Source organism: Arthrobacter wenxiniae, assembly GCF_013376105.1.
Lineage (GTDB): Bacteria > Actinomycetota > Actinomycetes > Actinomycetales > Micrococcaceae > Specibacter > Specibacter wenxiniae.
Map to the genome: position 1 here is coordinate 1 of NZ_JAAMFM010000023.1, position 56545 is coordinate 56545.

Below are 56545 nucleotides of genomic sequence, written 5' to 3' on the forward strand. Positions count from 1 at the left end.
GCGGGGAGCCTCCCGGCGGCTGGCGGCCCTCCTGCGGCCCGCGCAGCTCAATCTGCCACGCGGGCGGGCGGCTGATTAAACGCCGGAGGGCGGCTCCCCTGGGGGAACCGCCCTCCGGCGTGTGCATCGGCGGGAACGCCGGTGCCTAGTACCTGGAAACCGGCCTGCTTTCCTCACCGGCTTCAATGGCCTCGTGGTGCGCGTGGCCTGCCGCGAGTTCGGCGGGCGTGGCCGGGGCAACGCGGTCCTCAAAGAAGAAGCGGCTCAACGCTGCACGGCGCTTCTCCGTCTTGGTGACAATCCCGTTTTCATTCGGAATGCCGTCCTCGGCCACGGGGGATTCGTAGCCGACCAGCTTGTAGCGCTTGTAGTCGTCCAGATGGGCGTGCATTTCCTGGAACTCGCCGTGCGGCAGGCGCACGATGCGCCCTGTCTCGCGGCCGTGAAGTGCAATCTCGCGGTCCTTGCGCTGCAACGCGAGGGAGACACGCTTTGAAACGATGAAGCCCAGGATTGGGCCGACAAAGAACAGCGCGCGCAGCCAGTACGTGACGTCGTTGAGCGAGACCTGAAAGTGGGTCGCGATCAAGTCGGAACTGGCGGCAGCCCACATGACGCAGTAGAAAATAAAGCCTGCGACGCCGATTGCCGTGCGGGTCGGTGCGTTGCGGGGACGGTCCAGCACATGGTGTTCGCGGTCGTCACGGGTGACCCAGCGCTCGATCCACGGGTACGCGAACAGCAGGGTGAACACGAGTCCGGCAGGTACCAGCGCCGGGAGCAGCACGTTCAGGCTCAGTGTGTTGACACCCCAGGGGAACGGGATGTGCCATTCCATGGGGATGTTGAACAGCCAGCCCGGCATGAGGCGCAGGGCGCCGTCCACCCAGCCGATGTACCAGTCAGGCTGGGTGCCTGCGGAGATGGGGGAGGGGTCGTACGGGCCGTAGTTCCAGATCGGGTTGATGGTAAAGAACGCCGAGACCAGTGCCACGATTCCGAAGATGATGAAGAAGAAGCCGCCGGCCTTGGCTGCATAGACGGGGCCGAGGGGGTAGCCCACCACGTTGCGGTCGCTGCGTCCCGGGCCAGGGTACTGGGTGTGCTTGTGGACTACCACCATGAACAGGTGCACGGCCACCAGGAGCAGGATGATCGCCGGAATCAACATGATGTGGAACATGTAGAGTCGGCTGATGATGGCGGTTCCCGGGAACTCCCCACCAAACAGGAAGAAGGAGATGTAGGTTCCCACCACGGGGATGGCCATGACCACTCCGTCGATGATGCGCAGGCCGTTGCCGGAGAGCAGGTCGTCGGGGAGCGAGTAGCCGGTGAAGCCGGCAGCCATGGACATGATGAGCAGGATGCCGCCCACCACCCAGTTCAGTTCGCGGGGCTTACGGAAGGCGCCGGTGAAGAAGACGCGCAGCATGTGCACGGACACGGCAGCGACGAACAGCAGTGCCGACCAGTGGTGGACCTGGCGCATGAACAGGCCGCCGCGGATGTCGAAGGAGATGTTCAGCGTGGAGTCGTACGCCATGGACATTTGCATGCCCTTGAGCGGGACGTAGCTGCCGTTGTAGTGCGTCTCCGCCATCGAAGGGTCGAAGAACAGGGTCAGGAACGTGCCCGAGAGCAGCAGGATGACAAAGGTGTACAGGGCCACTTCACCGAACATGAAGGACCAGTGGTCGGGGAAGACCTTGCGGCCAAATTCGCGGAGCATGCCGGAGCCGCCCACGCGTTGGTCGACGAAGTTGGTGATCCGCCCGGTGGAAGTCTTCGGCGTATATGGTGCTTGCGTTGCAGAACTCATTATTAACTGCGCTCCCAGAAGCTTGGTCCGACAGGTTCGTGGAAGTCGCTCTGGGCGACAAGGTACCCTTCACTGTCCACCGTGATGGGCAGCTGCGGCAGCGGGCGGACGGCCGGACCAAAGATGACCTTGCATTCCCGGGTCAGGTCGAATGTCGACTGGTGGCACGGGCACAGCAGATGGTGTGTCTGCTGCTCGTAAAGCGCGACGGGGCAGCCCACGTGCGTGCAGATCTTGGAATGGGCGGTGATGCCGTTGTAGGACCAGTCCTCACGGCCCGGCGACGGGTGAAGCAAACTGGGATCCAGCCTGACCAACAGGACGGCAGCCTTGGCCTTTTCTTCAAGCTTGCCCTCGGTCAGCTGGTTCAGCGACTCGGGGATGACGTGGAACACGGACCCCATGGTGACGTCGGAGGCTTTGATGGGAGTTCCGTCGGGATCCCGGGCCAGCCGTTCACCCTGCTTCCACAGGGTGTGGTGCAAGGCATTGCCTGGAAGCGGCCCCAGGTCGCGCAGGATCGCGATGGCCGGCAGCGGTGCCAGGGCCATGGCGCCGATGAGCGTGTTGCGGATCAGCGGGCGGCGCTTGATGCCCGTCTCTTCGATGATGTCGTCCACGATTTTCACTGCGGCGACGCGGTCTTCCTCGGTGCGCATCGCATGGCGTTCCTCGGAGACCTCGTGGTCGGGCATGAGCGCCCGCGCCCAATGCACAATGCCGGTTCCAATGCCGAGCATGGCAAATCCGACTCCCAGGCCAAGGAACGTGTTCTGCAGGTGCAAGGTGGAGAGCGACTGGTCCAGGTGAATGCCAAAGTAGGCAAAAAAGAACAGCAGTGTGCCGATGGCGGATATCACAAAAAGAATTGCCACCTGGCGCTCGGCCCGCTTTGCTGCCTTGGGGTCTGTGTCGGCCAGTCGCAAACGGTGTGGTGGCAGTCCCGGGTCCTGGAACTTCTCCACCTCGTCGTGACCAGCCTTAGCTACGGCGTCCGAACTGGCCGGCGTGCCGTCACTATGGTTGCCCATAATCCCCTCATCCTTCTCTTATCCCGGTACTGTCCCGGGGTCGTAATGTATGTTTCACATGGCTGCCAGCGGCAGCCAAAATCCTGTGGTGCCCGCCTAGGAGGTCCTGGACGTCAGCCAGACGGTGAAGCCAATGACGACGCCGAGCACGAGGGTCCAGACCAGGAGGCCTTCCGAGACCGGGCCGATCGAGCCCAGCGCCGCTCCGCCGGGGGAGCCCTGGTGTTCAATGGTGTTCAGGAACGTGATGATGTCCCGCTTGCCCTCCGGGGTGATGTTGGCGTCATTGAACACCGGCATGTTCTGCGGTCCGGTGACCATGGCCTCGTAGATGTGGTCGTTTGACACGCCGGCCAGCGCCGGGGCGAACTTGCCACGGGTCAGGGCACCGCCGGCAGCGGCCGCGTTGTGGCACATGGCGCAGTTGACGCGGAACAGCTCGCCACCGACGGTGGCGTTGCCCTTGCCGTCGAGGTACTGGGCCTCGGGGATGCCGGGACCATTGCCCAGGGTGGCAACGTAGGCGGCCAGCTCGTTCGTCTGGTCGGCGTTGAACTGTGCCGGCTTTTGGCGGGCCTGCGGACCCTGCATCTGCATGGGCATGCGGCCCGTGCCCACCTGGAAGCTGACGGCAGCGGCGCCGACGCCGGCCAGGGACGGGCCGTTCTCCGTGCCCTTGGCGCCCAGGCCGTGGCAGGTGGCACAGTTGGCCACGAAGAGCTTCTCGCCCTGGTGTGCCTGGTCGGCGGTAAACGTGGTGGTAGCGGCCTTGGCTTCATTCACTGTGGTGACAACGGCGTACAGCCCACCTGTCAGCATGAGCCCCAGCACCAGCAGCGCTAGTGCTGCCAGTGGATGACGTCGCTTCTGCGAAAGTGCCTTCACTTGGTGGTTCCTTTGATCTATGTCCGGCAGCCCCTGGTGGGGGCCGCAAATGCTAATTCTGCCTCGTGTAGAAGAAAGCTGGTTGCCAGCCTACTTCAGCACGTAAATAACCAAGAACAGGCCGATCCACACCACATCGACGAAGTGCCAGTAGTACGAGGTAACGATTGCGCTGGTTGCCTCGAAGTGTCCAAACTTCTTCGCGGCGTAGGCGCGCCCAATGATGAGCAGGAAGGCAATCAGGCCGCCGATCACGTGGAGGCCGTGGAAGCCCGTGGTGATGTAGAAGGCCGAGCCGTAAGCGTTGGCGTTGAGGGTGATGTGCTCGGACGTCAGCATGGCGTATTCGGTCGACTGGCCCGCTACGAAGATCGCACCGAGCACAAAGGTCAGCAGGAACCACTCAGTCATTCCCCATCGGGAGAAATGAAGGCGGCTGCCGATGCGGCGCGGCTGAAGGTTTTCGGCGGCGAACACGCCCATCTGGCAGGTAAAGGAGCTGGAGACCAGGACTAGGGTGTTGACCAGTGCGAAGGGGAAGTTCAGCTTGGCCGTTTCTTCCGCCCACAAACCACCGGTGGTGGAACGCAGCGTGAAGTACATGGCAAAAAGGCCGGCAAAGAACATCAGCTCGCTGGACAGCCAGACCACGGTTCCTACGGAAACCATGTTGGGGCGGTTCAGCGTCGGATGCGCCGGGGTACTGGGGGCATGGGTCGCAGTTGTCACATAGACATTATGTCTATAAACGGCCCGAGTTCCCAATGCGAAATGCCGTTTCGGCGATCTTTTTCTACAAACCTGCGAAATTCCGGCGGATTCACAGGGTCGGCCCAGTTGGATATGCACACGCTGCGCCCCGTGTCAACGGTCACATTCGGGTGCGGAGGCGCTGTTTCGTCTAACATTTGGAAGGTGAACCCTCTCGATGACCCCGCTGCCGCGCCGCCAACCTGGCCCGACCTGACTGCCTCCCTGATTGGCCACCACGACCTCACCTCGGCCCAGACCGAGTGGGCCATGAACACGATCATGGCGGGGGATGCCTCGGATGTGCAGATTGCCGGCTTCCTGGTGGCACTTCGGGCCAAGGGCGAGACGGTGGACGAGGTCAACGGTCTCGTCGAGGCGATGCTCTTCAACGCCCGTCCGCTGGAAATTCCCGGTGACGCCCTCGACATCGTCGGCACCGGCGGGGACAGGCTAAACACCGTCAACATTTCCACCATGGCCGCCGTGGTTTGCGCCGGTGCCGGTGCCACCGTGGTCAAGCACGGCAACCGGGCGTCGTCGTCCGCGGCCGGTTCCGCCGACGTCCTTGAGTCCCTGGGGGTCCGGCTCGACCAGTCGGTGGAGCTCGTGGCACGGTCCGCCGCGGAAGTGGGCATCACTTTTTGCTTCGCCAACCTCTTCCACCCGTCCATGCGGCATGCCGCGCCGGCACGTGCCCAGCTGGCCGTGCCCACGGCGTTCAACCTGCTGGGCCCGCTGACCAACCCGGCCCATGTGGCGGCGTCGGCCATCGGCGTTGCGGACGCCCGCCTGGCCCCGCTGGTGGCCGGCGTGCTCGCCGCCCGGGGCGTGCGCGCCCTCGTCTTCCGCGGCAGCGACGGCCTGGATGAACTGACGACGACGGGACCCTCACGTGTGTGGGAGGTGCGCGATGGCGCGGTGGCCGAGACGGACTTTGACCCCCTGGACATTGGCATTGCGCGCGCCACCATCGACGACCTGCGCGGCAGGAATGCGGACTACAACGCCGCCGTGGTCCGCCGCGTCCTGGACGGCGAGCGCGGCCCGGTGCGCGACGCCGTCCTCCTCAATGCAGCGGCAGGGCTCGTGGCCTACGACGTGGAGGCCAGGGGGTCGCTGGGGGATCGTCTGCGCTTTGCGGCGGCACGGGCGGAGGCGTCCATTGACGGCGGCGCGGCCGCGAGCGTGCTCAAGCGCTGGGTTGCCCTCAGCACCGGGACGGGCTGAGCGCCCCGCGGGACCGGCCGCCCGGCGGGTCAGTGGTCGAAGCCGAGGGCGAAGGCGGCGTCGAGGTCATGCTGGGAGTAGGCGCGGAAGGAAATCTGCGTGGTGGTGGACATGACTGAACTGACCTTGGAGAGCTTGTCGGCAATGACGTCGGCCAGGTCCTCATGCTTCCGCACCCGGGCAATGGCGATCAGGTCCCATTCGCCGGTCACCGAGTAGACCTCGCTGATGCCGGCGAGTTCGGAGATTTCCTGGGCGGCTTCCGGGATGCGGGAGGCGTCGGTCTTGATCAGGACAAAGGCGGTGATCACGGGAGGGGTCCTTTTCAGCAGGGGCACGGTGCCGGGGTGTTGCATTTGATTTTGATCTTAACGCACGGGCGGCCGGATTTAGCGCGTCGTGCCGCGACGGGCCACCCGGGCGCCAATCAGCCGTTGCCCCAGCAGGAACACGCCCAAAACCAGCGTGGCCACGATCACGAAGGGCGTCTGGGCCGTCTCGCCCGAGAGGATCCGCAGGGCCATGCCGCCGGCCACCGTAATCAGCCAGATGCAAACCCCTTGCGGCCACAGGGACACGGGCTGGCGCCAGTTTCGTGTCAGCAGCCAGCCCAGGGCCAGTGCGGCCAGGAACGGCCAGGCGGTCGTGAGGACGCCGCCTGCGGACAAGGATTCGTGGTGCGAGCTTCGCCCCGACAGGGCGAAGACAAGGACCAGCAGGACGTCCATGACGGCCGAATAGGCAAGGAACTTGGGGGCACGTTTAGTGGTAGCTTGTGTCACCCAGCCAGCTTAGCGGCAATGGCGGCGCCGTGATTTCCCCGGCCCCCGGGCCCACGCCGTCCCGGCCGCGGCCATCCGCCCAAAGTTGTCCGGCCGCAGCTGTTGTTGCACACTGTCGGCGCGGCTAGAGTTTTCAGCAAATCAAGGCCAGCGAAATCAAGGACAGCCAGATCAAGGACAGGGGAGTGGCGGGCGTGGGGCAGATCGGGACGTGCCTGTGGTTCGACGGGCGGGCAGAGGAGGCTGCGGAGTTCTACGTGGGCCTTTTTGAAAACTCCGGCATCAAGGAAGTGGCCCGGTGGGGCGAGGGCGGCCCCTACCCGGCCGGGACAGCGCTGACCGTCCAGTTCGACTTGGACGGGCGCAGTTTTCGGGGGCTCAACGGGGGACCGGAATTCACGTTCAACGAGTCCATTTCCTTCGAGCTGTTTTTTGACTCGCAGGAGGAGCTGGATGCGAAGTGGGCTGCCCTGACGGCCGACGGCGGCCAGGAGAGCCAGTGCGGCTGGCTGAAGGACAAGTTCGGGGTGTCCTGGCAGCTCATTCCGAACATGCTGCCTTCGGTGCTCAACGGCCCGGACCAGGAAGGTGCCGGGCGGGCCATGCAGGCCATGCTCGGCATGCGGAAGCTGGACATCGCCGCGCTGCAGGCCGCCTACGACGGCTAGGGTTGGCGGCTCCTATAAGTGGCGCAGGAAGCGCTGCGGGGCGTCCAGGAAGGACTGCCAGCTCCGGACCAGTTCCAGTGCTTCCCAGGTGTTGCGGCGGAGCCCCACCCGCCCACCTCGTAGATGTCCGCGCCCGGCAGGGCCGCCAACAGCGGCGAGTGGGTCGAGAGGATCACCTGGGAGCCGCCGTCGTCCAATACGCCCTGCAGCACGCCCAGCAGCGACAGGCAGCCGGAGAAGGACAGCGCGGACTCCGGCTCGTCCAGGATCCACAGGCCGCCGCCGCGAAACCTGTCCGCGGCCAGCGACAGGAACGATTCCCCGTGCGACATGCGGTGGAACATCACGTCCTGGCGGGTCATGGACGGGTTGTCCTCGAGGTAGCTGAAGAAGCCGTGCATGGTCTCGGCCCGCAGGAAGTAGCCGTACCTGCTGGCGCCGGCGTTGCGGGTCAGCCGCAGGCTGTCGGCCAGCCCCGACTCCGTGCGGCGGCTGCTGTGCATGGCGCCCGTGGAGCCGCCCTCCGGGTTCAACCCGTAGGCCATGGCGATCGCCTCGACGAGCGTGGACTTGCCGGCGCCGTTGTCGCCCACGAAGACCGTGGCGCGGCCAGGCTCGAGCCCGTCGTCAAGCAGCTGCCGCACGGGTGCAAGCGTGGCCGGCCATTCGGTCCGGGGCAGGGGCCGCTGCGGGTCCTCGCCGATGTGCCGCACGGGCGTCGTCGCAAGCCTCATCCGCCCATTCTCACAGACGTTCGCTTTCGGGGACGACGGCGCGGGGCCCGGCTCAGCCTTCTTCCGCCGCCTTCGCCAGGCCCTGCACAACCTCGACGCCGGGCAGCTTGGCCAGCTCGCGTGGGAGGAGCCGCAGCTTGCTGGTGCGGTTGCCGCCTCCCATAATGACCTCGGGCTGTTCCAACACGGCGCTGTCCACGTAGATGGGCAGGCCCTCGGTCCCGATGGGGGTGACGCCGCCTATGACCATGCCGGTGCGTTCCACGGTCAGTTCGGCGTCGGCAAAGGATGCCCGCTTCACCCCAAGCAGTTCCCTGACCTTGCCGTTGACGTCCAGGCGGGCGGTGCCAAGGACCACGCAGACAGCCTGGATGGAGGGTTCCACCTTGCGGGAGGTCACCACGATGGAGTTGGCGGCCTGCCCCAGCGGGACGTTGTAGTGGGCGCAAAACGCGGCCGTGTCGGAGAGCTCGTCGGCGCAGGGGAGGACCTCGTGGGCAATGCCGTGCCGGGCAAGGGCGTCGCGGACGGTGGGCATGAGGAGGTCGGTGGAAACGTCGTCGTGGTTGGTCATGGCTCCAGCGTACCGAGGTGCGCGGCGCACGCCTGCCCGGCCGCGGCGGAGGCGACCGGCTCCAAGTGCCCCGCCTCCGGAAACGGCGCGTGGAACCGGTGCGGCAGCCGGCTCCACTGGGCATATTCGGGGGACCCCCTGAAGCCGACAACATGGTCCGCCAGGGTCTCCCAATCCACGGGCAACAGGCAGGTCCCGGGCCGTTCCAGGGAGCGGGACAGGGTCAGGCCGAGGAATCCCGGCCTGGCGGAAATGATGGATTGCGTCCGGGCGAAGGGAGCTTCAAAGTCGGCCTCGAGACCCGCGATGACTGGAAGCAGGGCATGTTCGGTGATCACTGATTCATGATGCCACGCGGGCCCCGGCCCGCTCAGTTGTTGCTGATGAACATGGAGACCAGGTAGAAGATGAAGCTCGCCGCGCCGATGGCAATGCCGGCAATCGCCAGCCCGCGGCCGCGGGCCCGTCCGGTGCGGATTGCCCGCAGCCCCCGCCCGCCGAGGAACATGCCCACCAGGCCAATGAATCCGAAGACGAACAGGCTGACGCAGGCAATCACAAAGCCCCAGACGGCGATCTTGCTCATCGGCGGCCGCTGTGGGGCACCGAGGCCGCCATGGCCCGGGCTGAAGTACTCGTCGCCGGGAGCGTTCGACAGCGGCTGTTGGGACATGCTCATACCTTTCGTGGGGTGGCGCGATGTGCCCAGTTTGGCGCATCCGCGGCCGGTGCGGGCCACCGACACGAAACTACCTTCCGTGGCCCCTCCTGCGTGGGCTCCGCGGCGGCCCGCGGGCACGGCAGCGTCATGCGCCTTGGCCGCACCGGACAATGGGCCGCACGGTGCGGCCGCGGCCTACGCCTTGCGTGCCGCCCATGCCGTGCGGCTCCCGCGCACTTCCAGTTCCGGGCTGCGCAGGGGCGAGTCCGGCCCGTCGTCGTCCAGCAGGCGGTTGAGTGCGTAGAGGTCCTCGGCGGAGGCGATGCCCGCAAGCGCCGGGCCGATGCGCCCGAGGAAGGCGCGGGCATAGCGGGACTCAGCCTCCGGCGTCGGGCTTCCCGTGGCGGGGAACGCGCGCTGTTCGACGGCGGCAAAGCCGGCCAGCTCCAGCCCGGGCCGCCAGTCCGGGTGCGAGTTCCAGCCCTGCCGGGCCAGGGCCGCGTGCAACCGGGACTCGAGGCCGGCGTGGAGGTGGTCGGGGAGGAAGCGCGGCAGTCCGTCCATCTCGATGACCAGCAGCACGCCGCCGGGCCTGAGTGCCGCGAACACCTCACGCATGGCGTGGTCCGGGTCGGCCAGCTCGTGCAGGGAGGAGGAGGCCCAGACCAGGTCGGCGCCGGCGATGGGGGGCAAGGAGGCGTCCAGGTCCGCTTCGACGGTGCGGACCCGCCCGGACAGGCCCTGCCGGCGGGCCGCCTCGAGGGTCCGCCCCAGCATGTCTGGTGACTTGTCGACGGACACCACCGCCGCCTCCGGGAAGCGGTGGGCCAAGGCCAGGGTGCCGGCCCCGGAGCCGGCGCCCAGGTCCACGATGGTTGCGGCGGCCGGGGCCAGCTCCGCGGCCCAGGTGGTGGCCGCGTCCAGGTAGGAACCCAGGACCTGCGCGTCCAGGTCCAGGAGCTCGGCTAGCCCGTCGCCGTGGTGGTTGCCGTGCTCGTGTCCGCCGGCTGGGTGGTGATGGTTGTGATCCGTCATGGTTCCAACGGTAGCCCCGAAATGCGCCGATGGCATACACTATTGCGTATGACGCAAGAACTCGCCATGGACATGGTCATCCGCCAGCGCATCCGCGGATTGAGGCTGTCCCGCGGGTGGTCGCTGGAAAACCTCGCGGCCCGCTGCAGCCTCAGCCCGTCGACGCTGAGCCGGCTCGAGACGGGCCACCGCAGGATCGCGCTGGACCAGCTGGTGCCCATTGCCCGCGCCCTGGACACCACCCTGGACGCCCTCGTGGAGCCGGCGGGTGACCAGGACGTCGTCATCCGGCCTGAGCCCGGGCACGCCCCGGGCCTGACCACGTGGATCCTCTCCGACGAGCGCGCACTGCAGGGCAAAGTGGTGGCGAAGATGCGCATCACCGGGGAACGCCCGGGCCACCTGGGCGTCCATCCGGGGCGCGACTGGTTCACCGTGCTCTCCGGCACGGCACGGCTGGTCCTGGGGGAGCGGGCCATCCTGGTGAACGCGGGGGAGGTGGCCGAGTTTTCCACCATGGTGCCCCATTCCATTGGAGCCGCCGGAGGGCCCGTGGAGATCCTGAGCATCCTCAACCACGACGGCGGACTGGCCCACCTTCACGGCGTGGTGCCGGACGCCGGGTAGCCCGTGTGCGCGCAGCCACCTATGCTCCCCTGGCATGGGCAATGACCAGCCCGATCGGGGCGCTGACCAGGAGCACAACCACCACGATGCGAAACGACCACAGCAGCCAGGGAAGGTGGCCGCCGCCGCCGCGGACGGCCCAGATGAACGCGGCGAGCGCAACGACCAGCAGTCCCGCACCCAGGTAGGTGAGGGCGGGCGCCGCCAGGAGTGTGCCCAGCAGGACGGCGACCGTTGACAGGTTGAACGCGGCGGCCTCGCCCGCAACCAACCAGGCGGGCACTGACCTCGAAGCCAGCCCGCCCTGGCCTATGCCCAGCACCAGCTGGGCGACGCCGGCAACCAGGACCAGGTAGGCGACGGCCCACGACGACGTGTAGCTGGGGGACCCGGCGCTGGCTGCTGACAGGACGCCGCCGAGGATGAGGCTGGTGCCGCCGATGATGACGAAGGGAATCGCGGATTTGTTCACGCTTCCCAGCATATTTGGCTTTCTGGGCACCGCCTGCCACTCATTCGACGGCATGCGACCGGCCTCGTGGAGCGCGGCCGTCATTCAGCGGGACGGGGCAGGGGGACTGCAAGGGTGCAAGTGCGACAAACGCCTCCGCCAGGCGTCCCAGATCCCGGCACGACGGTCATGAAGGCGCCGCGTGAAGCCGGGTGACGGCGACCTGCTTGGCAGTTGCCGTGTCGTCGGGGCGAAGCCGCCCGGCCACCTGCCGGGCAACGGACCAGGGCGCCCCATTGTCCAAAGCCAGGGTTGGGCCTGCTCGTTGTCCTGCGGCAAGTGCGCCCTGCCTCCGCGGAGGGCCACTTGCCGCACGGTGTACCGGCAAAGCTGTCCGGCGCGCAATTTGACCGGTGGTTTTGGTTGGAGAGTCATCTGACCGGCCACATCCTGGAGAACCAATTTCCACGGGATGGCATTTTAGGAATGACGATGCCCTATGGTTCCATCACCGTCCGCGACCCCGCGATCGCAGCGCAGTTCTACCGCGGCATTCTGCTGCTGCCGGTCCAAGCGGGTTCCGCCAGCGCGGAGGTCGTCCCCGGTGGGGATGATTGAAAATCACGTTGGTTGTGTCTTCCGGGCGCCGAAGGGACCATCGTCGAGTTCATCGCCCGCGGCGCTGACGCGTCCACGGTTTCCAGCAAGGGCGAAACCCCAAGAATGTTGTCCGTCGGTGAAGTTGGAATTGGGGTCGAGGACGTGTTGGGCACCGAGGCAACGCTGTCCGAAGAGTTGGCCATCGCCGGCTATTACGGCTGCTCCAGCACCTTCGCGTCAATGGGTGGCCATGATGGTCTCCTGGTCGTGGTTCACCAGGACCGGGTCTGGTCCCACGGGATCATCCCAACCGGCCCGACAGGACAGCATCCTTCTTCTGGCCCTGCCGGACGGGCCCCGATTCCGCATTACTTTACATAATGTAGATTATCGGCGTTCCAGGGATCAGCAATAAGTACAGCGGCCCCAGTCAGTGGCCGGGTGCAACAGGGTGTGCCTTCGCCGTCTGCACTCGGCGTGGCGTGGTGCAGCCGGGCTTCGTCCCCGTGCTGTCGGGACACGGTGCCGGTTCCCGCCCGAGGCGCAGGGAGTCAGCCGCTTGCGGGCCTGAAGACGTTGAAGCCCTTGAAATATTGTGGGCGCAGGACCGAAGCGCACTGCTCCGCCGGATCGCACCTGCCGAAGGTGGAAGCAGGCTGATCCGTGTCAGGCGCCCACGTACGCCGCCAGGTGCTCCCCCGTCAGCGTTTCCCGCGAAGCCACCAGCTCCGCCGGGGTGCCCTCGAAAACGATGGTTCCGCCGTCGTGCCCGGCCCCGGGGCCCATATCGATGATCCAGTCCGCATGGGCCATGACGGCCTGGTGGTGTTCAATGACAATTACGGACTTGCCCGCGTCCACCAGCCGGTCCAGCAGGCCCAGCAGGTTCTCGACGTCGGCCAGGTGCAGGCCCGAGGTGGGCTCGTCGAGAATGTAGACCCCGCCCTTCTCCCCCAGGTGCGTCGCCAGCTTGATGCGCTGCCGCTCGCCTCCGGACAGCGTGGTGAGCGGCTGGCCCAGGCTCAGGTAGCCCAGTCCCACGTCGGAGAGGTGGCCCAGGATCTTGTGGGCGGCGGGGATGCGGGACTCCCCCGCGCCGAAGAACTGCCCGGCCTCGGCCACCGACATGGCCAGCACCTCGCTGATGTCCTTCCCGCCCAGGTGGTAGTCGAGCACGGCAGCCAGGAAACGCTTTCCGCCGCATTCCTCGCAGGGGGTCGAGACGGTGTCCATGAAGCCGAGTTCGGTGTAGATGACGCCGGCTCCGTTGCAGACCGGGCAGGCGCCCTCGGAGTTGGCGCTGAAAAGGGCCGGCTTGACGCCGTTAGCCTTGGCGAACGCCTTGCGGATCGGTTCGAGCAGTCCCGTGTACGTTGCCGGATTGCTGCGCCGGGAGCCCTTGATGCCGGCCTGGTCGATGGACACCACGCCGTCCCGGCCGGAGACGGAGCCGTGGATCAGCGAGCTCTTGCCCGAGCCGGCAACGCCGGTGACAACCGTCAGCACGCCCAGGGGGATGTCGACGTCAACGTCCTTGAGGTTGTTGGCGTTGGCGCCGCGCACCTCGAGGGCCCCCGCCGGCTGGCGGGGCGCCGTCTTCAGCGCCGCGCGGTCGTCGAGGTGCCTGCCGGTGAGCGTGTTGCTGGCCCGCAGCCCCTCGACGGTGCCCTCGAACATGACCTCCCCGCCCTTGGTGCCGGCCAGGGGGCCGAGATCGATGACGTGGTCGGCGATGGCGATCGCCTCCGGCTTGTGCTCCACGACCAGGACGGTGTTGCCCTTGTCGCGCAGCTGCAGCAGGAGCTTGTTCATCCGGGCGATGTCGTGCGGGTGCAGTCCGATGGTCGGCTCGTCGAAGACGTAGGTGATGTCCGTCAGCGAGGAGCCCAGGTGGCGGATCATCTTGGTCCGCTGAGCCTCGCCGCCGGACAGCGTGCCGGACGGACGGTCCAGGCTGAGGTAGCCGAGCCCGATGTCCACGAACGAGTCCAGCGTGTCCGCCAGCGATCCCAGGAGCGGCGCCACGGACGGCTCGTCCAGGCCGCGGACCCAGGCGGCCAGGTCGCTGATCTGCAGGGCGCAGACGTCGGCGATGTTCAGTCCTTTGATCCTCGAGGAGCGGGCCGGGGCGGCCAGCCGGGTGCCGCCGCACTCGGGACAGGTCCGGAAGACGACGGCGCGGTCCACGAAGGCGCGGATGTGCGGCTGCATGGCGTCGCGGTCCTTGGCGAGCATCGACTTCTGGATCTTCGGGATCAGGCCCTCGTAGGTCAGGTTGATGCCCTCGACCTTGATCTTGGTGGGCTCCCTGTGGAGCAGGTCGTGCAGCTCCTTCTTGGTGAACTCGCCCAGCTTCTTGTCCATGTCGAAGAAGCCGGAGCCGGAGAAGATGCGCCCGTACCAGCCGTCCATGCTGTAGCCGGGGATGGTGAGGGCGCCCTCGGCAAGGGACTTCCCGGCGTCGAACAGGGCGGCCAGGTCAAAGTCGCTCACTGCGCCACGCCCCTCGCAACGCGGGCACATGCCGCCAGTGATGCTGAAGCTGCGCCGTTCCTTGACGGTCTGGCCGCCCTTCTCCAGCGTGACGGCGCCGGCCCCGCTGACGGACGGGACGTTGAACGAGTACGCCTGAGGCGAGCCGATGTGCGGCCGGCCGAGCCTGCTGAACACGATCCGCAGCATGGCGTTGGCATCGGTGGCGGTGCCCACGGTGGAACGGGAATTGGCCCCCATGCGCTCCTGGTCGACCAGGATCGCCGTCGTCAGCCCCTCCAGCACGTCCACGTCGGGGCGGGCGAGCGTCGGCATGAACCCCTGCACGAAGGTGCTGTAGGTCTCGTTGATCATGCGCTGGGACTCGGCCGCGATGGTGCCGAACACCAGGGAGCTCTTGCCGGAGCCGGACACGCCGGTGAACACCGTCAGCCGCCGCTTGGGGATCTCGACGCTGACGTCCTTGAGGTTGTTCACGCGTGCGCCCTGCACGCGGATGGTCTCGTGGCTGTCTGCGGCCCGCGGCGCCGCCGGCGGCTGGGCGGAGGTCGTGTCCGTGGTCATGCTGGCTCGTTTCTCTTGGCCTGTTGCTTGCTGCCCACTTTATCCGTGAGAACGGACGGCGAAGGCGCTCACCGGTCCTCGACCACGCCCAGGACATTTCCGTCCAGGTCCGTGACGCTGGCGACCCAGCGGGTGCCGCCGACGTTGTGGGCCGGTTCCGTCACGGTGGCGCCCGCGGCGGTCAGCTCGGCCAGCTTCGCCTCGATGTCCGCCACCTGCCAGTAGGCCACCGGCGAGGTCATCCCCTGCGGGCCGCCGTTGGGCACCAGTCCGATCTGCTGGCCGGCGGCGTCGAAGCCGACGTAGTAGGGCGAGTCCGCCTGCGGTTCCATTCCGAGCAGGGCCGTGTAGACCTTCTTGGCGCCCTCGAGGTCGCTGACGGGGTGCAGGACAATCTTGATTCCTTCGGTGGTGGTCATGGTGACTCCTTGGGTTGCGGGCCTGCGCGGCCCTGGTAGTTCTGCCTGGATGTTCTGGTGGGATCAACTGTAGGTGGCGGATTCGCGCCGCGCTTCTTGAATTCTGCTCGAACCATTGCGGGCTGCCTTGAAGCTGCGCTGTGTTGGCGGCCAATGACGCGCCACTTCACAAGTGGCGCAAGTTGTGCCGCCCACCGTGCTCAGCTTCAGGGGCATTCCACGGAGCGGTGCCGGACAACGGCCGCACAATGCCATCATCGCCCGGCTTGCGGCCGGTCGGCCCTCATGAGGAGCCCCACTCCCCCGGTGAAGTTCGTGGTGTGGAACCTGGTTGACCGTGCCACTTCGGAAAATCCCCACCGCCGGTGAAGGGCAATGGAAGACAAGTTGTCCGCGTTGACCACGTACCAGGCGGTGGCGCTCCGCTTCCAGATCCAGTCGAGCCGGGCGTCCGTCAGCGCGGTCGCCACGCCCCGACGGCGATCTTCAGGCAGGACCATCACCCCGCCCAGGTAGTGGCCGGCGGGGGCTGCCCCGTCCGGGTGGTCCCAATAATGCGTCTTGGCCCAGCCGGCCAGCCCGGCTGCGTGTCCGTCGCGGATGGTTGCGACGACCACCAGCCTGCCGGGGTCAGTGATCGTCAAGCCCAGCGACTCGGCCGTGTTGGCCGGCCGTCCCGCCTGGTTGTTCACGTCCAGGATGCCCGGGATGTCGAGTTTTGTCGCCCGGCGGACCGTCACGCTGACGGGCACCACGCCCCCGTCCCCCGGGGCAAACTCCGCGAAGCCGCGGTGGTCCACACCTGCCCTTTCCGTCATCTCACAATCTCCCGAGCGAACTGGTCTTCCAGCCGTGCCGCCAAGGCAGCAATGTCGGCATGCGTGTCTGTTTGCACGCGCACCACCGTGCCGAGTTCCAGCGGCCGCGGGTTTTTCATCCACTCGGCCCAAGGCCCGAATGACGACTGCCCAGCCGGGTGGATGGCGTGCCTTTCACGGGCCAGATACCGCTGCCAGGCATGTTCCGGCGGAACATCACACCAGACTTCGACGATGGCCGGGTTCCCGGCCGTGGACAAACCCTTCCTGACAAAATCGAGGTCACGCGGAGCAAACCACCACGACTCCACGATGGCGCGCCCGGGGACCAGCCCGGCCAGCCGCCACATGGTTTCAGAAGCCAGCGCTCCCAGCGCGGTGCTGCCCACCGTGGTGCCGGTGATGTCTGCCAGCGGTTCCTTGACGGCATCCTTGGACACCACTGGAATACCCAACTCGATTCCCAGGGCCCGTGCCAGGGTGGTCTTTCCGGATGCCGGCAGCCCGTTGACCAGTATCAGCTGTCTTGCCACTGTCCATCCTTCTGCAGGGTGCAGCTAGTCGAATCGCACAAAAGCCCTCACCGCACCCCCTTGGCAATCAACTGTTTCCTGATATCCAAGTGACTCGTAAAAAGGCTTCTGACCCGGCTCGTCGTCGGTCAGCAAGACCTTTTGTCGGACCTTGCCGTAGGGGTCCAGCGCACGGACCGCAAGCTCCCGTCCAACCCCGAGCCGCTGGAAACCAGGATGAACCAGAATATCCTGCAGGTAGCAGATGGTGGCGCCGTCGGAGATGACACGGGCCAGGCCGACCAGCTGACCGCCAGCCCTGGCTGAGACAACTGTCGACGAACCGCGGAGGGCTGCAGCCAGTGCCTGCGGGTCCATTGTGTAGGCCGACCAGCCGACGGCGCCATAGAGTTCCAGCAACTCCTCTAGGTTTGGGGTGGCCTGGGAATACTACACCAGTGGGGGCACTTTTTCCTTCACCCCTCCTCCAGCCTCAGTCTGGCCAGGAATTTGGCATCGCGCCCATACATGCCGGCGTCGTCGTTCAATTCCGGCTTGCCGAGCTCAACGGCCTTTACACGTGACAAGTCGGCCAGGTCCCACAACCTGATGACCGCGACGCGGAGCACGTCATCCCACGTGGCATCGGAACCGTAGGCATCCAAAATGACCTGGACGCGCCCTCGGGCCCGGTCCATCCCGGGCGCGCCCGGCGTCGGCTCCTGCGTCAGCGGCACGGCCCGCGTCGCGAAATATGCCAGGTCCCAGAGCCGCGGGCCGGGCGAGCACATGTCAAAGTCAATGGCACCGACCAGCATGCCATCGTCAAAGGCCAGGTTGTGAGGGGCAAAGTCGTTGTGGCAAATGACTTCCGCCGGCACCTTGGCCGGGGACTGCCACACGGCGCCGTCCAGGCCAAAGCCGATGCTGGCATCGTGGAGCCGGCGGAGCTTCCTGGCGCCCGCGACCAGCACGGGCTCCTCCCAAACCCAACCGGGCAGCGGGTAAAGCGGCACCCCTCCGCCAACGAAGCTCAGCCGTTCGCGCGTGCCCTCAATGCCGAGCGGCTGCGGGATCCAGTCCACGCCGGCGCGGAGCAAGTACCTCAGGTAGCGGTGCACCGTCGGCGTCCACGGCCCGGCGTTCCGGGTGACGGTCCCGCCGTCGCGCTCGACGGCGTTCATGTTGCCGCCGGGCAGACGTTCGGTCATGAGGAACTCACGCGGGTGGGAAACGACCAACGGTTTGGTCTCGATGCTCGCAGGGCTCGCCGCCCGACCGCCGGGCGGTTACGAATCAACCGTCGGGTTCTTGGCCACAAACAGCTCGCAGGTGGCGTTGTAGTACTTCCTGGACAGCCCCTTGGCCTTCATGCCAATCCGGAGGCACACGTTTTGCGAGGCCTCATTGGCGGGGTTCGTCACGGCCACCACGCGGTCCAGCCCGTGGGCGAAGGCATGGGCCAGGACCGCCTCGGCAGCCTCGGAGGCAAAGCCGCTCCCCCAGTAGTCCGGATGCAGGTGCCAGCCGATCTCGACGTCGTCGGACGGCTTGGGCGGCTCCTCCCCCGACGCGGGGATCGGCTTGAGCAGCAGCGTTCCCACCGGCGCCCCATCCTCCCTGCGCGTGACCGCCCAGATGCCGTGCACCGGATGGTCGATGGCCTGGAAGCGCGCCACGCGCTCTTCCGCCTCGGTGCGGCTTTCCATGACGCGCGGCTCGTTGCCGATGAAGCGCTGCACCACCCAGCGGGAATATAGGTCGTACACAAAATCAACGTCGGTTTCTTGCCATGGACGCAGTAAGAGTCGTTCCGTCGTTATGTTCTCCATCCACCCATCATGCACGGTTCCCCCCGGGTTCGGGCTCCCCCGCAGCTACCGTTTGCATAACAAAATATTACTTAAGTGCCCTGTCAAATCTTGTTGAGGGCGCTCATCCCTCCAGGAGCTGGCGCAGCACGTACTGCAGGATCCCGCCGTGCATGTAGTACGCCTCCTCCGCGGGCGTGTCGATGCGCAGCGTCGTGGCAATGTCGCGGGAGGTGCCCCCGTGCTCGACCCGCACGGTGACCTCGCGGGGCAGCGGGTCCGCCCCCGCCAGTCCCAGCACCGAGTATGTTTCCAGGCCGGTCAGGCCCAGGGACTCCGCCGTCTCGCCGTCCCTGAACTGCAGGGGCAGCACACCCATGCCGATCAGGTTGGAGCGGTGGATGCGCTCAAAGGACGCCGCGATGACGGCTTTCACGCCCAGCAGCATGGTGCCCTTCGCGGCCCAGTCCCGCGAGGAGCCCGATCCGTAGTCGGTGCCGGCAATGACCACCAGCGGCGTCCCTTCCGCCTGGTATGCGTTGGACGCGTCAAAGATGGTCTCCACCTCCCCCTCCGCCGAACGCTTCGTGAAGCCGCCCTCGACGCCGGGCACCAGCAGGTTGCGCAGACGGATGTTGGCGAAGGTGCCGCGGATCATCACGTTATGGTTCCCGCGCCGGGAGCCGTAGGAGTTGAAGTCGGCCTGGGCCACGCCCTGCTCCAGCAGGTACTGCCCGGCGGGCGAGGACTTCTTGATGTTGCCGGCCGGCGAAATGTGGTCGGTGGTGACCGAGTCCCCCAGCAGGGCCAGCACGCGCGCGCCGGTAATGTCCCCCACCGGGGCGGGCTCGCGGGTCATGCCGTCGAAGTACGGGGGCTTGCGGACGTAGCTGGACTCGTCCGACCAGGCGAACATGTCGCCCTCCGGCACGTGCATGCCGCGCCAGTTGTCGTCGCCGTGGTAGACGTCCGCGTAGCCGTCCGTAAACATTTGCGCCTCCAGGCTGGCCTCGACGACGGACTTGATCTCCGCCGTCGTCGGCCAGATGTCCTTGAGGAAGACCGGGTTTCCGCTGGCGTCCTCGCCCAGGGGGTCCCTAAGCAAATCGACGTGCATGCTGCCTGCGAGCGCATAGGCGATCACCAGCGGCGGGGAGGCAAGGAAGTTCATCTTCACCTCCGGGTGGATGCGGCCCTCAAAGTTGCGGTTGCCGGAAAGGACGGCCGCCACGGAGAGGTCGTTGCCGTTCACGGCCTGGCTGACGGCCGGGATCAGCGGGCCGGAGTTGCCGATGCACGTTGTGCAGCCGTAGCCCACCAGGTCGAAGCCGAGCTTTTCCAGGTAGGGCGTGAGCCCGGCGCGGTCGAGGTAGTCGGTCACGACGCGGGATCCGGGCGCCAGGGTCGTCTTGACCCACGGCTTGCTCGCGAGCCCCAGTTCCACGGCCTTCTTGGCCACCAGACCGGCGCCGATCATTACGGAGGGGTTGGAGGTGTTGGTGCAGGAGGTAATGGCGGCAATGACCACATCGCCATGGTCCAGGGTCAGCTCCTGCCCGTTCAGCACCAGCTCCGCCGGGTCGCTGGGCCACTCGAGTTCGACGCCGTCGTCCGCCTCGTCCTCGACGGTGCGCGGGGGCTCGTCGCGGGGAATCCTGTCGCTGATGGCCACGGGGTCGCTGGCCGGGAAGGACTCGTCCCCGGCCTCGTCCAGCCCCCCGGCCAGCACGGCCACTTCCTGGGACTCCCCCGCCAGCAGTCCGCGCACGGCACGCTTGGCGCTGCGCAGCGGGATCCTGTCCTGCGGGCGCTTGGGCCCGGCGATGGAGCTCTCCACGGTGGACAGGTCCAGTTCCACCACCTGGCTGTAGTCCGGGATGTGGCTGGGATCGTGCCACATGCCCTGTTCCTTCGCGTAGGCCTCCACGAGCCTGACCTGGTGGTCGCTGCGGCCGGTCAGGCGCAGGTAGTCCAGCGTTTCCTGGTCTATGGGGAAGATGGCGCAGGTGGAACCGTATTCGGGGCTCATGTTGCCCAGCGTGGCCCGGTTGGCCAGCGGCACGTTGGCCACGCCCGGGCCGAAGAATTCCACAAACTTTCCCACCACCCGGGTCTTGCGCAGCAGTTCCGCCACGGTGAGCACCAGGTCGGTGGCGGTGGTGCCTTCCGGCAGCCCGCCGGTCAGCTTGAAGCCCACCACCTGCGGGACAAGCATGCTCATGGGTTGGCCCAGCATGGCGGCCTCGGCCTCGATGCCGCCCACGCCCCAGCCCAGCACGCCCAGGCCGTTGACCATGGGCGTGTGCGAGTCCGTGCCGACCAGGGTGTCGGGATAGGCCTGCCGCACGCCGTCGTGCTCCCTGGTGAACACCACGCGGGCGAGGTATTCCAGGTTGACCTGGTGGCAGATGCCCGTGTCCGGCGGCACCACCAGGAAGTCGTTGAAGGACTGCTGGGCCCAGCGCAGCAGCTGGTAGCGCTCCTGGTTGCGCTTGAACTCGTACTCCGCGTTGATGGAGAACGCGTTGGGGACGTTGAAGACGTCAGCGATGACGGAGTGGTCGATGACCAGTTCGCCCGGGATCAGCGGATTGATCTTCGTCGGGTCCCCGCCCAGGTCCGACATCGCGTCGCGCATGGCCACGAGGTCGACCACGCAGGGGACGCCGGTGAAGTCCTGCATGAGCACCCGGGCCGGCGTGTACTGGATCTCCGCGTTCGCCTCCGCCGCCGGGTCCCAGTTCCCCACTGCACGGACCTGTTCGGCGGTGACCAGCCGCCCGTCCTCATTGCGGAGCAGGTTCTCCAGCAGGACCTTCAGGCTGTATGGAAGCCGGGCCGAGCCCTCCACCGCGGCCAGCCGGTGGATTTCATAGACCTGGCCGTCGACGGTGAGTTCACCGCGTGCATCGAAACTGTTGGAAGACATGGCAATCCTTTTCTCTGCTACCCGTTTTAGCCCACACTAGCGACCTGCACGCGGATAGCAAGGGGGGGCAGGATGGAGGTGGCCGTGCCCGGCCTTGGCACAATGGTGTCAACCATTGGCAACAACGCAGGGAGCACGCCGTGAAGTTCGTTCTGGAAGTTGGCCTGGACGCCGTCCGGGACGCGCCCGTCGAGGAGCCGGGGCGCATTCTTCGCTACAGGGCGGGCAATGTCAGGCACTACGCACTGGAGCCCGGCTCGGGGGACACCAACATGGACAGCGCCCACACCGCCGTCGGCTTGTGGCGGATCGAGGCCGGCGCGTGAACGGGCCCGTCGCAGGCGGCCGGCAGCTGTTCACGGACGCCGATGTCCAGGCAGCCGTCGCCGCCGTCGTGGCCGAGGACGCGCTGCCCGCCATTGTCCAGGCCGGCCACCCGGTGCTGCGCGCCCAGGCGGTGCCCTTCACCGGCCAAATCCCCCACGGGCAACTGGCCCGGCTCATCGACATCATGCGCCGCACCATGCACGCGGCCCCCGGTGTCGGCCTGGCCGCACCCCAGATCGGCATCCCGCTCCAGCTCGCCGTGCTCGAGGACCGCTACGACATCCCCGAGGAAAACGCCATGGCCCGCGAGCGCCGGCCGCTGGAATTCCTGGCCATCCTCAACCCGCGCTGCACGCCCGTCGGAACGGAAACGGCATCGCACTACGAGGGCTGCCTCTCCGTGCGCGGCTGGCAGGCCGTGGTTGACCGCGCCGCCGCCGTCGACCTGAAATACGACGACGTCGACGGGCGCCCCGTGCTCCGCCGCCTCTCCGGGTGGCAGGCCAGGATCGCCCAGCACGAGACCGACCACCTTTCCGGCATCATCTACCTGGACCGTGCGCACACGCGCTCGCTGGCCTCCGACGCCGAATATGCGGCCAACTGGGCCCGGCCGGGCATCGCCGAGGCCCGGGCGGTGCTGCATTTCTGAACACGGGCATGCCCCCTCCGGTCCGCCTAGGATGAAATCATGGACAACAGCGTGCTCGACGCCCTCATCTGCCCCGTCTGTGGACTCGAATTCATGGAGGTCCTGTCCGGCGAGACGGCGCTCAAGTGCATCGACGGGCACAGCTTCGACATCGCCCGCCAGGGGTACGTGAACCTGCTCACCGGGCACGGCACCAAGTTCACCCACGACTCGGCTGCCATGGCCGCCGCCCGGGACGCCTTCCTCGCCGGCGGCCACTACCGGGAGCTGGCGGACGCGCTCGCAGCCACGGTGCGCGGCGCCCTGGACGCTGCGGGTGCCGTTGGCGTTTCGACTGGCGGGCCGGCCGGCCGGCCGGAGCCTCGTCCCCTGGTCCTCGACGCCGGCACGGGAACGGGATGGTACCTGCGGCAGCTGCTTGACCGGCTTGACGGCGCCGTCGACGCCATCGGGCTGGACATATCCAAGTTCGCCCTGCGCCGGGCCGCGCGGCGCAACGCGGCCGCCGTCAACCTGGTCTGGGACCTGTGGCAGCCGCTGCCTGTGGAAGCCGGACGGGTCGACGTGGTGCTCGTCGTCTTCGCCCCGCGCAACGCGGCGGAATTTGCCCGCGTGCTCAAGCCCTCCGGTCGGCTCGTGGTGGTGACGCCACGGCCCGGGCACCTGGCGGAGATCGCCCGGCCGGCTGGCCTGCTGGGTATCCAGCCGGACAAGGAAGCCGCCCTGGCAGCCGGGGTGGAACCGGACTTCGCCCTGGAGAGCAGCAGCCCGGTGACCATTCCCCTCCGCCTGGACCCGGACGACGTGTCCAACGTGGCGCTCATGGGGCCGGCGGGCCACCACCTGAACCAGCGGGAACTGGACCGGATGGTGGCTGCGCTGCCGGCGTGGACTGACGCCACGGCTCAATTCACCGTCTCCGTCTTCCGCCCCCGTTGAGGTCGGAGGTGTGATGTTCTCCAACGGAGGGGTCAACGGAGGGGTTGTTCGCCTTCCCCGGGACACAGGGCGGCCGCACCGGGGCGCACGGCTTCCGGTGTCGCCAGGACCACCATGCGCGCCTTGGGGGACTTGCCGTGCAGGTCGACGTGCAGCCACTTCAGCGTCACCTGGGTCAGCGGCCCCACGCCCAGCGCAAACGCCGCCGTGCCGGCGCCCACCACCCCGCCCATGAAGAATCCGACGACGACCACCGCCAGTTCGATGCTGGTGCGGATCACCCAGACCGGCCTGCCGGTGACCCGCACCAGGCCGGTCATGAGCCCGTCGCGCGGGCCCGGACCCATGCCGGCGCCAATGTAGAGCGCCGTGGCAAAGGCCAGGATGACCAGGCCCGCCGCAAAAAGCAGGACCTGGAACAGCAAGTGGCCGGCCTGCGGAATCATGGCGAGGCCCAGGTCCGCAAATGCGCCGACCAGCACGGCGTTGGCGATGGTGCCGACCCCGGGCATTTGCCTGAGCGGGATCCAGAACAGCAGGACAATCCCGCTGATGATGATGGTGCACAGCCCAAAGGAGATGCCAGTTGTCCGCGATGCGCCCTGGGCAAACACGTCCCACGGCGACGCACCGATGTTGCCGCGGATCATCAGCGAAATGGCAATGCCGTACAGGAACAGGCCCACCAGCAGGCGGGCCAGGCGGACGGGAAGGTATTGGGTGGTGAACACTCGCTGCATAGGGCAAGTTTAGCCAAACTGGACTTATGCAATAGAGCCAATTCGCCTAAGGTGGATTCATGAACAGCCTTGTTACCGGACGGCGCCTGGCCCGCGAGCTGGGCGAGTGGCGGTCCGCGGGGCCGGCCTACAGGGCGCTGGCGGACAGAATCCGGGTGCTCCTGATGGACGGCCGGCTCGCCAGCGGCACCAGGCTCCCCGCCGAACGCGAGCTCAGCGGTGCCCTCGGGCTGAGCCGCACCACTGTTGCCGCCGCCTACTCCAAGCTGCGCGACGACGGCTACCTCGCCAGCGTGCGCGGCTCCGGCAGCACGCTGGTGCTGCCCGGGCGCGAGCGCGGCGAACATTCGCTCGCCAACGGCCTGCCGCTCGATTTCACGAAGGCCATCACGCTCGCCTACCCGGGCATGGCTGCCGCCTATGCGGCCGCGCTCGAACTGCTTCCCGCGTACCTTGGCCACGACGGCTTCGACATGGTTGGCCTGCCCGACCTCCGGGAGGCCATCGCCCACAGCTATTGCGACCGCGGCCTGCCCACCTCGGCGGACCAGGTCATGGTGACCACCGGTGCCCAGCACGCCCTGAACCTGGTGACCAAGACGCTCCACTCCCCCGGCGAGCGTGTCCTGGTTGAACAGCCCACGTATCCCCACGCCCTTGACACTTTCGCATCCGTGGGCGCTCGCATCCTGTCCTTTCCGGTCAGCCAGGATGGCGGCTGGGACCTTCGCCAGGCTTCGCTGCAGCTGCGCCGGGCGGCGCCGAGCATGGCCTTCCTGATGCCCGACTTCCACAACCCGACGGGCAAGAGCATGACGATCCCGGAACGCGAGTACCTGGCGGCGGCGGCCGCGCGCGAAGGAACCGTGCTGGTGGCCGACGAGACCACGGCGCTGCTGGACATTGACCGCGGGGTCCTCCCGCCGCTGGGCTGCTTCTCCCCGGGCGCCATCACGCTGGGGTCGCTGGGCAAGATTGCGTGGGGCGGGCTGCGGATCGGCTGGATCCGCGCGCCGCGGGAGGTCCTCACCCGGATCCTGCGGGACCGTCCGGCCCAGGACCTGGGGACGCCGCTGCTGGAACAGCTCGCGGCGGCCCAGCTGGTCCACGAGCTGCCGGTGCTTGCCGACAGCCGGGGCAAGGACCTGAAAATGAGGCGGGACGTGCTCACCGGGCTGCTGGCAGAGCAGCTTCCGGACTGGAAGGTCGACGTGCCCGACGGCGGACTGTCGCTGTGGATCAACACCGGCACGGTTTCCACATCGGCCCTGGCCCTGGCCGCCCGCGCGGAGGGCCTGGGCCTGGTTCCCGGCCCGCGGTTCGGCCTGGACGGCGCCTTTGAACGGTTCCTGCGCCTGCCGTTCGGCCACGACGTCGAGCAGCTGCGCGACGCCGTCGCGATCCTGGCGCGGATTAGTTCACGGGTCGGTGCCGACCCGCTGCGGATGCCCCTGCAGGCAGTGATTTGAACGAGATATTCCCACGCATACGTAGTAGGCTGGATTGTACGTTAAGTCACAAAGGGGGACTCAATGCTTGAATGGATCAATAGTTTCGGCTGGATCATCTGGCTGACTGTGTTCCTGCTGCTTGCAGTCGCCGAAATGCTGACGCTGAACCTGTACTTCATCCTGATGTCAGTCGGCGCCCTGGCCGCCCTCGTGGCTTTCCTGTTCCACGCCGAGCTCTGGTTGCAGATTGTCATCTTCTGCGTCGTGGCGCTGGCAACCACGGTGCTGATCAGGCCGCTGGCACTGGCGCACCTGCGCCGCGGGCCCGCCGACTCGCTCTCCAACGTTGACCGTCTCATCGGGCGCCACGCGGTGGTCCTGGAGGCCGTCGGCGCCAACAGCGGGCTGGTCAAGATCGGCGGGGATGTCTGGACCGCGCGCACCCGGGGCGGCGCCGACGTTCCGGCGGGAGCGTCCGTTGAGGTGGCCGCCATCGACGGCGCAACGGCGATTGTCAGCTTCCCCAACGTGCACAAGTCAACGGGGACTGCCACCACCACCGCCTAGCGCCTTCACATCAAGGCTGCACGCTACTTACTTTCCTGTGCCACTCGGCGCACGGAACACGCATTCTGCAAGCTAGAAAAGAGGGGATTTCATGCCAGATGGAGCCGGAGCAGTAGTGTGGCTTTTCGTTGTTATTGTCCTGCTGATATTCGTCGTCATCGTCCTCGTCCGGTCCGTGCGGATCATTCCGCAGGCCCGTGCCGGCGTCGTCGAGCGGCTCGGCAAGTACCAGCGGACGCTCAACCCCGGCCTCACGGTGCTCATCCCGTTTGTGGACCGGCTGCTGCCGCTGTTGGACCTGCGCGAACAGGTGGTCTCCTTTCCGCCGCAGCCGGTGATCACCGAGGACAACCTGGTGGTTTCCATCGACACCGTGGTGTACTTCCAGGTCACCGACCCGCGGGCAGCCACCTATGAGATTGCCAACTACATCCAGGCCGTGGAACAGCTGACCACCACCACCTTGCGCAACGTGGTGGGCGGTCTGAACCTCGAAGAGGCGCTGACCTCCCGTGACCAGATCAACGGCCAGCTGCGCGGCGTCCTGGACGAGGCCACGGGCCGCTGGGGCATCCGCGTCAGCCGCGTGGAGCTCAAGGCCATTGATCCGCCCCTGTCCATCCAGGACTCCATGGAAAAGCAGATGCGCGCCGAACGTGACCGCCGCGCGGCGATCCTGACGGCCGAGGGAACCAAGCAGTCGGCCATCCTGACCGCTGAAGGCGAACGCCAGTCCTCCATCCTGAAGGCCGAGGGCGACGCCAAGGCGGCCATCCTGCGGGCCGACGGCGAGTCCCAGGCCATCCAGAAGGTCTTCGACGCCATCCACAAGGGCAATCCCACCCAGAAGCTGTTGGCCTACCAGTACCTGCAAACGCTGCCCAAGATCGCCTCCGGTTCCTCGAACAAGCTGTGGATCATTCCCAGCGAAGTCGGCGAGGCCCTGAAGGGGATCGGCAACGTCCTGGGGAACACCGTGGCCGATACCGACGACGCCGCCGACGTCACTCGCGAAGCCCTGCCGTAGGCAAGGACTCCGGACCTGGCCGCGCAGGGGCACCGCTGACGGCGGGACCCCCTGCGGCAACCGCACGGCCAAGCCCGTATAATGGGAGCTTGGCCGTGCGGCGTTGTCCCGGCCAGACCTTTCACGCCAGGCGGGCACCGCGGAACATCCGTGCCCCGCAATACGTTGAATCAAAGACGAACATGGTTTTGCCGGCCCCCTTCCAAGCGGGCCGACGGAACCACGACGCCGGTTCACCCCTGAGAACCGGCAACAACATGAGGGAGAAGTCATGAGCGATCGTAGCTTGCGCGGCATGCGCCTGGGCGCACAGAGCATGGAGACGGAGTCCGGCGTGGAGCCGGCCCCCCGCCAGCGCGTGGAATACCGCTGCGCCGACGGCGAGCAGGTGTTCGTAACGTTCTCCTCCGAGGCGGAGATCCCCCCGGTGTGGGTGTCAAAGACGGGCAAGGAGGCCCTGCTGGTCAACGGCGAAGCCCCTGACACGTCCAACGACAAGCCCGTCCGCACACACTGGGACATGCTGCTCGAGCGCCGCTCGCTTCCTGAACTGGAAACGATCCTGGCCGACCGCCTGACGATCCTGCGCGAGAAGCGCGGCGAGAAGGTCTAGCCCCCGGAAAAGCGTGAGTGCAAAAAGGACGCCCCTGGGATGATTCCCAGGGGCGTCCTTTGTCAGGAACCGGTGCGGCCCGTCAGCTTGTTCCAACGCGCGGTCAGCCCCCACCTGGTGACATTGACCATGGCCTCCTGCACAATGTTCCCGCTCATCTTGGACGCCCCGAATTCGCGTTCCACAAAGGTAATGGGGACCTCCACCACTGTCATGCCCTTTTGGCACACACGCCACAGCATGTCCACCTGGAAGCCGTAGCCCACCGAGTCCACGGCATCCAGGTCCAGCGCCTCGAGGGTGGTGCGGCGGAACGCCCGGTAGCCGCCGGTGATGTCGCGCACCGAAATGCCCAGCAGGATCCGCGAGTACAGGCTGCCGCAGGTGGAGATCAGCTTGCGGTGCAGGGGCCAATTGACCACACTGCCCCCGGGCACCCAGCGCGACCCCAGCACCAGGTCGGCGCCCTTTTCCACGGCGTCCAGGAGGAGGGGCAGCTGCTCGGGCTGGTGCGAACCGTCGGCGTCCATTTCCACCAGGACGTCATAGCCGGCGTCGAGGCCCCATGCGAACCCGGCCAGGTAGGCGGCGCCCAAGCCTTCCTTGCCCGCCCGGTGCAGGACATGCACCTGGGGGTCGTCCGCGGCGAATCCGTCTGCGAGGCGGCCCGTGCCGTCCGGGCTGTTGTCGTCTGCAATCAGCACGTCAACGTGCGGCACCGCGGCCCGCAGCCGCGCCAGGGTCTTGGGCAGGGACTCAAGCTCGTTGTACGTGGGGATGATTGTCAGGACACGCAACACAGGTGCCTTTCCGTAAAGAACTATGGTGGGGTCAATCAGCGTTGGCGCCAGCCGCCGCGGACTGCTGCCGCAGCGCAGGGGCGGACCGCGCACACTGAAGTGCATGATGCGAAGGGCGCGTGGAGCCAAAACCCCAGTATAGGTGACGGCCGGGCAGGGGCCGGTGTCCGCGGCGGGCGCCGCCGCCTGCACCGCCGGATCGGGCGCCGTGACTGCACCGCAAGGGAGGGATGAAAGAGATAAGCCCACGCGCCTTCGGGCCAAGCCGGACCGCGACTGACGGGCTGCGGCCCTGCTTGTTTTCTACTGGCGCGTGAACTTATCTCCCGAACGCCGGAAACGGTGCACTTCCAGCAACACTGGCCAGTGCCGGTTCCGGCTGGGACGCCCTTGTCGGGCTTGTCCGCTTCAATACAAGCTAATTCCCCCCACAGCCGCTGTCAACACGGCCCTGACCTGCACCGATGCGTGTCGCTGCAGGTCAGGGCGGTGTGCCGCGGCCGGGGAAAATTCCTGCACGGCGGCGTGTCGCGGCCGTGCCGGGTGTGGCGGAAATCACGGGAAATCCGGTGCCGCAAAGAGCTCGCGCCCGCGGTGCACGGTTTGCAGGCAGCGCGGGTCGTTGCCCGTGTCCAGGGCCGGCAGCAGGGGCGTGCCGGCCCGCGGGTCGGTGGACCAGGACTGGACCCGCTCGTCCGCCACCTGGACCATGAGCTGGTCAATCTCCCAGACGGCAAAGCTGGCCGGGGCGCCGGGGGCCAGCTGCCCCAGCATGGGGTCGGCTCCGCGCGCGGCGCGCCAGCCGGCACGTGTGTGGCCGATGAAGGCGGCACGGGCCGAGATGCGTTCCCCGGGCTGGCGGTGGTTCAAGGCGGCGCGCACGCTGGCCCAGGGGCTGAGCGGGGTCACGGGGGCGTCGGAACCAAAGCAGACGGGCACGCCGGCCGCGTAAAACTTGGCCACGGGGTTCAGCGTGGCTGCCCGCGCGGCGCCCAGGCGGCGGGCGTACATGCCCGCTCCCCCACCCCACAGGGCATCGAAGGCAGGCTGTATGGAAACCGTGACGGCGTGCCGCGCGAGCACCTCCATCGCCCCGGCGTCCACCATTTCAGCGTGTTCAAAACGGTGTCCGGCAGCGCGGACCTTGTCCAGTCCCACCCGCTCAGCCGCCTTCACCAGGCCTTCGCAGGCGATGGCCATGGCGCCGTCGCCAATGATGTGGAACCCGCCCGGGATGCCAAGCTCGGAGGTGGCGGCCAGGTGGTCGGCGACCTGGCCGGCGTCCAGATACGCCCGGCCGTGGCTGCCGGCCGCGCCGGCCGGCAGGTCGGCATAGGGTTCGCGCAGGAGGGCCGAGCGTGAGCCCAGCGATCCGTCGATGTTCAAGTCGCCGGCCAGCCCCAGGACGGGCGTGCCCAGCGACGCCAGCAGCTCCCGGGCCTCCTCGACGCCGGACACCGCCTGCCCCCAGTAGGGCAGGACCTCCGGCAGGGCCGCGGGTGCGTCGGCGGCCGTCAGGGCGGCCAGGGAGGCCAGGTCGGCGGGCGAGCCCACGTGCGGGGCCGCCATCTCCGCGAGGGCAACGTAGCCGTTGGCGGCGGCGTGCCGCAGGGCGCGTTCCTGCGCCAGACGCCGTGCGCCGTCGTCGAGCGTTCGGGTGGCATCACGCGCCGCCGCGTGGGCGTCCCCGGACACCAGGGCGCCGCCGTCCCAGCCTGAGAGGCCGGCCAGCTTGCAGCGCCGGGCGAGGGCGGGGGAAACAAGTCCGGAGTGGACGTCCACCCGCGCCAGGTAGACCTCGCGCCCGCCGGCGGCCCGGTCGAGCTCCGCGGCGGACAGTGGTCGCGCCTCTGCCCAGTTGGAGTCGTCCCAGCCATGGCCGAGCACCATGCCCGCGCCCCCTGCCGCGGCGGCGGCCACCAGGTCCAGGGCCTGCGCCACGGAACGGGCTCCGGAGAGGTCCACGGAGTCCAGGGCCAGGCCCGTTTCGGTGACGTGGACGTGGGAGTCCACAAATCCCGGCGTGATGAGCGTGCCGTCCAGGTCCACGAGCCGCATGCGCGCATCCAGAAGCGACGACGCGGCATGCTCGGAGCCGACCCACGCCACGGTGTCCCCGTCCACCAGCATGGCCGTGGCGAACGGGTCGGCGGCGCTGTAGACGGAGCCGTTGCGGTACATGGTCAGTGACATGGGGAAGGTGGACCTTTCAAGGGCGGCGTCCCGGCAGGGCCGGAACCGGGCATCAACGGGCGGGACAAATGGCGGGAGCGGGGGTGGCGGCGCTAGTCAACCACGGAAGTGTAGGCCACCACGCCGCGGCGCACCAGCCCGATGGCTTCACTGCACAACCGGGAAAAGCCCCGCTCCATTCCCGGCACCTTGGCGAGCTGGTCCAGGAGGTCAACCACCTGCTTGGTCCAGCGCACAAAGTCGCCGGCAGCCAGCTCGGTGCCCTTGAGCGTCTCCTGCAGGCCGCGCCCCCTGGCCCATTTGTACATTGGCCACACCAGCCCCAGCTCCGGCTCCCCCGTGAGCGGCAGCCGGTGGGTTTCCTCAGCGTCCTCCAGGACGGACCACAGCCGCACCACGGCTTCCACGGAGGTCTCCAGGCTGACGCTGGGCATCCTGGGCCGGGCACCGCCGTCGTCCCGCTTGGCCGCGAACACCACGGTGGTGGCGAAGGCGGCCAGCTCGGCGGCGTCGAGGTCGCCAAACGCGCCCTCGCGCAGCGCCAGGGCAATGAGCAGGTCCTTCTCGCCGTACACGCGCCGCAGCCGCTGGCCGTCGGCGCTGGGACGCAGCTCGCCGGCGTCGTCCGTCTCCACGAAACCGTATGCGGCAAGCAGGTCCGTGACGCGGTCAAAGGTCTTGGCAATGGTGTTGGTGCGCTGTTGGATGGCACGGACCAGGGCATCCGTCTCCCGGCGCAGCTTCCACCACCGCTCGGACCACCGCGCGTGGTCCTCCCGGTCCGGGCAGCCGTGGCAGGGATGTGCGCGCAGGGCGCGGCGCAGGGTGTCGATGGCCTCGTCCTCGCTGCGGGCGGAATCCTGGAGGGTGAACGTGGCGCTGCGGTCGGGCCGGCGTGCGCCGCCGTCGGCCACGGCGTCGAGGACCTGCTGGGCCAGGTTCCGCCGGTCCTTGGGCACCTTGGGGTTGAACCCCTTGCCGATGCGCACCCGTGCCAGCGGCAGGGCGGGGCCATCCAGCTCGTGGATGCCCAGGCGGCGCAGTTCCTTGTTGGCCGTGAGGATGCCGGGCCGCGGTTCGCGCGCGTGCGGATCGGCCTCAAGGACGACGGCGGGGCCCGGGTTCCTGCCGGCCGGCACCATGATCACGTCCCCCTGGCGCAACGTGGCCAGGGACTCCGCCACGCGGGCGCGGCGCTGCTTCGCCTTGGTCCGGGACGCCCCTGATTCGTGGTCGGTGAGCTCCCGGCGCAGCCTGGCGTACTCCGTGAAATCGCCCAAGTGGCAGCTCATGGCCTTTTCATACCCGGCGAGCGACTCCTCGCGGCTCCTGACCTGCCGGGCCAGGTCCACCACGGACCGGTCCGCCTGGAACTGGGCGAAGGACGACTCCAGGATGTCCCTGGTGCGGCGGCGGCCAAACTGGGCCACCAAGTTGATGCTCATGTTGTAGGTGGGGCGGAAACTGGAGTTGAGCGGGTAGCTGCGCCGTGACGCGAGCCCTGCCACGGCGGTGGGGTCCGTGCCAGGCTGCCACAGGACCACGGCGTGGCCCTCCACGTCGATCCCCCGACGCCCGGCCCGTCCGGTGAGCTGGGTGTACTCCCCCGCCGTGACGCCCACATGTGCCTCGCCGTTGAACTTTTCCAGTTTCTCCAGCACCACCGTGCGGGCGGGCATGTTGATGCCCAGGGCCAGGGTCTCGGTGGCAAACACCGCCCGGACCAGGCCGTCGGCGAAGAGGGACTCCACCACTTCCTTGAAGGTGGGCAGCATGCCGGCGTGGTGGCCCGCGAGCCCCCGCAGCAGGCCGTCGCGCCAGCCCCAGTAGCCCAGGACCTCGCGGTCCGAGTCGGGGAGCTCGGCGCAGGCCGCGTCCACGCGGTCCGCGATCTCCGCCCGCTCCGCCGGCGTGGTCAGCCACAGGCCGGCCGCGGCGCACTGCTGGACGGCCGCGTCGCAGGCGGCGCGGGAAAAGATGAAGGTGATGGCCGGGAGCAGGTCCTTAGCATCCAGCGCCCGGATCACCTGCGGGCGCGAGGCACGCTTGACCAGGGCCGCGTCGTTCGCGACGCCGGGGGGCCCGTTCCTGCGGTCGCGGCCGTCGCGGCGGTCGCGCCGGCCCGGCCGCGCGCCATGGCCGCCGCGGTGCTGGTGCCCGGATTCGACGCGTGCCAGTTTGAGCAGCTCGGGGTTGACCTTGAAGCGGCCGGCGGCGGTGCCGTCGGAGCCCGGCTCAAGCTCCGCCGCGATCTCGTCAAAGGACTTTTTGGTGGCGAAAAGGTCCACGATCTCACGCTGGACCATGACGTGCTGCCACAAGGGAACGGGCCGGTGCTCGGAGACCACCACAGCGGTGTCCCCGCGGACGGTCCCCAGCCAGGCGCCGAACTCCTCCGCGTTGGAGACGGTGGCGCTCAGCGACACCACGGACACCTCGGTGGGCAGGTGGATGATCACTTCCTCCCACACGGCGCCACGAAACCTGTCCGCCAGGTAGTGGACCTCGTCCATGACCACATACGCCAGCCCGGACAGGGTGTCCGAGTCCGCGTACAGCATGTTGCGCAGCACCTCGGTGGTCATGACGACCACCGGTGCCTCGGAATTGATGCTGGTGTCCCCGGTCAGCAGCCCCACATTTTCGGCCCCGTGCCTGCGGGCCAGTTCCTGGTACTTTTGGTTGCTCAGGGCCTTGATGGGCGTCGTGTAGAACGCCTTGTTGCCGCGGGCCAGCGCCAGGTGGACGGCAAACTCGCCCACAATGGTCTTGCCCGCGCCGGTCGGGGCCGCAACCAGGACGCCGCGGCCGGCCACCAGGGCCCGGCAGGCGGTGATTTGAAAGTCGTCGAGCTCGAAGTCAAAGCCCCGCTTGAACGCCCCGAACTCGGTGCCGGCGTCCGCCGAGTTCCGCTTTGCCGCCGCATGGCGTTGGGCGGGGCTTGCTGCTTGGTTCATCGGCATGGTTCCAGCCTATGCCAGCCGGGGAACCGGCCAGGACACGGGCGGCACGCAGCCTAGCTTCCGCCGAGTTCGGAGAGCGGCGTGGCCGAGTCGGCGGTCTCTTCCGTCTCCTTGGCCATCTTGGCGGCACGGCGGTCGCGGCGCTTGTCGTTGAGCATGCACAACCCGATCGCCCCGAAGTACAGCACCAACAGCGGAATGGCCAGGAAAAACATGGACATGACGTCCGATCCTGGGGCGGCCATGGCTGAAACGATGGTGACGCCCAGGATGGTGAAGCGCCATGCCTTGAGATAGGTTGAGCCGCGGACCAGGCCTATCGCGTTCAGCGCGAAGAGCAGCACGGGCACCAGAAAGGCCACGCCCATGAAGATCATCAGCTGCAGCGCGAACCTCAGGTAGTCCAGCGCATCCATGATGTTGGAGCCGCCGGGGGGCGTGAAGGACGTCATGGCGCGCACGATGTTGGGCCAGATGAGCCAACCCGCGTAGATCCCGGCCAGGAACAGGGGCACCGAGGCGGCCAGGTACGACAGCGTGTAGCGCCGTTCCTTTTTGGTCAGACCGGGGGTGATGAACGCCCACAGCTGGTAGATCCACACCGGCGAGGCGATGACCAGGCCAAGGATCAAGGAAATCTGCAGCTTCAGGTCAAATGACGTTGTCACTCCGGTAAAGTTCAGGGACGCACTGATGTCCCTGGTCTTTTGGATCTCCACCAACGGCGCCGTAAGTCCCGCAAGCAGCGGTTCGTAAATGATCCAGCCGACGACGATGCCCGGAATCATGGCCAGGGCGCTCTTGAACAGGCGGTTTCGGGCCTCGACCAGGTGTTCCTTGAGCGGCATCCGGCCTTCGGGATTGGCCTTGCGGCCTTTCGAGGCGTTCACCGGCGGTGCCGCAGTTTCTATGACTGGGCGCCGGTACCGGTGCCGGTACCGTCGCCCGGCGTGCTGCCCGGCTGAGCCGGGTTGTTGACGATCTTGCCTTCAACGGGGGCCTCGGGGGCCGGGGCAGGCTTGTCTTCCCTGCCGTCGTTCTTCATTTCCTTGACCTCGGACTTGATGATCCGCATGGACTGGCCCAGGCTGCGCGCCATTCCCGGCAGTTTCGGGGCGGCAAACAACAGCACCACGACAATGATGAGGACAATGATTACAGCCGGGTTCTCGAAAATTCTTCCCACGGTTAACGCCTTTCCTTTTGGTTCATCCTACGTCTTCAAGGGCTTTGATGTCGCGCAAGGATTGGAGCTGTCCGCGTTCTTTCCTGCGGGCGACGCGCCGCTGGAGCCGGGCAATTCGCCTGTCCTCCTTGGACGCTAGGTAATCATCCTTCATTTGTTCGGGCGTTGCAAAGACCGCCGCGCCCGCAACCGCGGGACGCGATTGCGCAGCCTGCGCCTCCGTGGCGGACTGGACCTGCCGCGCCCAGTGGGCGCCCAGTTCATCCCCCACTGCCGTCACGGCATGCAGGGTTTTCAGCCCGTCCCGCCATACTTTCAGACCCAGCAGGACAGCGAAGAGCAGGGCCAGCGCCACCAGCGCAACCCAAATCAAGATCCATGACCACCAAGGCATGTATTCAGTCTATCGATTCACGTTGGGTGTTCGCGGTGCGCTTTCGCCCACAGCGTGATCTGGTTCATACGCGGCGATTGCCGCGGCCAGCCAGGCGGACACGTGGCGGCGCACCGAATGCGGCGCCAGCACGCGCGCGCGCCCCGCCAGCCTGGCCATGAGCGGAGGCACGGTGGAGGTCTCGCCGACGAGTATCCGCAGGCCCAGCAGGCCCGCCTGGCCGGCCCCGGGCTCGTGGAGCACGCCGTCGTAGGCGGGGGCAAGGCGGCGGGCCGTGCCAGCGTCGGCCAGCAGGGAAATTTCCGTGTCCCCGGCACCCGGCGTGTAGGCGCTGGGCGGCACGGATGCATTGCCTCCCGCCTCGTGCTCCTGCGGGCCCGCGGGGTCCAGCGAACGGATGTGGTCCACGCGGAAGCTGCGCAGTTCCCGTGCGCTGCGGCACCAGGCACGCACGTACCAGGTGGAATCGATGGAGAAGATGCGGCGCGGCTCGATGGTCCGTTCGCTGAGTTCGTCGCGGCTGCGCACCAGGTAGGTGATGTGCGCGGCCGTGCGGTCGTGAATCATGGCCTGCAGCGCCGCGATGGTTTCCAGCGCCGGCCCGTCGACCAGCGCCAGGGCGACGGCGTCCGCCAGCCAGGCGTCCGGGCCCGCTGCCCGCTTCACGGCGTCCAGGGCGGTCCGGAGGGAGCGGGCCTCGGCGCTGCCTGAGACGGCGGTCAGGGCATCCAGCCCCACCAGGAGCGCGCAGGCCTCCTCCTGGGTCAGGCGCAGCGGCGCGGACAGGGTCTCGGCGTCGCGGATGAAGACCTGGCCGCGCTCGGTGAACACGTCCATGAGGTCGCCGTGCAGGTAACCCGGAAGTCCGGTGACGCTGAGGGTTTCCAGGTCCCGGGCCAGCTGGTCCGGGGCCAGGTGGAATTCTTCGGCCAGCTCGGACTCCGGGATGCCGGGGTTGGCCACGAGGAACGGCGCCATCGAAAGCAGCCGCAGGAGCCGCTCGCGGGAGTCGGTCCGCTTGCCCGGGCCCCGCCGCAGCGCGGCGCCGAGACCCTCCGGGCCGGGACCGTCCGGGGACGGCACCGGAAGCGGGGTGCCGCCGCGCCCGGCAGGGTCGGCGTCTGCTGCGCCGACGGCACCCGCAGCGCCGGCGGCCGCCTGGAGCCTGGCCAGCACAGCTCGGCGCAGGGTGCCCGGCTCACGGACCACGGCCTGCGCGCCAAGCGAGGCGAGGTCGTCGGCCATCAATTCCGGTTCACGGTAGCTGACGGAGAGGAGCTCCGTTCCCGTCCGGGTGCCGGCGCCTGCCACCGCGGCGCCTTCGCGGCTGCGCAGGAAGTGGGCGCCGCCAACGGGCACCTCCACGAGTGCTGTCTCAGCCTGCCCGCTGCCCAGGCCTTGGAGGACCTGTGCAATCGAGAAGCCCTCCGGGCGTTCAAAGTGGCCGCTGCCGTCAATCTGCACCTCGGAACAGATGCGGGACAGCCGGAAGTTCCTTGCGGCGCCGCGGTCCACGTCCAGGCCGGCCAGGTACCACTGGCCGTATTTGCTGCCCAGGCCCCATGGCTGGACGGTCCGGACCGAGTTTTCGGCGGTACCGGCGCCACGGTAGTCAAAAGTGACGGCGTGGCCTTCGCGCAATGCCGTCCACAGGGGCTCGAAGGCCGGTTCCAGGGTGCGGATCCGGGACTGGACAGTGGTGTCGTCGTCGTACCAGCCCAGCCCGGCGCGGGTGGCAACCTTGCGCAGGGCGGACTGGGCGGCTTCACTGAACGCGGCCCCGCTCCACATGTTTGCGGCCACCGCGAGCATCATCATGGCCGGTTCGTCGAGGCGGACCTCGGGGACTCCGTAGTCGGCCGGGTCGATGCGGTACAGCGTCTGTTCGTGGTCATCGTCGTCAAAGCTGGTGGTGGTCTTGATGGGGATGCCCACCTGACGCAGCGTGTCCTTGTCCCGCTCGAACATCCGCTCGAAGGCCACCTCCAGCCTGGCCTCCTCCGCGGCGGTCGGCGCGGCCGCGGCGTAGCCGTTCACATGGTCGCGGATGAATTTGCGGCTGCGCCCGCGGCGGCTGCCCAGTAGGGCAATGACCAGGTTCAGCAGGCGTTCCACCGCATCGATTTTCTTTGGCACCCCACCAGACTACTTGCTGGCGGCCCGCCCCCGCGGGCACGGGCGGGGTGCCGCCCTACCGCGCCAACAACAAGGCGGGCCCCCAGAATCAACCTGGGGGCCCGGAGTCGTGCTCAACACATGCCGGAAGCCATGGGTCCACAACAGCGGGGGACGCGCCGCGAGCTTGCGGGCGGTGGGAGCTGTTGGGGGTCAGCGCACGCCCACGAGGTCCACCACGAAGATGAGGGCCTCGTTGGGGCCGATGGCTCCGCCGGCGCCGCGCGAGCCGTAGGCCAGTTCGGAGGGGATCTCCAGGCGGCGGCGTCCGCCCACCTTCATCCCGATCAGGCCCTGGTCCCAGCCCTGGATGACCTGGCCCACTCCGGCCCGGAACTCCAGCGGCGTGCCGCGGCCCCAGGAGGAGTCAAATTCCTCGCCGGAGGAAAAGGCGACGCCCACGTAGTGCGTGGAGACGGTGCTGCCGGGCACCGCTTCGGTGCCGGAACCTTCGATGATGTCCTCGATCACGAGTACCGTGGGGACCTCGTGATTCGGAAAGTCGATTTCGGGCTTGGTGCGGTCGAAGTCGCGGGTGCCAAATGACATGGTGCTCCTTGGGGTAGGTGGGTTACTTCTTCGAGTCGATCTTAACAACAAAAACCAGGGGGCCGGACGGCTGGCCGGATTGCGGTGAGTCGCCGTACGCCAGCGAGGACGGGATGGTCAGGAGGACGGTGGAGCCCACCTTCTGGCCTGCCAGTCCCATGGTCCAGCCGGGGATGACCTGGGCCAGGCTGAACGAGGCCGCCGCGCCGCGGTCGTAGGCGGAGTCAAACTTCTTGGCGTCGGACCAGCTCCAGCCGGTGTACCAGGCGGAGATGGTGTCGCTGGCCTTGACGACGTCGCCCTTGCCTTCGGTGAGGACCTGCACGGCGAGATCGGCCGGCGCGTCCTTCTTCGGGATCGTGATGCTGGGGACGCCCTTGGCGTTGAACTTGGCAGTCGGGAGGCCGCCGGCCTTTTCGAGGGCCTTGACGCCGCTGGCGCTCATGAGCTTGGCCGGGTCCTTGGCACTGGTGATCTGGAAGACGCTCAGGCTGGCGGCGCGGGCGGGCTGGGCGGCCGCGGTGGACGACGCCGCGACGGCGGGCGTGGCGGGGGTGCCGTAGGCGAGGTAGGCGCCGATCTTGGCGGCGGTGAACGTGGCATAGACCAGCGGGAACTGGGTCTTGAACGTTGCGCTGAGCGTGATGGTGCCGCCGGCCGCCTTGGTGAAGTTTTCACCCACGGTCTTGCCGGTTGCCGGGTCGAGTGCGATCTCATGGAAAACGATGGTCTGGCCGTCCTTGACGGCGGCGCCCGTGCCGTCCTTGATCAGCTTCATGGACTCGGCGGTGATCTTCAGCGGCTGGCCAAAGCTGACCTTGGGCGCCTTGCCTTTGCCCTGGTCGGCGACCTTGACGGAGGCAAGCGTCTCGGCGTGTGCCGGCGGGATGGTGACGGCTGCCGAGGCGGTGGGTGTGCTGCTGGTCGCGGCCTGGGATCCCGCGCCGCACGCGGTCACCATGAGCAGCAGGGGAAGGAGAAGTGCAAGAAGTCGGCGCACAGAAGATACTTTCTTGTGGCAGGGTCGGTGGGGCAGGTGGTGCAGCCCCGCCGCGCGTTGTGGGGGGTTGGCCGCAACCAGCCTAACCGCCAAAGCTGGACAAATGCTGTCCGCCCGTGCCGGGATGCCCCCAGGGGGGCGCAGTGTCAGTATCCGGGCTTGAGGGAGGCGATCAGTTCGTCGACACGTTCGTCCGTGTTTTGAAACGGGTCCTTGCACAGGATGGTCTGATGCGAGCGGTCGTTGAGCTTCAGGTGGACCCAGTCCACGGTGTAGTCGCGGCCGGACTCCCGGGCGGCCTGGACAAACCGGCCGCGCAGCCTGGCCCGCGTGCTGGGCGGCGCCTCGTCGACGGCGCGGGCGATGGCGTCATTGGTGGTGACGCGGGCCGCCGCCCCCCGGCGCTCGAGGACGTTGAAGAGCCCCCGATCCGGGGAGATGTCGTGGTAGCGCAGGTCAAGCTGCGCCACGCTGGCGGAACCAAGGTCCACGTCGTGCCGGGCCGCGTAGGCGCCCAGCAGCTTGAGCTTGATGGCCCAGTCAATTTCCGTGTCGATGGCCGAATAGTCCTGGCTTTCAATGGCGTCCAGCGTGCGCTCCCACAGTTCCAGGATCCGCGGCACCAGTTCGTTGTGGGCCCCGTGCGAGCGGACAAAGCCGTTCACCTTCTCCAGGTAGTGGCGCTGGATCTCGATGGCGTTCATGGTCCGCCCGTCAGCCATCTTGACGGCGTGCTTGCCGGTGAGGTCGTGCGAGACTTCGCGGATGCTGCGGATGGGATTCTCCATGCGCATGTCCGTCATGATGGTCCCGGCCTCGATCATGCGCAGGATCAGGTCCACCGTGCCCACCTTGAGCAGGGTGGTGGTCTCGGACATGTTGGAGTCGCCCACGATCACGTGCAGGCGGCGGTAGAGTTCGGCGTCGGCGTGGGGTTCGTCGCGGGTGTTGATGATGGGCCGGGAGCGGGTGGTGGCGGACGACACGCCCTCCCAGATGTGATCCGCGCGCTGGGAAAACGCGAAGTGGCCGCCCTGCTGGGGCCCGAGCACCTTGCCGGCGCCGGCAATGAGCTGCCGGGTCACCAGGAACGGGATGAGGATGTCCGCCACGCGGTTGAACTCCCCACGCCGGGTGATGAGGTAATTTTCGTGGCTGCCGTAGGAGTTTCCGGCGGAGTCGACGTTGTTCTTGAACAGGAAGATCTTGCCCGAATAGCCCTCCAGGGCGAGGCGGGCCTGCGCTTCCGTGACGAGGTCGTGCAGGATCAGCTCGCCGGCGCGGTCATGGGCGATGAGCTGCTCCAGGCCGTCACATTCCGCCGTGGCGTACTCCGGATGGGATCCCACGTCCAGGTAGAGGCGTGAGCCGTTGGGCAGGAACACGTTGGAGGACCTGCCCCAGCTGACCACTTTCCGGAAAAGGTATCTGGCCACTTCCTCGGGCGAGAGCGGGCGGGAGCCGGGCGCCGAGTAGGCGATGCCAAACTCCGTCTCAATGCCAAAGATCCGACGGTCCACGGCTACCCCTTTCCGACCGAGTGGAGGATGCGTTCGACGTCGGACGCGGCCAGGCGCCGGAACGCGCGGTGGATGCCGCGCACCTCGCGCACGTCGCGCTCCAGGACGGCCACCTCCAGGGAAGCCGGGCCGAGCGGGTCGACGGCTTCCTGGCCGGAGCCGTTGGCCTCCCGGGGGGCCCGGAGCGCGTCAACGGCCCAGGCAAGGGCGGCCTGCAGGTCCGCGCCGGGCCGCCACGCGTCGGCGAGGCGCTGCTGGACCAGGTCCGCCTGGCCGCCCATTCCGAGAAAGCCGGGCTCGTCGGTGATGGAGCCGTCAAAGGTGAGCCGGAAGATGTGGTCCTCCGCCTGGGTGGCGCCCACCTCGGCCACGGCGAGCTCCACCTCAAAGGGCTTTTGCTCGGCCGTGAAGACGGTGCCCAGGCTTTGCGCATAGACGCTGGCCAGGCCGCGGGCGGTCACGTCGGCCCGGTCGTAGGAGTAGCCGCGCACATCCGCGTAGCGCACCCCTGCCTGGCGCAGGCTCTCAAACTCGTTGTACTTCCCGACGGCGGCGAAGGCGATCCGGTCATAGATCTCGCCGATCTTGTGCAGCGTGGGCGACGGGTTCTCGGCCACCAGGGCAATGCCGGCGGCGAAGCTGACCACCACCACGGAGCGGCCCCGCGCAATGCCCTTGCGGGCGAAGTCGGCGCGGTCCTTCATCATTTGTTCCGGGGAAACGTAGAACTGCTGTGCCATGCTCAGGCCTCCCTTCCCTCGGCGGTGCGCCGGTCCACAATGGCCTGGACCACGGGGGCCAGGGTTTCGGGCGGGACCCGGGTGGCGCCGTCGTCGTCCGTCACCACGTACACAACGGGCCACAGCTTGCGGACCAGGTCGGGACCGCCCGTGGCGGAGTCGTCGTCGGAGGCGTCCACCAGGGCCTCCACGGCCACGGCCACGGCACTGTCCTGGTCCAGGTCCGGGCGCCACAGCTTTTTCAGGGCCCCGCGGGCAAAGACGGAGCCGGAACCCACGCTGTGGTGCTCCAGTTCGGCATAGCGTCCGCCCGTGACGTCGTAGGAGTACAGCCGGCCCTCGGAACCGCCCGTCTCGACCCCGGCAAACAGCGGCACCACCGACAGGCCCTGCAGCGCCATGGGAAGGTTGGCGCGGATCATGGCACCGAGCCGGTTGGCCTTGCCCTCCAGGCTCAGCTGCGTACCTTCAATCTTCTCGTAGTGCTCCAGTTCCACCTGGAAGAGCCGCACAATGTCAATCGCAATCCCGGCCGTGCCGGCAATGCCCAGCACGGAGTAGCGGTCGGCGGGGAACACCTTCTCGATGTGCCGGTTGGCGATCATGGTGCCCATCGTGGCGCGCCTGTCCCCCGCCATCAGCACGCCGCCGGCAAAGGTGAGCGCCACGATGGTGGTCCCGTGGGGGGTGGCGGGCAGCTGCCCGGCGGGCAGGCTGCGGCCAAACGGCAGCAGCGCGGGGTTGGTCGCCGTCACAAAGTCAAGGAAGGACGACGACGCCCCGGCGGCATCCAGTGAGGGGATGCCGCCCCTGTGGTGGGAGTCCATGCTGCCTACTGTCCGCCCTTTTGGACGAACCCGCGCACAAATTCCTCCGCATTGGTCTCCAGCACGCCGTCTATTTCATCCAGCAGCTCGTCCACGCCCGAGGTGGCCGCCTGGCCCGACTCGGAATCGGGAGCGGGAGTGGGCAACGGGGTCTCGTCCAGCTGCTCTTCCTCCGTGTGCGAGGAAACGTTCTTCTGTTCCTGGGAAGCCATGATGTGCCCCTTCTGCCTCGTAGCCGGTCCTTCACTTCCATCCTGCCACGGCGGCACCAAGATTGCGCCGTGTGGCGTGGGACGTGTTTCGCCGGCCGGGGTGGCGTTCAGTGGCTCCCGGCGAGCAGCCTGCCCAGGAACGCCTCGGCATCCGGGCTCGTCTCAAAGAGCACGCCGGTCAGTTCCCTGGTCCCGCGCAGGGGCTCCTTGGTGGGGATGCGCTGGAGCCGGCGCTGGGAAGGCAGCTCAAAAATGACGGAGTCCCAGCTGGCACCCACCACGTTGGGCCCGTAGCGCTGGATGCACTGGCCGCGGAAGTAGGCGCGGGTGTCCTCCGGCGGCTGCTGCGCGGCATGGGCGATGGCCTCGTCGCTGAGCAGGCGCTCCATGGCGCCGCGTTGCAGCAGCTTGTAGTAGAGGCCCTTTTCGGGCCGGATGTCCGACCACTGCAGGTCGATCAGGGCAAGCCGGGGGTCCTTCCAGCCCATGTTGTCCCGGGCCCGGTACTGCTGGAGCAGCTTCAGCTTCGCTATCCACTCCACCTGGCCGGCCAGGGCCATCGGGTCGCTGCCCAGCCCGGCGAGCACCTGTTCCCACCGGGCCAGCACGGCCGCCGTGTGCCCGTCGCCCGTGTCCGGGTGCGAGGAGCCGTTGGCCGCGGCGTGGGCCTTGGCGGCCTCCAGGTAGCGCCACTGGATGTCCAGGGCACCCAGGCTGCTGCCGTCGGCGAGCCGGTGGGTCCGGGACAGCTCCCAGTCATGGCTCACGGCCTGCAGCGTGGCGACGGGGTCGGCCAGTTTCAGGTCTGGCGCCGTGCCGTGCTCAATCATGTCCAGCACCAGCGCCGTGGTGCCGAACTTGAGGTAGTTGGAGACCTGGCTCAGGTTGGCGTCGCCAATGATCACGTGCAGGCGGCGGTACTTTTCCGCAGTGGCGTGGGGTTCGTCGCGGGTGTTGATGATGGGCCGGCGGATGGTGGTTTCCAGCCCGACCTCCGCCTCGAAGAAGTCCGCCCGCTGGCTGATCTGGAACCCGGTCCCGGAGCCGTCCTGCCCGCGCCCCACCCGGCCGGCGCCGCACATGAGCTGGCGGGTGGCAAAGAACGGTGTCAGGCCGGAGACGATGTCCTTGAACGGCACCTGGCGCGGCATGAGGTAGTTTTCGTGGCTGCCGTAGGAAACCGACTTGTTGTCCGTGTTGTTCTTGTACAGGTTGATGGCCGGCAGGCCGGGGGTGGCGGCGATGCGCCGGACCGCCGCCAGCGCCACGAGGTCCCCCGCCGCATCCCAGCGGACGGCGTCCAGCGGGTTGGTGACCTCCGGCGAGGAGTATTCCGGGTGGGCGTGGTCCACGTAGAGCCTGGCCCCGTTGCCCAGGACCATGTTCATCATCAGGGGGCCCGCGTGGTCGATCGTCTCGCCGCCCTCGAGCGCGATCTGCGCCGCGGTCAGTTCAGGCTCGACGTCGGTGAGCTGGCTGGGGTGCGCCTCGCCCCGCGGCACCACCCAGCCGCGGGCGTCGGCGAGCGGGTCCTCGTCGGTGTAGTCCCAGCGGGTTTCCCCGCCCGCCGCGGCGCGGTGCCCGGTCTCCAGCGAGTACGCGTGGACCACCTGGGTGGAAAGCCAGGTGGCGTTGAACGTGTTGGTGCCCGGGGTGTGGATGCCGTATTCGGTTTCCGCCCCCATGACGCGCACAGCGCTCACAGGTACTGGCCGGTGTTGTGGACCGTTTCCAGCGTCTTGCCCGGCACCTGGCCTTCCTTGCTTTGGACAATGGTGCGGATGTAGGTGATCCGTTCGCCCTTCTTGCCGGAGATCCGCGCCCAGTCGTCCGGGTTGGTGGTGTTGGGCATGTCCTCGTGTTCGCGGAATTCGTCCACCACGGCGCGGAGCATGTGCTCGATCCGGATGCCTTTTTCACCGCTCATGAGCAGGTCCTTGATGGCGTATTTCTTGGCCCGGTCCACCACGTTTTGAATGACCGCCCCGGAGTTGAAGTCCTTGAAGTAGAGCATCTCGGTGTCGCCGTTGGCGTAGGTGACTTCCAGGTACTCGTTGGACTTGTCCGTGGCGTACATGGCCTCCACGGTGCGCTGGATCATGGCGTCCACCGTTTCCTGCAGGCTGCCGGCGTTTGCCTCCACGTCAAAGCGGTGGAACGGCAGTTCCGTGGTGACGTACTTGGCGAAGATGTCCGCGGCGGCCTCGGCGTCGGGCCGGTTGATCTTGACCTTGACGTCCAGCCGCCCGGGCCGCAGGATGGCCGGGTCGATCATGTCCTCCCGGTTGGAGGCACCGATGACGATCACGTTGTCCAGCCGCTCCACGCCGTCGATCTCGCTGAGCAGCTGCGGCACGATGGTGGTTTCCACGTCCGATGACACGCCGGTGCCGCGGGTGCGGAACAGCGAATCCATCTCATCAAAGAACACCACCACGGCGCTGCCGTCGGAGGCCTTTTCGCGTGCGCGGCTGAAGATCAGCCGGATCTGCCGTTCCGTCTCCCCCACGTACTTGTCCAGCAGCTCCGGACCCTTGATGTTCAAAAAATAGCCCTTTTGGTCCTTGACACCGGACCGTTCGGCGGCGCGGGCCGCCAGGGAATTGGCCACGGCCTTGGCGATGAGGGTCTTCCCGCAGCCGGGAGGCCCGTACAGCAGGATCCCCTTGGGCGCCTTGAGCCCGTGTTCGCGGTACAGGTCCGGATGCAGGAACGGCAGTTCGACGGCGTCGCGGATCTGTTCGATCTGGGACGCCAGCCCGCCAATGTCCGCATAGGAGATGTCCGGCACTTCCTCCAGGATCAGGTTCTCCACCTCGGAGCGCGGAATCTTCTCCAGCGCGTAGCCGGTCTTGCCCTCCACGGTCAGGGCGTCGCCCACGCGCAGCCTTTCCTCCTGGAGCAGGCCGGAAAGCCGGACCACGCGTTCCTCGTCGGAGCGGCCGGTGACCAGGACACGGTCGCTGCCGAGCAGTTCCTTGACCGTGACCACCTCGCCCACCCGTTCGAAGCCGAGCCCGGCGATGACGGTGAACGCCTCGTTGAGGAGCACTTCCTGCCCGACGCGCAGCTGTGCGAGCGGGAGCAGGGGACTGACGCCGACGCGCATCTTACGGCCCGACGCGTAAACGTCGACACTTTCCTCCGTGACGGCCACGCCAGGGGTGATACCGGCCAGGCCCCTGCCGGTGCGCGGGTGCAGCGCCACGATGGTGCCGAACCCGTACGGCGGCTGGCCGTCGTTTTCCAGGGCGCTGCGCAATTTCTGGATCTCGCCCTTGGCGGTCTCCAGCATCGCGACCAGCCTGGCGTTGTTCTGCGTGGCCGCCGAGAGCTGGCGGTCCAGGTTGCGGGCCTTGTCCCGGAGCACGTTGAGCTGGCGTTCCAGCACCGCGAGCTGGCCCGGACCTGCCGCGTACGACGCCGGGAACGTCCCGGGTGCAGGTGGGTTCGCCGCGCCGTGGCCGGCCGGGTCATTCGTTGCGTCGCTCATGGTGCCCTCGTCCTTCCGCACGGAACCGGTGGCGGTGCGGCCGGGGGCCGGCGCACCGCCGCTGCGTTGCAGATAGCCAAATGCTTCTACTACTGACCTTAGTGGTCCCCGGCGCCGGCTGCATTTTCGGCGGCGGTGTTTTGGTGTTTCAGTCCGATTCGCTGGCGTCGATCTTGCTCTTGGTGCGCTTGGTCTGCACGGTCGAGGCGGCATCGCGGGCTGCCCGGCGCAGCTTGCGGTCGGAAACCGCCCTCTCCCCCACGGCTTCCGGCGTCCAGTGGCTGAGGTCCTCGTCGCTGAATTCCCCCTTCGCCTTTTTCTTCAGGTTCAGTCCCGTCACGCCGTCCGCCAGGCGCCGCGCCACCATGAGGAAGCCGGTGTGGGCCACCATGCGGTGGTCCGGGCGAACGGCAAGCCCTTCCAGGTGCCAGCCGCGGACCATGGATTCCCAGGCGTCGGGTTCGGTGAAGCGCCCGTCGGCGCGGATGGCCTCGGCCGTGCGGGACAGCTGGGTCACCGTGGCGACATAGTTGACCCAGACGCCTCCGGGGGCCAGCACCGTGGCCACGGCATCCAGGCATTCCCAGGGGGCCAGCATGTCCAGGACCACACGGTCGATGCTGCCGGGGGCCTCCTGCGCCACCACCTCGTCCTGGAAGTCGCCCAGGGAGATCTTCCAGGCCGGGTGCGGGCCGCCGTACAGCGTCTCCACGTTGCCGCGGGCAATGTCGGCGAATTCCTGGCGCCGCTCAAAGGAGTGCAGGTAGCCGGAGTCGCCCACAGCGCGCAGCAGTGAAATGGACAGGGCGCCCGAGCCCACTCCGGCCTCTACGACCCGTGCCCCGGGGTAAATGTCGCCCATGGTGATGATCTGGCCGGCGTCCTTGGGGTAGACCACTGCGGCGCCGCGCGGCATGGACAGCACAAAGTCGGAAAGCAGCGGGCGCAGGGCCTGGTACTGCTGCCCCACATTGTTTTCCACCACGGATCCCTCCACCTGGCCGATGAGCGAATCGTGGTTCAGGAAGCCCTTGTGCGTGTGGTAGGCGGTTCCGGGCGTCAGCGTGATCGTGTTCATGCGGCCGCGTTCATCGGTCAGCTGCACCCTCTCGCCGGCGCGGAAGGGACCGCGGCGGGCGGCCGCGCCGTGGGGTTCAACGGCTGTTGCCGTGCCGGCGGGGGCTCCGCTGCTGCTGTTTTCGCTCTGGCTCATGCTGGGGTGTCCTAACGGGCGTAAGGGTGCGGGACGTGGCCCCGCGTCAATCGTGGTGGGCAAGGAAGAGGCGACGTTCCGGCGTCGGCCGCTGGAACGGCCTCGGGCCTGGGCTATTTACCGGTGATGGCGGAAACCACCTTGGCTTGGCTGAGCAGTCCCGTCACCCGGCCCTGGGAATCAACGACCGCATATTCGGTGTCGGGCAGCTGGGAGAGGTACTGCACCAGCTCGGCCCCCGAGGCCGTTTCGGGGACGAAGGCGCCCGGTGTCAGCGACCTCGCCACCGCGTGCGCGGGCGTCTGGCCCGCGGCTTCGGGGGGCACCGCGCCCAGTGCGTGCTCGTCGACGACGGCGGCCGGGCGGCGGTCCGCGGAGCACAGCACAATGGGGGCCTGCGGGTAGCGCGCCCGCAGCGTCCACAGCTGGGCCACGCTGCAGTCCGTGGCCGCGCTGACGGCCGGCGCGGCCAGGGCGGAGGCGGTGATGGCGGGCAGGCGCAGGCGGATGGAGGCCGCCTTGATGGAGGCCGACGCCCCCATCCACAGGAAGCCGGCCAGCAGCACCACGATGAACGTGTTGGTCAGGTCCGGCCGTGAACCCGTGAGGTAGGGCAGCACGAGGGCGCCGGCCACCAGGAGCACCACGATGACCCGCCCGGCCCAGCCGGCCGCCACCGTGCCCCTTTCTTGGCTGCCCGTTACCTTCCACACGATGGATTCCACCAGCCGGCCCCCGTCCAAGGGGAGCCCGGGAAGCACGTTGAAAAGGCCGATCAGCAGGTTGGCCCAGATGAAGATGTTGGCCAGCAGCAGGGCCACGGCCCCGGACAGGGACGTCGGGTTGGACGCGGCAATTTGGAGCGGCCACGCCAGTGCCGCCAGCACAAAGTTGGCCACGGGCCCGGCAAAGGCCACCACCAGGGCGCGCCCGGGCGTCGCCTTGCTGAAATCGAATTCGGTGTGCCCGCCCCACAGGTTCAAAACGATCTTGTGGGTCGGCCAGCCGTACAGCTTCGCCGCGAGGGCGTGGCTGAGTTCGTGGATGAACACCGAGAACAGCAGCAGGAGGGCGTAGGCGAAGGCCACCAGGTAGGCGCCGGCCCCGAGCGAGGGAAACCCGCGCGAGAGCTGCGGGCCGAAAACGATCACAGTGAAGGCGGCAATGAGGAACCAGGAATTGGCAAGGATGACGGGTGTGCCGCCGACGGACCCCAGGACGATGCCTTCCCGCCGGGTCCGCCCGCCCGAGGCGGGTCTGTTCACAGTGAGCCCCCGGCGGGACCGCCGCGTGCGGCCAAGACTGCCGCGACGTCGTCGTACGTCCGCCCGGCCAGGGTGCCCCACATGGTGCGCCGGGCATCCGCGGGCAGCTGCACCACGTGCGGGATCGCAATGGTGGCCACGTTGGCGGCCATGGCGGAGGCAACCCCGGGGATGGAATCCTCGAGGGCGACGCAATGCGCGGCCGTCAGCGTGGGATCGGCCTCGCGCAGGAGGTCGATGGCGGTCAGGTACGGCTCCGGGTGGGGCTTTCCGCGCGCCACCTGGTCCCCCGTGACCATGAATTCAAAGTATGGCGCGTCCAGCGCATTGACGATTTCCTGCGCCAGCGGGCGCTCGCTCATCGTGACGAGCGCGCAGCGCACGCCGCGGCCGTCCAATTCTGCCAGCAGCTCGCGGGCGCCCGGCCGCCACGGCAGCTTCCGCCGGACACTGGCAATGACGCTGTTGGACAGCTGGTCGACAATCTCGCGCACCGACAGCCGCACGCCCATTCCCTGGAAGATTTCGGCGCTCGTTTCCAGTGCGTTGCCGACCATGGAGGTGGCCAGCTGCTCGTCCCAGTGGCCGCCGTGGGAGGTGACCAGCTCAATTTCCGCGGCGATCCAGTAGGGCTCGGTGTCAACAAGCGTGCCGTCCATGTCCCACAGGGCCGCCTTCAGTTCGGGGGCTGCGGGGGACGCCGGAACGGTGTGGGCCTGCGGTTCCAGGTCAGCGCGTAAATACATGCCTCCAGTCTACGTGGCTTGCCGCAGGGCACTAATTGGGTCCCGCGCCGCCGGGTGGCGTGCAGTGCCGCAAACCGCAGCGCAACGTAGGCTGGAGACGTGAGCGACGAGAACATCAACCCAGCTGCAGACAACCACCGCCTGCTTGGCCCCGCGGCCGAAGGCGGCCGGGTCACCGTGCTCCTGGCCGCTTTCGAGGGGTGGAACGATGCCGGCGAGGCCGCCAGCGACGCCCTGAAGTACCTGCACCGGCTCTGGGGCGCCAAGCGGGTCTCCGTCATCGAGCCGGACGAATACTACGACTTCCAGTTCACCCGGCCCGAGGTGCGCCACACCGGCACGGGGGCCCGGAAGATCAAGTGGCCCGTCACCAAGATCGCCAAGGCCGCCATCCCCGATACGGACGTGGACGTCATTTTCGTGCACGGCGTGGAACCGTCCTACCGCTGGCGCGCCTACACGGCGGAGCTGCTGGCCAAGGCGTCCGAGCAGGGCGTGGACTACGTGATCCTGGTCGGTGCGCTGCTGGCCGATGTTCCGCACTCGCGCCCCATTCCCGTGACCGCCACGTGCGACGACGACGAGCTGCGCGAGCGCCTGAACCTTGAGGCGAGTGAATATGAGGGCCCCGTGGGCATTGTGGGCGTCCTCAACGAGCTCTCGCTGCTTGCCGGGCTCCCCACTGTCTCACTCTGGGCGGCCGTGCCGCATTACGTGGCGCAGGCGCCGTCGCCCAAGGCGGAACTGGCCCTGCTGAACAAGATTGAGGACTTCCTTCAGGTCTCGCTGCCCACGTCCGAGCTGGCCGATGACGCGCAGGCCTGGGAGCGCGGCGTCAACGAGCTGGCGGCCGGGGACTCCGAAATCGCCGCCTACGTCCGCCAGCTCGAGGACGCCAAGGACACGGAGGACCTCCCGGAGGCCACCGGCGAATCCATCGCCAAGGAGTTTGAACGCTACCTTCGCCGCCGGGGCCGCGACCAGCCGTAAAGCCGCCGGCCGCCGTGCCGGCCTGGCGGCCTAAAGCTCGACGCCGAGGAGCGCCTCCACCGCGTCGGAGACCAGTGCGGCGTCGCGCTCGGAACACTCCGGCCCGCCCGCGAGTGCCTGCCGGGCCCAATGGTCGACGGCGGCCAGCGCCCTGGGTGCGTCGAGGTCGGCTGCCAGTGCGGCGCGGATTTCCGCCACGAGGGTGGTCGCCGTGCCTTCCGGTGCGGCGTCCAGGGCGCTGCGCCAGGCGGCGAGCCGCTGTTGGGCGTCCGCCAGCAGGGAATCGGTCCAGCTCCAGTCGGAGCGGTAGTGGTTGGCCAGGATCGCCAGCCGGATGGCGGCAGGTTCCACCCCGTCGGCGCGGAGCCTGGACACGAACACCAGGTTGCCCTTGGACTTGCTCATCTTTTCCCCGTCAAGACCCACCATGCCGGTGTGGGCGTAGTGCCGGGCCATGGGGACGTGGCTCAGGGCAAAGGCGTGGCCGGCACCCATTTCATGGTGCGGGAAGACGAGGTCGGAGCCACCGCCCTGCACGGTGAAGGGTTCGGGGAGGAAGCGCTGGGCGATCACGGTGCATTCAATGTGCCAGCCGGGACGTCCCGCTCCGAGCGAGGCGCCATCCCAGTGGGGTTCGCCGTCACGGGCCACGCGCCAGAGGAGCGCGTCGAGGGGGTGCTTCTTGCCGGTCCGTGCCGGGTCGCCGCCGCGTTCGGCAAAGACGGGGAGCATTTCCTCCTCGGTCATCCCGGACACCTGGCCCAGCCACCACGGGCCGTCGATTCCGCTTCGGTCGGACGCGGCGGAGGCGGCGTCAACGGAGAAGTAGATGTCGCCGTCGGGCTCGCCGTCAAGGCCCGGGACGGGGTAGGCCATGCCGGACTCGACAAGCTCCTCGATCCGGGGCACGATCCATTCGATGGCCTCCACGGCACCGACGTAGTGGTCGGGCGCCACCACGTTCAGGGCTTCCATGTCCTCCTGGAACAGGGCTGTCTGTTGCGCGGCGAGTTCGCGCCAGTCAACGCCGTCGCGCGTGGCCCGTTCCAGGAGGGGGTCGTCGACGTCGGTGACGTTTTGGACGTAGTTGACGCTGCGGCCGCCGTCGCGCCAGGCCCGGTTCAACAGGTCGAAGGCCACATAGGTGGCTGCGTGGCCGATGTGGGTGGCGTCGTACGGGGTGATGCCGCAGACGTAGAGGCTGGCCTGGTCCCCGGCGGGCAGCGGGGTGACCCGGTTGACGCTGGTTTCATGAAGAAAAAGCTCCGGCATCATGCCGGGAAGTTCGGGGACAGGATGCGATTTCCAAGTTTTCACATCCCCCAGCCTAGCGCCCGAGGGGCCCCACGCGAGCGCCAGCGAGTGTGGGGAGGGCGAGACGGCGCTAGCGCCCGAGGGGCCCCACGCGGGCGCCAGCGAGTGTGGGGAGGGCGTGACGGCGCTAGCGCCCGAGGGGCCCCACGCGGGCGCCAGCGAGTGTGGGGAGGGCGTGACGGCGCCAGCGCCCGAGGGGCCCGGCCGGTCAGGCCGTGATGACGCCAAAGCCGAGCAGGAGGAACAGCAGCAGGCCCAGTGCAATGCGGTACCAGACGAACGGCCGGAAGCTTTTCGTGGAAATGTACTTCAGGAACCAGCCGATGATGAGGTATCCGACGCCGAAGGCAATCAGGGTGGCCAGCGCCGTCTGGCCGATGCTGAATGGCCCCTGCACGCCTTCGTGCTTGGCAAGCACTTTGTAGAGTTCGTAGAGGCCGCTGCCGAAGACGGCCGGGATGGCGAGCAGGAAGGAGTACCGCGCCGCGGCTTCACGCGTGTAGCCCATGAGCAGGCCGGCCGTGATGGTGCCCCCCGAGCGCGACACGCCGGGAATGAGGGCCAGCGCCTGCGCGAAGCCATAGATGATTCCGTGCCTGAAGCTGAGGTCCTTCAGTTCACGCTGCTGGGTGGCGACGGCATCGGCCACGGCCAGGATGAGGCCGAACACAATCAGGGTGACGGCCACGATCCACAGGTTGCGGAGGGTTGATTCAATGTATTTCTGGAACACCACGCCGAGGACGGCGATGGGGATGGTGCCGATGATGACCAGCCAGCCCATGCGGACATCGGGGGCATCCCGCGGAACGGTGCCCCGGAGGGAGCCAAACCAGGCCTTGATGATGCGCACAATGTCACGCCAGAAAAAAACCAGCACGGCGGTCTCGGTGCCGAGCTGGCTGACGGCCGTAAAGGCTGCCCCGGGGTCCTCGCCCGAGGGCAGGAACTTGCCGACCACAAAAAGATGCGCGCTTGAGGAAATGGGCAGGAATTCCGTCAGGCCTTGGACCAGGCCCAGGAAGGCCGCTTGAAACCAATTCACGCGTTCAGCATATGGCATTCGCGTAACGGCACGGGGCGGGCCGCGCCGTCAAAGCACGCCCGTGTTCCCCGTAAGCTTGAACGCATGGAACAACGATTCGTGGGCACCAGCGGGCTGCGGGTCTCCGCGCTGGCACTGGGCACCATGTCATGGGGCGGGGCAACCGACGCGGAAACGGCACGCGAGCTGCTGCGGACCTTTGTTGACGAGGGTGGAACAACGGTGGACACGGCGATGAGCTACGGCGAGGGCCGCAGCGAGGCGATCGTGGGCGAGTTGCTCGGCGACGTGGTGCCACGGAGCGACGTCGTTCTGGTGTCCAAGGCCGGCATCAGCCGCCGTGGCGGCAAGCGGATGGTGGACACGTCACGGCGTGCCATGCTGGCCAGCCTCGACGCCACGCTGGCGCGGTTGGGCACCGACCACCTGGACCTGTGGCTGGCACACACCTGGGATGAAAACGTTCCCCTGGAGGAAACGCTCAGCGCCCTGGACCAGGCCGTGTCATCGGGCCGCGCCCGCTACGCGGGCGTCTCCAACTACAGCGGCTGGCAGCTCGCACGGGCCGCGACGTTGTCCGAGACGGCATTGGTGGCCAACCAGGTTGAGTATTCCCTGCTGGCGCGCGGCATGGAGCGGGAAGTGCAGCCGGCCGCAGAACACGTGGGCACCGGCGTGCTGTGCTGGGCGCCCCTGGGGCGAGGGGTGCTGACGGGCAAGTACCGGGGCCAGATCCCTGCGGACTCACGCGGGGCAAGCGACGACATGGGCGGCTACGTGGAACCGTATCTTAAGGGCCGGCCCAGCAGGGTCACGGAGGCCCTGGTGACCGCAGCCAAGGGGCTGGGACGCGCCCCCCTGGACGTGGCCTTGAGCTGGGTGCTGGACCAGAACACTGTGGCCGGCGCCGTGGTGGGGCCGCGCACCACAGAACAGCTGGAGCAAATTCTCGAATCATCGCTGGAGCCGCTGCCGGAACAAATCTCCATGGTCCTGGACGAAGTCTCCGGCTGACGGGCGTCCTGCGGCAGGTTCAGTCGTCGATTGGTTCCAGGTCGTCGTCGACCGACTCGTCCGAGTCCTGGTCGTCAATGTCGGAATCGTCATCGCCGTAGATGACCAGAGGCGTCACCTCGTCAAAGGCGTCAAACAGTGCCTCCTCGTAGACCTCGAAGGCGTCAATGATGGCGAGGAAGGCTGCCTCCACGATGGGGTCCTCTTCTCCGCGGCGCGCGGAAGCGGCAACCAGATGTTCTTCCAAGGCGGTGGTCAAGGCGTTCAATGCCGCCCGCGGATCAATGCTCATGCGCTCGACGCTACCAGTGTGTCTGCCAACATGAAAGACCCTGTCAGGGCGTGGGAACGGGTAGCTTTAACCAAGAGCCAACGAACACCGTGTGGCGAATGACGAACGGATGGCCATGAAGGAAACGTTGCAGCCGGTGCGCACCGGAAAGGATGCACCGAGCCGGCAGTACGAGTACTTGATCCTGTCCCTCCAGCCGGGCGAACCCGCGCCCTTGGCCTACCAGCGGCTGCGTGAGCATGCCGAGTACGGCAAATGGGAGCTCGAGCGCAGCCGCCTGTACTTTGGCGGAAGCCGCAAGTATTGGCTGCGACGAAAGGTCATGCGGGTCGAACGGACCCTGGACATCTACTGATTAGTCTTCAAGGGGCCCCAGCCAGGCAGTGGCGACGGTTCCGTGGGCCGATTCGTCGTCGGAGGGGTGGAACATCCCTGCCAGCACGTCCCGGTACAGCCTGCCCAGTTCATTGCCGGAAAAGTATGTTCCGCCGCCACTGACCCGGATCGCCTTGTCCACCACGTCGCGGGCCGTTTCGGTGGCCCGTATTTTGAGTCCGACGAGCTTTGGGAACCACATGGCCCCATGGTTCACCAATGCGTCGACATCGCCGGCCACGGCGTCCACCTGCGGATAGAGTCCGTCCATGGCCATGGCCGCGTCGGCCAGGCGCCAGCGGATGTCCGGATCCTGGGAATACGGCCTGCCGGTCTTCTTGGACATGCGCCGCTGCACGGTTTCCATGCCAATCTGCAGCGCCCGCTCCCCCAGCCCCGTGTAGACGGCGGCCAGCAGCGTCTCAAAACATGCAAAAATGGCGAAAATCAGTGGATCGGCGTTGGGGCCCACCGGCAGCTTCCGGAACACGCGCGCCGCTGGCGCCACCACGCCGTCGAGCACCGTGGTGTTGGACTGGCTGGCCCGCATGCCGAGCGTGTCCCAGTCGTCCTTGATGGTGAAGCCTGGTGTGTCCCGCGTGATGAAGGCATGAACCAGCACCGGCTCCTCCCCCGTGGAATCCTTGCCGAAGATGCCCAGCCGCGTCCAGGCGGGCGAAAGCGAGGTGAAGATCTTGGTGCCCGTAAAGGAATAGCCGCCGTCGGCCAGGGGGGTAGCCACCGTGTTGGAGTCAAAGAGCACGGAGTCGTTGCCCGCCTCCGAGTTGCCGAAGGCAAACACCTCCCCGGACGCGGCTTCCGCGAGGACGTACTGCAGGGAGTCGTCGCCGCGTTCCCGCAGCAGGTGCGCGACGCCGGTCCACACCAGGTGCATGTTGACGGCCAGGGCGGTGGCCGGGGCGGCCGTCGCCAGCCTGCGTTGCGCGGCGGCGGCCTGTTGCAGCCCAAAGCCCAGTCCGCCGTCGTTCGTGGCGGTGAACATGGCCAGGTAGCCGCGTGACTTCAGTTCCGCCAGGTCCTCGTGGAAGAACTCATTGCGCTCGTCGTAGCCGGCGGCCCTGGCGCGGCAGCGTTCCAGCAGCTCATCGGGCAGCAGTTGTGCCAGTTCCATGGTGGTCCTTAGTAGTTGGTGAGGAGCCGGTCGAGCACGCGGGCGCCGAACTTCAGCGACGCGGTGGGCACCCGTTCGTCGACGCCGTGGAACATGCCGGGAAAGTCCAGTTCCGGCGGCAGCTGCAGCGGGGCGAAGCCGTAGCCGGTAATGCCGAGCCGGGAGAGGGACTTGTTGTCCGTGCCCCCGGACAGCGTGTAGGGCAGGACGGATGCGCCCGGGTCCTCAGCGTGCAGGGCGTCGACCATGGCGTCCACCAGGTTGCCGGCGAACGGCGTTTCCAGGGACACGTCGTCGTGGATGGTGCTCACGTCCACGCCGTCGCCTGCGAGTTCGCGCACCTTGGCCAGCACCTGTTCGTGCTGGCCGGGCAGCGTCCGCACGTCCACCATGGCCTCGGCCGTGGCGGGAATGACGTTGGCCTTGTAGCCTCCGGACAGCAGTGTGGGGTTGGCGGTGTTTTGCAAGGTGGCGCCAACAAAGCGGGCCACGGTGCCCAGCTGGTCCAGCAGTGTCTGGGGATTTCCTTCGTTAAACTCGACGCCGGTCAGTTCCGAGACGCCTTCCAGGAACGCCCGGGTGGTGTCAGTGTATTCGATGGGCCATTCATGTTCGCCGATCCGGGTCACGGCCCGCGCCAGCCGGGTGACGGCGTTGTCCGTGTTGATCTGCGAGCCGTGCCCGGCCCTGCCGTGGGCCGTCAGGCGAAGCCAGGCGAGGCCCTTTTCCGCCGTTTGGAGGAGATAGGCCCGCTTGCCTCCGATTTCCGCGGAATAGCCGCCCACCTCGGAAATCGCCTCGGTGGCGCCTTCAAAGAGGTCGGGGCGGTTGTCCACGGACCAGCGGGCGCCGTAGGTGCCGCCGGCCTCCTCGTCGGCGAAGAAGGCAAAAACAATGTCGCGCTTCGGCTTGCGGCCGTCCCGCGCCATGGAGCGCAGGACGGAGAGGATCATGGCGTCCATGTCCTTCATGTCCACGGCGCCGCGCCCCCAGATCAGCCCGTCCTTCTCCTCGGCGCCGAAGGGGTCCAGGCTCCATTCGTGTGCGAGGGCGGGGACGACGTCGAGGTGGCCGTGGACCACGAGCGCCGGCAGGGACGCGTCGCTGCCCTCAAGCCGGGCGACCACGTTTGCCCGGCCGGGATCCGATTCGTACAGGTCCGCGGTGAGACCAACCTCCGCGATCAGCCCGGCCACGAGCTCGGCCGCCGCGCGCTCCCCGGGGCCTTCGTTGGTGCCAAAGTTTGAGGTGTCGATGCGGATGAGGTCCTGGCAGATGCCTACGACTTCATCTTCGGGCCGGACGGTGTTCACGAGGGGCTCCTTAGGGCTTTTCCGGTGGTCACTTCAGCCTACATCCGGCCCCTGCCGGGCCGTGGAAAGGGGCTGCGCTGCC

Annotated in this window: 58 protein-coding genes; 14 read left to right on the forward strand and 44 right to left on the reverse strand. The window is 67.6% G+C overall.

Translation table 11 applies throughout. The features are described 5' to 3' along the window. Positions 1-145: 145 nt before the first annotated feature. From qcrB to ctaE, 4 genes are all read right to left on the reverse strand, one after another. A complete protein-coding gene (qcrB, locus tag G6034_RS13910; RefSeq protein WP_176635710.1) occupies positions 146-1822 on the reverse strand; it encodes a cytochrome bc1 complex cytochrome b subunit in 1677 nt (558 codons plus the stop codon). Positions 1823-1824: 2 nt separating this feature from the next. After that, a complete protein-coding gene (gene qcrA, locus G6034_RS13915) occupies positions 1825-2853 on the reverse strand; it encodes a cytochrome bc1 complex Rieske iron-sulfur subunit (RefSeq protein WP_176635711.1) in 1029 nt (342 codons plus the stop codon). A 96-nt stretch (positions 2854-2949) separates the two neighbouring features. Further along, positions 2950-3738, reverse strand: a complete 789-nt coding sequence (qcrC, locus tag G6034_RS13920) for a cytochrome bc1 complex diheme cytochrome c subunit (protein ID WP_176635712.1) — start codon at positions 3736-3738, stop codon at positions 2950-2952. Positions 3739-3828: 90 nt separating this feature from the next. Continuing rightward, a complete protein-coding gene (gene ctaE, locus G6034_RS13925; RefSeq protein WP_343038060.1) occupies positions 3829-4467 on the reverse strand; it encodes an aa3-type cytochrome oxidase subunit III in 639 nt (212 codons plus the stop codon). 186 nt (positions 4468-4653) lie between these two features. On the opposite strand from ctaE, the gene trpD reads away from it, so the two are divergent. Beyond that, entirely contained in the window at positions 4654-5718 is a 1065-nt protein-coding gene (gene trpD / locus G6034_RS13930) for an anthranilate phosphoribosyltransferase (RefSeq protein WP_343038061.1), read from the forward strand. Between the two features lie 29 nt (positions 5719-5747). On the opposite strand, the gene G6034_RS13935 is transcribed toward trpD, so the two are convergent. Both G6034_RS13935 and G6034_RS13940 read right to left on the reverse strand, forming a co-directional pair. Further along, a complete protein-coding gene (locus G6034_RS13935; RefSeq protein WP_176635713.1) occupies positions 5748-6029 on the reverse strand; it encodes an Lrp/AsnC ligand binding domain-containing protein in 282 nt (93 codons plus the stop codon). A gap of 78 nt (positions 6030-6107) precedes the next feature. After that, entirely contained in the window at positions 6108-6500 is a 393-nt protein-coding gene (locus tag G6034_RS13940) for a DUF3054 domain-containing protein (protein WP_343038062.1), read from the reverse strand. 185 nt (positions 6501-6685) lie between these two features. Between G6034_RS13940 and G6034_RS13945 the strand changes: the two genes are divergently transcribed. Next, positions 6686-7168, forward strand: coding sequence for a VOC family protein (locus G6034_RS13945; RefSeq protein ID WP_343038063.1), 483 nt, complete (start codon positions 6686-6688; stop codon positions 7166-7168). Here G6034_RS13945 and G6034_RS13950 read toward each other — a convergent pair. The 5 genes from G6034_RS13950 to G6034_RS13970 form a co-directional block, all read right to left on the reverse strand. Continuing rightward, complete coding sequence (locus tag G6034_RS13950; RefSeq protein WP_343038064.1) at positions 7165-7902, reverse strand: AAA family ATPase; 738 nt, start codon at positions 7900-7902, stop codon at positions 7165-7167. The two genes, G6034_RS13945 and G6034_RS13950, sit on opposite strands and share 4 nt — an antisense overlap. Positions 7903-7954: 52 nt before the next feature. After that, on the reverse strand, positions 7955-8476 hold the full coding sequence (locus G6034_RS13955) for a YbaK/EbsC family protein (protein WP_176635714.1): 522 nt from the start codon (positions 8474-8476) through the stop codon (positions 7955-7957). Beyond that, positions 8473-8814, reverse strand: coding sequence for an antibiotic biosynthesis monooxygenase (locus G6034_RS13960; protein ID WP_176635715.1), 342 nt, complete (start codon positions 8812-8814; stop codon positions 8473-8475). Before G6034_RS13960 ends, G6034_RS13955 begins: the two co-directional genes overlap by 4 nt. Positions 8815-8846: 32 nt before the next feature. Next, positions 8847-9149, reverse strand: a complete 303-nt coding sequence (locus G6034_RS13965) for a DUF4190 domain-containing protein (protein ID WP_176635716.1) — start codon at positions 9147-9149, stop codon at positions 8847-8849. Positions 9150-9332: 183 nt separating this feature from the next. Beyond that, positions 9333-10172, reverse strand: coding sequence for a class I SAM-dependent methyltransferase (locus tag G6034_RS13970; RefSeq protein WP_176635717.1), 840 nt, complete (start codon positions 10170-10172; stop codon positions 9333-9335). A gap of 48 nt (positions 10173-10220) precedes the next feature. On the opposite strand from G6034_RS13970, the gene G6034_RS13975 reads away from it, so the two are divergent. Further along, the gene (locus tag G6034_RS13975; RefSeq protein ID WP_176635718.1) at positions 10221-10799 is read left to right on the forward strand and encodes a helix-turn-helix transcriptional regulator; all 579 of its coding nucleotides are present in this window, start codon (positions 10221-10223) and stop codon (positions 10797-10799) included. Between the two features lie 19 nt (positions 10800-10818). Here the strand turns inward: G6034_RS13975 and G6034_RS13980 are convergent, their stop codons facing one another. Beyond that, complete coding sequence (locus G6034_RS13980; protein ID WP_176635719.1) at positions 10819-11271, reverse strand: hypothetical protein; 453 nt, start codon at positions 11269-11271, stop codon at positions 10819-10821. A 345-nt stretch (positions 11272-11616) separates the two neighbouring features. On the opposite strand from G6034_RS13980, the gene G6034_RS13985 reads away from it, so the two are divergent. Further along, on the forward strand, positions 11617-11868 hold the full coding sequence (locus tag G6034_RS13985; protein ID WP_176635720.1) for a hypothetical protein: 252 nt from the start codon (positions 11617-11619) through the stop codon (positions 11866-11868). Positions 11869-12516: 648 nt separating this feature from the next. Here G6034_RS13985 and G6034_RS13990 read toward each other — a convergent pair. The 8 genes from G6034_RS13990 to acnA form a co-directional block, all read right to left on the reverse strand. After that, the gene (locus tag G6034_RS13990) at positions 12517-14907 is read right to left on the reverse strand and encodes an ATP-binding cassette domain-containing protein (protein WP_176635721.1); all 2391 of its coding nucleotides are present in this window, start codon (positions 14905-14907) and stop codon (positions 12517-12519) included. Positions 14908-14975: 68 nt separating this feature from the next. Further along, positions 14976-15326, reverse strand: a complete 351-nt coding sequence (locus G6034_RS13995; RefSeq protein ID WP_176635722.1) for a VOC family protein — start codon at positions 15324-15326, stop codon at positions 14976-14978. Between the two features lie 254 nt (positions 15327-15580). After that, positions 15581-16144 carry a GNAT family N-acetyltransferase gene (locus G6034_RS14000; RefSeq protein WP_176635723.1) on the reverse strand — a complete coding sequence of 188 codons (564 nt, stop codon included), beginning with the start codon at positions 16142-16144 and terminating at the stop codon, positions 15581-15583. Next, positions 16141-16677: an AAA family ATPase gene (locus G6034_RS14005; protein ID WP_176635724.1), complete on the reverse strand. Its 537-nt coding sequence runs from the start codon at positions 16675-16677 to the stop codon at positions 16141-16143. Before G6034_RS14005 ends, G6034_RS14000 begins: the two co-directional genes overlap by 4 nt. 24 nt (positions 16678-16701) lie before the next feature. Continuing rightward, the gene (locus G6034_RS14010) at positions 16702-17076 is read right to left on the reverse strand and encodes a GNAT family N-acetyltransferase (protein ID WP_343038065.1); all 375 of its coding nucleotides are present in this window, start codon (positions 17074-17076) and stop codon (positions 16702-16704) included. Positions 17077-17132: 56 nt separating this feature from the next. Then, complete coding sequence (locus G6034_RS14015; protein WP_176635725.1) at positions 17133-17867, reverse strand: phosphotransferase; 735 nt, start codon at positions 17865-17867, stop codon at positions 17133-17135. Positions 17868-17945: 78 nt separating this feature from the next. Next, positions 17946-18488, reverse strand: a complete 543-nt coding sequence (locus G6034_RS14020; protein ID WP_176635726.1) for a GNAT family N-acetyltransferase — start codon at positions 18486-18488, stop codon at positions 17946-17948. Positions 18489-18591: 103 nt separating this feature from the next. Further along, the gene (gene acnA / locus G6034_RS14025; RefSeq protein ID WP_176635727.1) at positions 18592-21396 is read right to left on the reverse strand and encodes an aconitate hydratase; all 2805 of its coding nucleotides are present in this window, start codon (positions 21394-21396) and stop codon (positions 18592-18594) included. Between the two features lie 140 nt (positions 21397-21536). On the opposite strand from acnA, the gene G6034_RS14030 reads away from it, so the two are divergent. Genes G6034_RS14030 through G6034_RS14040 form a run of 3 tightly spaced genes read left to right on the forward strand, consistent with a single transcriptional unit; the run spans position 21537 to position 23314 of the window. Next, complete coding sequence (locus G6034_RS14030) at positions 21537-21722, forward strand: hypothetical protein (protein WP_176635728.1); 186 nt, start codon at positions 21537-21539, stop codon at positions 21720-21722. Then, positions 21719-22375, forward strand: coding sequence for a peptide deformylase (locus G6034_RS14035; RefSeq protein WP_343038066.1), 657 nt, complete (start codon positions 21719-21721; stop codon positions 22373-22375). Before G6034_RS14030 ends, G6034_RS14035 begins: the two co-directional genes overlap by 4 nt. A gap of 39 nt (positions 22376-22414) precedes the next feature. After that, positions 22415-23314 (forward strand): methyltransferase domain-containing protein, encoded by a 900-nt coding sequence (locus tag G6034_RS14040; protein WP_176635729.1) that lies wholly within the window; start codon positions 22415-22417, stop codon positions 23312-23314. Positions 23315-23346: 32 nt separating this feature from the next. On the opposite strand, the gene yczE is transcribed toward G6034_RS14040, so the two are convergent. Beyond that, a complete protein-coding gene (gene yczE, locus G6034_RS14045; RefSeq protein WP_218063926.1) occupies positions 23347-24054 on the reverse strand; it encodes a membrane protein YczE in 708 nt (235 codons plus the stop codon). Between the two features lie 59 nt (positions 24055-24113). On the opposite strand from yczE, the gene yczR reads away from it, so the two are divergent. The 4 genes from yczR to G6034_RS14065 all read left to right on the forward strand — a co-directional run bounded on the left by yczR (position 24114) and on the right by G6034_RS14065 (position 27712). Further along, the gene (gene yczR / locus G6034_RS14050; RefSeq protein ID WP_176635730.1) at positions 24114-25523 is read left to right on the forward strand and encodes a MocR-like transcription factor YczR; all 1410 of its coding nucleotides are present in this window, start codon (positions 24114-24116) and stop codon (positions 25521-25523) included. 63 nt (positions 25524-25586) lie between these two features. Next, on the forward strand, positions 25587-26072 hold the full coding sequence (locus G6034_RS14055; protein ID WP_176635731.1) for an NfeD family protein: 486 nt from the start codon (positions 25587-25589) through the stop codon (positions 26070-26072). Positions 26073-26163: 91 nt separating this feature from the next. Further along, positions 26164-27099 (forward strand): SPFH domain-containing protein, encoded by a 936-nt coding sequence (locus G6034_RS14060; protein WP_176635732.1) that lies wholly within the window; start codon positions 26164-26166, stop codon positions 27097-27099. 271 nt (positions 27100-27370) lie between these two features. Then, positions 27371-27712, forward strand: coding sequence for an RNA polymerase-binding protein RbpA (locus G6034_RS14065; protein WP_110501781.1), 342 nt, complete (start codon positions 27371-27373; stop codon positions 27710-27712). A 62-nt stretch (positions 27713-27774) separates the two neighbouring features. Here the strand turns inward: G6034_RS14065 and G6034_RS14070 are convergent, their stop codons facing one another. From G6034_RS14070 to G6034_RS14155, 18 genes are all read right to left on the reverse strand, one after another. Then, positions 27775-28509, reverse strand: coding sequence for a polyprenol monophosphomannose synthase (locus tag G6034_RS14070; RefSeq protein WP_176635733.1), 735 nt, complete (start codon positions 28507-28509; stop codon positions 27775-27777). Between the two features lie 558 nt (positions 28510-29067). Beyond that, positions 29068-30705 (reverse strand): amidohydrolase, encoded by a 1638-nt coding sequence (locus G6034_RS14075; protein WP_176635734.1) that lies wholly within the window; start codon positions 30703-30705, stop codon positions 29068-29070. A 92-nt stretch (positions 30706-30797) separates the two neighbouring features. Next, entirely contained in the window at positions 30798-33668 is a 2871-nt protein-coding gene (locus G6034_RS14080; protein ID WP_176635735.1) for a DEAD/DEAH box helicase, read from the reverse strand. A gap of 53 nt (positions 33669-33721) precedes the next feature. After that, positions 33722-34516 (reverse strand): twin-arginine translocase subunit TatC, encoded by a 795-nt coding sequence (gene tatC / locus G6034_RS14085; RefSeq protein ID WP_176635773.1) that lies wholly within the window; start codon positions 34514-34516, stop codon positions 33722-33724. Positions 34517-34575: 59 nt separating this feature from the next. After that, the gene (gene tatA, locus G6034_RS14090; protein ID WP_176635736.1) at positions 34576-34854 is read right to left on the reverse strand and encodes a Sec-independent protein translocase subunit TatA; all 279 of its coding nucleotides are present in this window, start codon (positions 34852-34854) and stop codon (positions 34576-34578) included. Between the two features lie 22 nt (positions 34855-34876). Beyond that, positions 34877-35209 carry a hypothetical protein gene (locus tag G6034_RS14095; RefSeq protein ID WP_343038067.1) on the reverse strand — a complete coding sequence of 111 codons (333 nt, stop codon included), beginning with the start codon at positions 35207-35209 and terminating at the stop codon, positions 34877-34879. Between the two features lie 48 nt (positions 35210-35257). Beyond that, entirely contained in the window at positions 35258-37384 is a 2127-nt protein-coding gene (locus G6034_RS14100; protein WP_176635738.1) for a WYL domain-containing protein, read from the reverse strand. A 192-nt stretch (positions 37385-37576) separates the two neighbouring features. Continuing rightward, positions 37577-37972, reverse strand: coding sequence for an FKBP-type peptidyl-prolyl cis-trans isomerase (locus G6034_RS14105; protein WP_176635739.1), 396 nt, complete (start codon positions 37970-37972; stop codon positions 37577-37579). Positions 37973-37994: 22 nt separating this feature from the next. Continuing rightward, the gene (locus G6034_RS20325) at positions 37995-38972 is read right to left on the reverse strand and encodes an FKBP-type peptidyl-prolyl cis-trans isomerase (protein WP_176635740.1); all 978 of its coding nucleotides are present in this window, start codon (positions 38970-38972) and stop codon (positions 37995-37997) included. Between the two features lie 146 nt (positions 38973-39118). Beyond that, entirely contained in the window at positions 39119-40492 is a 1374-nt protein-coding gene (gene pafA / locus G6034_RS14115; protein WP_176635741.1) for a Pup--protein ligase, read from the reverse strand. A 2-nt stretch (positions 40493-40494) separates the two neighbouring features. Then, complete coding sequence (gene prcA, locus G6034_RS14120; protein WP_176635742.1) at positions 40495-41232, reverse strand: proteasome subunit alpha; 738 nt, start codon at positions 41230-41232, stop codon at positions 40495-40497. A gap of 2 nt (positions 41233-41234) precedes the next feature. Continuing rightward, positions 41235-42059, reverse strand: a complete 825-nt coding sequence (gene prcB / locus G6034_RS14125) for a proteasome subunit beta (RefSeq protein WP_176635743.1) — start codon at positions 42057-42059, stop codon at positions 41235-41237. A gap of 5 nt (positions 42060-42064) precedes the next feature. Next, a complete protein-coding gene (locus G6034_RS14130) occupies positions 42065-42271 on the reverse strand; it encodes a ubiquitin-like protein Pup (protein ID WP_176635744.1) in 207 nt (68 codons plus the stop codon). Between the two features lie 107 nt (positions 42272-42378). Further along, positions 42379-43956, reverse strand: a complete 1578-nt coding sequence (gene dop, locus G6034_RS14135; protein ID WP_176635774.1) for a depupylase/deamidase Dop — start codon at positions 43954-43956, stop codon at positions 42379-42381. Between the two features lie 14 nt (positions 43957-43970). Next, positions 43971-45764 carry a proteasome ATPase gene (gene arc, locus G6034_RS14140; RefSeq protein WP_176635745.1) on the reverse strand — a complete coding sequence of 598 codons (1794 nt, stop codon included), beginning with the start codon at positions 45762-45764 and terminating at the stop codon, positions 43971-43973. 148 nt (positions 45765-45912) lie between these two features. Beyond that, entirely contained in the window at positions 45913-46977 is a 1065-nt protein-coding gene (locus G6034_RS14145) for a tRNA (adenine-N1)-methyltransferase (protein WP_176635746.1), read from the reverse strand. Positions 46978-47090: 113 nt separating this feature from the next. Beyond that, a complete protein-coding gene (locus G6034_RS14150; RefSeq protein ID WP_343038068.1) occupies positions 47091-48242 on the reverse strand; it encodes a site-2 protease family protein in 1152 nt (383 codons plus the stop codon). Then, entirely contained in the window at positions 48239-48988 is a 750-nt protein-coding gene (locus tag G6034_RS14155; protein ID WP_176635747.1) for an HAD family hydrolase, read from the reverse strand. The genes G6034_RS14150 and G6034_RS14155 overlap by 4 nt, the downstream gene beginning before the upstream one ends. A 99-nt stretch (positions 48989-49087) precedes the next feature. Between G6034_RS14155 and G6034_RS14160 the strand changes: the two genes are divergently transcribed. Beyond that, positions 49088-49978 (forward strand): PAC2 family protein, encoded by an 891-nt coding sequence (locus G6034_RS14160; RefSeq protein ID WP_176635748.1) that lies wholly within the window; start codon positions 49088-49090, stop codon positions 49976-49978. 30 nt (positions 49979-50008) lie between these two features. Here G6034_RS14160 and mshC read toward each other — a convergent pair whose 3' ends face one another. Then, positions 50009-51295 carry a cysteine--1-D-myo-inosityl 2-amino-2-deoxy-alpha-D-glucopyranoside ligase gene (gene mshC / locus G6034_RS14165; protein WP_176635749.1) on the reverse strand — a complete coding sequence of 429 codons (1287 nt, stop codon included), beginning with the start codon at positions 51293-51295 and terminating at the stop codon, positions 50009-50011. Between the two features lie 205 nt (positions 51296-51500). After that, positions 51501-52337 (reverse strand): undecaprenyl-diphosphate phosphatase, encoded by an 837-nt coding sequence (locus G6034_RS14170; RefSeq protein WP_176635750.1) that lies wholly within the window; start codon positions 52335-52337, stop codon positions 51501-51503. Positions 52338-52421: 84 nt separating this feature from the next. Here G6034_RS14170 and G6034_RS14175 point away from each other — a divergent pair, with 84 nt between their 5' ends. Continuing rightward, entirely contained in the window at positions 52422-53351 is a 930-nt protein-coding gene (locus G6034_RS14175; protein ID WP_176635751.1) for an aldo/keto reductase, read from the forward strand. 19 nt (positions 53352-53370) lie between these two features. Here G6034_RS14175 and G6034_RS14180 read toward each other — a convergent pair whose 3' ends face one another. Beyond that, positions 53371-53643: a hypothetical protein gene (locus tag G6034_RS14180; protein WP_176635752.1), complete on the reverse strand. Its 273-nt coding sequence runs from the start codon at positions 53641-53643 to the stop codon at positions 53371-53373. A 115-nt stretch (positions 53644-53758) separates the two neighbouring features. On the opposite strand from G6034_RS14180, the gene G6034_RS14185 reads away from it, so the two are divergent. After that, positions 53759-53998: a DUF5703 family protein gene (locus G6034_RS14185; protein ID WP_176635753.1), complete on the forward strand. Its 240-nt coding sequence runs from the start codon at positions 53759-53761 to the stop codon at positions 53996-53998. Here G6034_RS14185 and G6034_RS14190 read toward each other — a convergent pair whose 3' ends face one another. Continuing rightward, the gene (locus G6034_RS14190; protein WP_176635754.1) at positions 53999-55150 is read right to left on the reverse strand and encodes an acyl-CoA dehydrogenase family protein; all 1152 of its coding nucleotides are present in this window, start codon (positions 55148-55150) and stop codon (positions 53999-54001) included. 8 nt (positions 55151-55158) lie between these two features. Then, positions 55159-56463 carry a M20/M25/M40 family metallo-hydrolase gene (locus G6034_RS14195; protein ID WP_176635755.1) on the reverse strand — a complete coding sequence of 435 codons (1305 nt, stop codon included), beginning with the start codon at positions 56461-56463 and terminating at the stop codon, positions 55159-55161. Between the last annotated feature and the right edge of the window lie 82 nt (positions 56464-56545).

Coding starts and splice junctions, on each gene's coding strand:
- yczR (WP_176635730.1), top strand. CDS start 24,114: ATGAACAGCCTTGTTACCGGACGGCGCCTGGCCCGCGAGCTGGGCGAG.
- G6034_RS13950 (WP_343038064.1), bottom strand. CDS start 7,902: ATGAGGCTTGCGACGACGCCCGTGCGGCACATCGGCGAGGACCCGCAG.
- G6034_RS13975 (WP_176635718.1), top strand. CDS start 10,221: ATGACGCAAGAACTCGCCATGGACATGGTCATCCGCCAGCGCATCCGC.
- G6034_RS14075 (WP_176635734.1), bottom strand. CDS start 30,705: ATGTCACTGACCATGTACCGCAACGGCTCCGTCTACAGCGCCGCCGAC.
- G6034_RS13970 (WP_176635717.1), bottom strand. CDS start 10,172: ATGACGGATCACAACCATCACCACCCAGCCGGCGGACACGAGCACGGC.
- G6034_RS13990 (WP_176635721.1), bottom strand. CDS start 14,907: ATGACCACGGACACGACCTCCGCCCAGCCGCCGGCGGCGCCGCGGGCC.
- G6034_RS14000 (WP_176635723.1), bottom strand. CDS start 16,144: ATGACGGAAAGGGCAGGTGTGGACCACCGCGGCTTCGCGGAGTTTGCC.
- G6034_RS14065 (WP_110501781.1), top strand. CDS start 27,371: ATGAGCGATCGTAGCTTGCGCGGCATGCGCCTGGGCGCACAGAGCATG.
- G6034_RS13995 (WP_176635722.1), bottom strand. CDS start 15,326: ATGACCACCACCGAAGGAATCAAGATTGTCCTGCACCCCGTCAGCGAC.
- prcA (WP_176635742.1), bottom strand. CDS start 41,232: ATGGCACAGCAGTTCTACGTTTCCCCGGAACAAATGATGAAGGACCGC.
- G6034_RS14145 (WP_176635746.1), bottom strand. CDS start 46,977: ATGAGCCAGAGCGAAAACAGCAGCAGCGGAGCCCCCGCCGGCACGGCA.
- tatC (WP_176635773.1), bottom strand. CDS start 34,516: ATGCCGCTCAAGGAACACCTGGTCGAGGCCCGAAACCGCCTGTTCAAG.
- arc (WP_176635745.1), bottom strand. CDS start 45,764: ATGAGCGACGCAACGAATGACCCGGCCGGCCACGGCGCGGCGAACCCA.
- G6034_RS14180 (WP_176635752.1), bottom strand. CDS start 53,643: ATGAGCATTGATCCGCGGGCGGCATTGAACGCCTTGACCACCGCCTTG.
- prcB (WP_176635743.1), bottom strand. CDS start 42,059: ATGGACTCCCACCACAGGGGCGGCATCCCCTCACTGGATGCCGCCGGG.
- G6034_RS13965 (WP_176635716.1), bottom strand. CDS start 9,149: ATGTCCCAACAGCCGCTGTCGAACGCTCCCGGCGACGAGTACTTCAGC.
- G6034_RS14105 (WP_176635739.1), bottom strand. CDS start 37,972: ATGTCATTTGGCACCCGCGACTTCGACCGCACCAAGCCCGAAATCGAC.
- G6034_RS14175 (WP_176635751.1), top strand. CDS start 52,422: ATGGAACAACGATTCGTGGGCACCAGCGGGCTGCGGGTCTCCGCGCTG.
- G6034_RS14020 (WP_176635726.1), bottom strand. CDS start 18,488: ATGGAGAACATAACGACGGAACGACTCTTACTGCGTCCATGGCAAGAA.
- G6034_RS14190 (WP_176635754.1), bottom strand. CDS start 55,150: ATGGAACTGGCACAACTGCTGCCCGATGAGCTGCTGGAACGCTGCCGC.
- qcrA (WP_176635711.1), bottom strand. CDS start 2,853: ATGGGCAACCATAGTGACGGCACGCCGGCCAGTTCGGACGCCGTAGCT.
- dop (WP_176635774.1), bottom strand. CDS start 43,956: ATGGGGGCGGAAACCGAATACGGCATCCACACCCCGGGCACCAACACG.
- G6034_RS14040 (WP_176635729.1), top strand. CDS start 22,415: ATGGACAACAGCGTGCTCGACGCCCTCATCTGCCCCGTCTGTGGACTC.
- G6034_RS14080 (WP_176635735.1), bottom strand. CDS start 33,668: ATGCCGATGAACCAAGCAGCAAGCCCCGCCCAACGCCATGCGGCGGCA.
- G6034_RS14130 (WP_176635744.1), bottom strand. CDS start 42,271: ATGGCTTCCCAGGAACAGAAGAACGTTTCCTCGCACACGGAGGAAGAG.
- G6034_RS14015 (WP_176635725.1), bottom strand. CDS start 17,867: ATGACCGAACGTCTGCCCGGCGGCAACATGAACGCCGTCGAGCGCGAC.
- G6034_RS13955 (WP_176635714.1), bottom strand. CDS start 8,476: ATGACCAACCACGACGACGTTTCCACCGACCTCCTCATGCCCACCGTC.
- yczE (WP_218063926.1), bottom strand. CDS start 24,054: ATGCAGCGAGTGTTCACCACCCAATACCTTCCCGTCCGCCTGGCCCGC.
- G6034_RS14060 (WP_176635732.1), top strand. CDS start 26,164: ATGCCAGATGGAGCCGGAGCAGTAGTGTGGCTTTTCGTTGTTATTGTC.
- G6034_RS14055 (WP_176635731.1), top strand. CDS start 25,587: ATGCTTGAATGGATCAATAGTTTCGGCTGGATCATCTGGCTGACTGTG.
- G6034_RS14185 (WP_176635753.1), top strand. CDS start 53,759: ATGAAGGAAACGTTGCAGCCGGTGCGCACCGGAAAGGATGCACCGAGC.
- G6034_RS14155 (WP_176635747.1), bottom strand. CDS start 48,988: ATGTATTTACGCGCTGACCTGGAACCGCAGGCCCACACCGTTCCGGCG.
- qcrB (WP_176635710.1), bottom strand. CDS start 1,822: ATGAGTTCTGCAACGCAAGCACCATATACGCCGAAGACTTCCACCGGG.
- acnA (WP_176635727.1), bottom strand. CDS start 21,396: ATGTCTTCCAACAGTTTCGATGCACGCGGTGAACTCACCGTCGACGGC.